Raw genomic sequence first — 42,172 nt, 5'->3', positions numbered from 1 at the left:
AAAGGCTCGGTGTACCTGCTCGGCCGCGATCATCAGCGGCACGCCCCTAAAAGGGCGGGCCATCGGTAGTGGGGTGTGGCGGCTACGGGCTACGCCCTGCGCCGCCACACCCCACTACCGATTCTCATCTTGATTGTCGCGCGACTCTCATCCTGAATGTCGCGCTGCAGCTTCGACCGCCCGATCCTTCTAATGAACAACGGCGCAATGATCTGTCCATGATGCAGGGCGGGGCGAGATGAGCGCCAGAATCCGATCGCCACAGATCGAAAGCACTCCAAAGCGAAGAGGCGCTCAATCCGTTCTTGCATGTCATGTGTGGCGATGAGGAGGCCTTGCCACCAACAATCAGGCAAATTCTCCGAGATGCCAGGGCGCGTCGGTGGGCGCCCGGTGCCGTGCAGCGATAGAATTTCGGCACACCGAATAAAAAGTGCAAAGAATCCGCAAGGTGTTTGAAAAGATCTGTTGAAACTTGAGGTAAGACTCGATAATTTGATTCTCAGGAGTGCAGGCTTTGCCGGGCTCCCCGTGGAAGTGGGCTCGGAGACGAGCGAGACTGGAAGAGGGCGGCGGAAACCCAGCGCCGCCTGTGCCTGAGTTCGCGTGACGGACCCCATAAATTGGCGGGCGGAAACGTAGTCCAGGCAATTTTATATCAGCTGGGCATTACCGGATCGAGGGGAGTAATCAGGTGAGCATTCTTCATTCAAAGACGATTTTAAAAGCGTCAGTCGCGGCGATTTCGCTGGGCTGTATTTCGACGCCATCGCACGCCCAGAGCGAGCCGGCGCCCGTACCTTCGCCTGTCCCAGCGCCCCCGCAGACCGGCGGCGACACCGCGACGACCAACGGAAACGAAGACATCGTTGTCACCGCGACACGCAATTCGCAGCTGCTCAGCAAGGTGCCCCTTAGCATCAGCGCCTTCTCCCAGGAGAAGATGGATTTGCTTGGGGTCAAGACAATCGCCGACATCGCGGCGCTGACGCCCGGCGTTACGTTCACGCAGCGCAAGGCAATTGCCATTCGCGGTATTGTCAGCAACGCAGGTGCCGGCACGACTGGTATCTACATCGACGAGACCCCGGTTCAGATCTATAACGCTGGTGCTTTTGTCACCGATGCCGTTCCGGCACTCTTCGATCTTGATCGCGTCGAGGTCTTGCGTGGCCCTCAGGGCACGTTGTTTGGATCGGGCTCGATGGGGGGTACGGTTCGATACATCACACCTCAACCGAGCCTCACGAAATATTCGGTCTATGCTCGTGGCGAAGCATCATACATCGATAAGGGTGGACCGAATTTTGAAGGCGGCGTGGCAGTCGGCGGTCCTATCATTCAGGACAAGCTGGGCTTCCGGGCGAGCGGCTATTACCGCCGCGACGGGGGTTGGATCGACCGCATCGATCGCGCCACCGGGGCAATCGCCGACAAGCAAGCGAACTGGGGCGAGAGCTATGCGTTGCGCGCAGCGCTGACCTGGAAGCCAATTGACGCAGTTGAGTTGACGCCTGCGATCTTTCACCAGTATCGCTATACCAACACGAGCCAAGGCTTCCCGGTCACTACGGGTGACGGCGCTTCGGCCTCGTGGGAAGGCTTTTCCGACCCGAGCCATGGCATCTTCCGCAGTGGCGCCCGGATTCCTACGCCAGGACGGGATCGCAGTACGCTTTACAGTCTCACGACTAAGATCGAGCTTGGCACGGCTGAGTTGATTGGAAGCACTGCATATTATGAGCGCAAGAATCACAATATCACCGATTCCTCGACGTACGACTCATTCTTTCTAGGCGCGACCATAACCCCGACCAGTGTCAACATTCCGGGATTTGGTGATTGGGATTCCTATGATGAAATCTACACCACGCAGCGTTCCTTCTCTCAGGAAGTGCGTATCCAGTCCGGTCGCCAGCAGTCGTTCCGGTGGGTCGCCGGTATCTTTTACGAGCACAACAAGCAGTTCAATACCGAGTCATTCCATACGCCCAGCCTGGACGCGCTGATTGGCGCGCCCTCGACCGTCCGAGGGGATCTGGGGTTCTTTGGTTCGATCGATTCCAAGAACTCGCAGATCGCGGGCTTCGCGCAGTTTGATTATGATGTTACCGATCGGATCACATTGACGGCCGGCATCCGTAAAGCGCAACTCAAATACAGTTTTAACGGCGAGAATGATGGTTTTTACAACGGCGGTTTAACGTCGGCTAGCGGCAATACGAAGGACAGCCCTTGGACGCCGAAGTTCGGCGCGCAGTTTAAGGTTGACGAAAACAATCTATTTTACGCCAATGTCGCAAAGGGCTTCCGCACCGGGGGGGCCAATGCACCGATCGCGGACACCGTTTGCCGCAACGATCTGGCGGCATCTGGTTTCGCCTCTGCTCCCCCTACTTATGGGTCGGACAGTGTGTGGAATTATGAGGTTGGCGCTAAGAACAAGTTGTTTGGCAACAAGCTCCAGATATCGAGCAGCGTGTTCAGGGTCGATTGGTCGCAAATCCAGTCTCGGCTTTTCCTGCCTTGTGGTTTTTTTATCGTAGCCAATCTCGGCAAGGCCAAGAGCCAAGGTTTCGACGTCCAACTTTCGGCGCGCGTTGCCGATCATCTGACTCTCGGCGCGAATGTCGGATATAATGACGCCAAGTATACGCAGACGCTTGCAACATCATTGCCCGGCGTCAACCTTGTGACCAAGGGCGACAAGTTGCCGATTTCGCCGTGGACGGCGACGGTCACCGGTGATTTTGACTTCGACCTTGGCGGCAAGTCATCCTATGTCCACGCGGAATATCGCTACCAGAGCGGATATCCCAATCTCATTGAGCAGAATCCTGCCAACACTACGTTCAATCCGAACTATTATGATCGTTCGGCGACGCATCTCGTCTATCTGCGGGCTGGAATGCGATTTGACGCACTAGATGTTTCGGTATTCGCGAATAATCTGTTGAACAGCCACACCACTACAGGTCGCGCCAGCGACAACGGGACCTCACTGTTCATCATCAATAATCTGCAGCCGCGTGTGATCGGCATGACGCTCACCTACCGGCGCTGAGGGCGTTGCGCTGTCCCACGGACAGCTTCGAGCGGCCGCGGCGACGAGGAGTTCGCTGCGGCCGTTTTTGCGAGATGGGGGGCGACGGCTGCAATTCGCTATAGATCATACGATCTTTATGATGTATAAGAGAGCATATGATCTTATATCGGAAGGCGTTTTCCATGGATCCGCGTTGCGCTCGCTATTCCGTCACGATCGAAAATCGAATGGACAGTCACTATCCGAACGATGTCTTGCCAGGCGGCACGAGCGTCGAGCTGTTCGGCGTGGCCAGCACCAAGATGGCGATGATGCTGGACGGCGCCATCGGCTTCATGCGGGCGTTTGGGGAACTGGAATTCGTCGCGCCCGCCTATCAGGGGGATTTCGTTCGAGTGACGGCGCAAGTCTTGACCGTAGGCCGCACGTCGCGCCGGCGCTCATACGAAGCTTATGTTGCGCCGCGCGTCTACGGTATGAGCGACAATTCATCGCACCGCGAAGTGCTGGATGAACCGATACTGATCGCGCGTGGCGTCGGGGTCGCCGTGACCCCACTCGAATCCCAGCGGCGGACGCCGGCCGAGTGCCGACCCGGCCAGCCCTGACCGGGCTGCGACCAGCTGGTTTTCCTTCCCTGCCATCCGATCCATCGAAGGGTTTTCCGTTAAAATGTCGAGACTAGAGGTGCTGTCGCAGAAGGTTCCGCCTTACTCTGAACGGCGCGCGCAAATAGAGGCCGAGCCTTTGCCCGAGAATCTCGGTGCGCTTCTGGATGAGGCGGCCGCTGAGGCTCCTGATACGGTGGCGCTGAATTTCTTCGAGGACGGCGAAACGCTTACCTATCGCGAGTTGCAGGCGCGGGTGAACCGATTGGCCAGTGGGATGGTTGCCCGTGGTATTGGCAAGGGCTCCCATATTGGCGTGATGATCCCCAACATATCAGCGTTTCCGATCAGCTGGCTGGCGATCGCGCGGATCGGTGCGGTGATGATCCCGATCAATATCGCTTATACTGGTCGCGAACTCGAATATGTGCTGGAAACGGGCGATGCGGATTACCTGCTGATCGACGAAAGTTGTCTGCCCGTATTGGCCGAAGTGCCGGGAGCGCCCGTGGCTACGGCCTCCGATCGAGTTTTCGTGCGTGGAGGCGGCTCGGAGACGTATCGATCCTGGGATGCGCTGGCCGATGGGCAACCGGATGTGCCTGGAGCGTTCGAGGCGGTCGACCGCGACGACCTGCTCAATATCCAGTTCACGTCCGGCACCACCGGATTCCCGAAGGGGTGCATGCTGACGCAGGACTATTGGCTGCTGATCGGCAAGCAGGCTGCTTCGCGCGATGGGCGTCGTTATCTGCGCATCCTGGCATCCACGCCTTTCTTCTACATGGACCCGCAATGGGGTTTCCTGATGGCGATGTATCAGCGCGGTACGCTCTTTGTGGCGCGCCGCCAGAGTGGGTCGCGCTTCATGAAATGGGTGCGTGAACACCGCATCCAATTCGGGCTGCTGCCAGAGGTGGTCTTCAAGCAGCCGTCGACGCCGGAGGATGGCCAGAACGAAGTAATCCGAATGAATATCTACGGCGTCAGTAGGGATCTGCACGCGGCGATCGAGGAGCGCTTCGACCTGGTAGCGCGTGAGGCTTACGGCATGACGGAGATCGGTTCGGGGCTATCGGTGCCGATCGAGGCCGCGGAGAAGGTGGGTTCGGGATCATGTGGCGTCCCCGCGCCCTTCCGTGAAGCGCGGATCGCCGATCCGGAAGGGAACACCTTGCCACAGGGTGAAGTGGGCGAGCTGCTCATTCGCGGGCGATCCATCCTCAAAGGCTATTACAACAATCCGGAAGCCACCGCCGCGTCGTTCCACGGCGAGTGGTTCCGTACCGGCGACCTGTTTCAGCAGGACGACGACGGCTATTTCCGGATCGTCGGGCGGGTCAAAGACATGATCCGCCGTGCTGGCGAAAATATCTCGGCACGCGAGGTTGAGGCGGTGATCGTGGCGTTGCCGGAAGTCGCCGAGGTCGCGGCGTTGCCGGTTAAGGACGACACGCGCGGCGAGGAGATCAAGGTGTGTATCACCCTGCGCGACAGTGCGAGGCTTACAAAGGATTTGCTGCCGACCGTCATCCGGCACTGCCAGGACAATCTCGCGCCGTTCAAGGTGCCGCGCTATTATGCCTTCCCGGCTGAGCTGCCCCATACGGCATCCGGCAAGATCGCAAAGGCGCAGCTGATCGCCGCTAGCCCGGATCTGCGAGCAGGCAGCTATGATCGCGTAACCGAGAGTTGGGTTTCGCAATGACCCTAGGAGAGGCGTTTCTTGGCCAAAACGTTCGGGTTATGGGTCGTCCCCTGACGGGAACGAGAGGAAAGGACGCTTGGCCATGACGATCGACACGTTATTTGCTAAGATTGAGAAAGATTACGATAGCCTGCCCCCTCGGCTCCGCAAGGTGGCGCGCTATGTCATTCAAAATCCCACCACGGTTGCCCTGTCGCCGCTTCGCAAGGTCGCGAGCGGCGCGGGGGTAAGTTCGACTACTTTGATCCGCCTGGCGACCACGCTGGGATTTGATACGTATGATGATTTTCGCGAGCCCTTCCGCGACAGTCTGCGTCCCGGTAGCGAGCGTTATTCCGGCGCCGCGACTCAAATTGTCGACCAACGCGGGGATCATGGTTTTGAGGCCGTCTTCGCGCGAACCGGCGAAACGATTGGCGCGCAGATCACTGAAGTGTTCCAGAGCGTCAGCGCTGCCGACGTAGCTGCCGCCGGCAAGGCTCTCGCCAAGGCGCGCAGGGTCTATGTCCTCGGATTGCGCAGTACCTTCGCTGCCGCCTTCTATTTTCATTACGCAACTCGGTCTTTTCAGGATAATATCCGTCTGATCGACGCGCGCCACGGCATGTTGCTCGACGAGTTCCTCGACATAGGCGAGGACGATGCGCTTCTGGCCATCAGCTTCGATCCCTATCCGACCGAGACGGTGCGATCCGTCAGTCACGCCGCGGAGCGCGGCGCAACGATCGTGGCAATCACCGACAACCGGCTCTCGCCGCTGGCTCAACGCGCCCAGCACGTGTTCATCGTCCCCAATGTGAACTCTTCTTTCTACACGTCGCTGGTGCCCACCCTGGCGTTGCTGGAGGCGCTGATCTCTTTCCTGCTGATGGAGGGTGGGCGTCCCAACGTAGATAAGATCAAGAAGCGTTTCGCCCTTCTCGAGCTGCAGGGCGCCTACTGGAGCGATCGTGGTGACGGCTGACCGACCAGTTTGCTGAGGCGAGTGAGAGGCACATGCATACCGCTTACGATATTAAGAGCGAGATGTTCGCGATCCGCTGCAATGGCGCTCAAGTCGCGCGCGACGATTTTCTCGACTGGGGATTGCGCGATCGCTTCGGACTCGTCGTCAACGCCGCGCTCGGCGGGCTCGGCGCGGGATTGTTGACGATGCTCGCAATCACAGCCTTCTATGACGAGCCGACCCGCAAGCGGCGTAAGTGGCCTCTCTATCCGGATATCTACCTGTTCCATGTTGGCGGCCCGTGGGGATCCCATGGTGGGTTCGATTTCTGGCCCGATCGCAAGGACGTGCAAGTTTCTGACGACCCGACCGACGTCCTGCGCGCGATCAACGACCGGGGCATCACGCACCTTGCTGTGCCGGATGGTACATTGCAGAAGACAGTTCACCGGTACAAGGAACCGGAAGCGGCGCTCGATCGCATCAAGCACTGTTATGCCTACGCCCCGAGCGGGAGCGTTGCCGGAGCTGACGTCGTGATCACGGCTGATGCGGACGGCGTGCTGAGCAATTTCGAGACGACCCTTCAGCCGCAGATCATGCTGGATTACATGGCCGCCGAAGTTGATCGGAACAAATCGCTGCGCGTGGGTACAGTAGCGGGCGACGATGCCAGGCGGGCCATGGCCTATGGGCGGGCGCGGCTGGACGAGATCGACCGGAATGGGCCGGACTATCGCGCCGCAGCCGAGCGCTTGGCCGCAGCGCGCGACGGGGCGGGGTTAGAGGAGCGCTTGCGCCGCATCGATGTGCACACGGCATTGGAGTTGCTGGGGCCAGCGCGCGTTGTCCCGTCATGAAGAAGCTTCGGCGTGGCGATTTGACGGAGTGAGATGCGAGAATGCCCCGGCCGGGCTTCGTATGGCTTCGATATAGTCCGTCCGGTCGGTGGATTAATGATTTTAGCCCGGTGCGAACGGTCGGTTTTCAGCTGGCTTCGGCAGTTCGAACTTGACGGGACGCAAACTTGAGGACAACCTCAATTATACGATCAGGTTTGAGGACGAAGCCGCCCCTTACCCGGCATTCACAGTCGGCGCGCTGCATACCGATTCGATTTTTAGATGGAGGATCACATGAGCAGGAATCCACAGTTTAACGTCGGCCTGGGTCTGGTCTGGGGCAACCTGTTTAAGGACCTGACCGACGAGCAGATGTACATGAAAGAGCTCGAGATGGGCATCAAAGCGGAGGAGATCGGGTTCGATTCGGTTTGGTCGGTCGAGCATCATTTCGACTCATACGCCATGTGTCCCAGCAATTTTCAGGCGTTGACCTACATCGCGGCGCGGACCAGCACGATCCAGCTCGGACTGGGTGCGGTGATCTTGCCGTGGAATGATCCGCTGCGCGTTGTAGAAAATGTCGCGATGCTGGATATCATGTCAGGCGGCCGCGTACTGCTGGGCTTCGGCCGCGGCCTCGCTAAGAAGGAATATGTTGGCTTCCGCCAGGATATGGCCGAGTCACGCGAACGGTTCGACGAGGCGTCCCGCTTTGTGGTCGAGGCGCTTGAAACTGGGTTTGCCGAGTTCGACGGCAAATATTACAAGCAGCCACGGGTCGAGATCCGTCCGCGCCCGCCCCGCAGCTTCGAAGGCCGCCTTTACGGCGTCGCCATGTCGCCTGACTCCGTGATTCCCGTCGCGGAAATCGGTGCTACCATGGCGATGTTCGTCCAGGGATCAATTGAAAGCGCGCTGCCCGCCATCCAAGCCCATCGCGACCATTTCTTCAAAAAGTTCGGCCGCATGCCGAACCCGGTCGCGATGACCGACTTCACATACTGCCACGAGGATGCGGCTGAGGCGGAACGCGGCGCCCGTGAACATCTGTCTGCTTATTTCATGTCGGTCATGCGCCACTATGAGCTGATGGGGACCGATTTCGAGGGTGTGAAGGGCTATGATAGCTACGACGCCGCCGCGAAGATGATGCGCGACATGGGGAAGGAGGCCGTGCTGGAAGGTTACATTCAGACGCAGAACTGGGGCACGCCGGAGCAGATCCTCGAGAAGTTCAAGAAGCGCATGGAGGTCACCGGCGGCTATCAACAACGTTTCTGCTGCTCGTTTGGTGCCATGCCGTACGAGAAGGTCGAGGCGAGCATGCGCCTGTTGGGCAAGCAAGTCTTGCCGGAGATGCGTCGCATCGCCGACGACATGCTGGTTCCTGCCTGAGCGCACTCGGTCAGGAGTATCGCATGAGCGTTCCGATCACCAAGATAGCCCCTCAATCCCAATCCCAGCGTGCAAAGGCCGTCATCGGCGCGCTGAGAGAAGGAGGCCCCGCGATCATCGCCGAGGGGCGCGATGCGAACAGCTTTCTTCATTTGGTTGCGGCTGGACGATGCATCGAAGCGGGTGTCGTAAACCGAATGGCCAATGAAGCGCGAGGGGTGGTATTCCTCGCGCTGTCTCGGCAGCAGGCGGAACGTCTAGGCTTGCGTCGGCTAGGGCCCGCCAACCCCAAACGCTGGTCGTGGGGGGTGAGCGCGTCCATCGAGGCGCGGGACGGCGTCGACACAGGCATATCCGCGATGGATCGGGCGCGGACCATCGCAGTCGCATCGTCAATGTCCGCCACGCCCGATGATGTCGTCAGTCCCGGCCACGTTTTTCCCATCATCGCCCATTCGGGAGGCCTCTTATCTTGGCAGGCGGTCGCGGAGGCAGCTGTGGAGGCTGTCGAGCTGGCGGGCTGCGGCGAGGCGGCGGCCCTTTGCCATATCCTGACCGATCTCGGGGACGCGGCTACCTGGGGCGATCTGCCGACGCTCACCGCCCTGCGTGGCCTTCCGGTGGCGACGATTTCGGACTTGTTAGTCTTCCGGCATTCGGAGGGCGACAGTTTGGAGCAGGCTTTTGCCTGCGCCTTTCAATAGCGCTCAAAGTGGCGTGCCTCGCATGCAGGGAGCGAATTCCCCGGCTTCGAGGCGGCCCGAGACTCTGGTCTGCGTAATGGCGGCGCAGACCGAGGACGTGGAGCCAGCGAGTCTTCGTTCGTCCGGGTTTATCCCTCGGCCGAAGCATCTTTCGGCATCAGGTATTGGCGCTGCCGCTAGTGTAACCGGTGATCGCAGTCGATGACGCGAGACTTTGTGAGCGTGGGGAACCGCTGGGACGATCCTGCTGCGTCGGTATGCCAACTCGGGGCGCGCTGGGCACGTGGGGTTCAGTCTGACCCGTAGGCGCCGATCACGCGAGATGAACTGCCAAGGCTCGCGCCACCTTCGAAACACGAAAACCGGAAAGGAAGAAACATGCTCGAGAACCGAACCGCGTTGATCACTGGGGGTGGTAAAGGAATTGGGGCGGCGACTGCGGCGGCACTGTCTCGCGCTGGTGCGAAGGTCATCATCGCCGATCTGGACATATCCTTGGCGAATGCAACGGCCGCGTCCATCTCCGCGGATGGCGGACACGCATCCGCCTATCAGCTCGACGTTGCGAACCGGGAAGCGATCGCCGAAATGGCCATCGTTCTAGCAGCGAACCACGATCCAATCTCGATTCTGGTGAATAACGCTGGCATTGTCGGGGGCTTGCCGATCGACGACCCAAAGGTGATGGAATCATGGGATCGGGAGATCGCGGTCAATCTTACCGGCGTCGTTGTCGTGACGCGCGCCTTTCTGAAACCGCTGCGCGAGACCAAGGGAACAGTGGTGAACCTCGCCTCAGTCGCATCTTTTCAAGCGGTGACCGGTGGCCTCGGGTACCAGGCTAGCAAAGCCGGGGTCAAGATTCTGACGCAGACGCTTGCGAGGGAACTTGGGAAGGATGGAGTGCGGGTCAACGCGGTCGCACCGGGCATCATACAGACCGACATGTCAGCGGCGGTCATTGCGAACCCAACATGGCTGGCAACGCAATTGAGCCGAATACCTTTGGAACGCGTGGGTACGGCGACGGATGTTGCGGATTCGATCGTGTTTCTGTGTTCTGACAAGTCGCGATACCTCACGGGCGTCATCCTCCCGGTGGATGGGGGATTTCTCGCGGTCTGACGGCTGCGTCGTCGCGCCATTGTTGCAGGCGACCAGCAGGCCGCCGAAGCCCATGAAGCACGAGCGCGGCTGCTGGCCACACCGGAACAGACCGGCGACGACGTGCTGACCCGCGGGCGGACCACGCGCCGAACCGCGCGCCTCAAAATCGCGCTGTCCGAGCATCTGTCGCCGGCCTTGAACGACGCGCGCCCGGTCGCGACGGTGGACCGCCTTCGCGCCGTGCTTGCGACCGCTGCCCTCAATGCGGCGCAGGAGAAGACATTGTATCATATCGGCCGCTCGACCGACCGTGTGCTCGGCGTTCATGGAGTCGCTGGCGCCGGCAAGTCGATGCTCGTCCGCTCGCTGGTAGCTGCGGCTGAGGATGGGACGCACTTCATCGCGCTGGCCCTGAGCTCCTCAGCGGCAGCCAATCTCGGCCAGACCGCCGCCCGATATAGGTCGCACGAGCGAGACCGTTACGAGCGTGAAAAGCGCTTGTTGGAACATCGGGTCAGTCCGGCACTGGGCTACGCTGAGCGCGTAAGATCGTTGATCGAGGCAGCCCCGTCAGCACGTGGCGCCATCATTGGCGAATGGCTTAGGGCTATCGAAAAGGACGTCTCCACAGCCAGCCAATATCCATTCCGGGACGGGGCGACCTTCATCGCGGCTTGCGGGCCTGGCGTTGCTCCTGACAGGAACCGTTCTCAAGGCATTCGATGCCGATTGCGCTCCCGCTCGCGACATTGCTCGGGGACGCGCGGGACATGCCCATCGATCCGCTGATCTGGTCGATTGAACGCCTGTCACGCAATCCTGACCTTCACCGAGCGGTCATGACGCTGGCGCGGCGTCCTGTGGGATCGTCCAGTCGGGAGCCGCATGGGGTGGCGGAGCATTGCCGATATCCATGAGAGAGAATTTACCGAACAAGGCCGGAAAAGGATTTCAAATGTTGTACTGAAGGACCTTCATGTAATAGCATCATGATTAGAAATATTGTGAATTATATCTTTCATCGTAGTAATGCCCGCGAATCCCCCGACGTCCACTTTCGTGACTCAGTAAGACTAGTGCTCCACGGCCATTGGCGATCTTCGGCAGCCTATCACGTTCGCTGCGGGCCGATCGAAGCGATCGCCAGAGCAAAGCCCGAAGTCCAGCCCGATGCGGATGGCGCGGCGGCATGAGCACTGCACGCCAATTTGACGCGATCGACCGCAAGCTGCTCTTCAAACTGCAGCGCGACGCATCGCTCAGCCACGCCGATCTGGCCGAACGCGTCGGTGCATCGACGGCATCCTGCTGGCGCCGAATCCGCGCACCGGAAACCGACGGTGTGCTTGGTCCACAGGTCCGACTCGTCAATGCGACGCGCATCGGGCGTGGCGTCAACGTGCTTTGCCATATCCGAATGAAAAGCCATTCCGCCGAGGCGACGGAAGCCTTCGAGAGTCTCGGTGCCTCGCGAGAGGAATTTATCGAATGCTATTCGATGTCAGGCGATTGGGACTATCTGCTCCGGATCCTCGTGGCGGACGTCGAGGATTATAACCGGTTCCTGATGCGGACCGTTCTGCGACACCCTTCCGTCGCGACTGGATCTTCGCATTTCGCGTTGACGCAGGTGTAGTACACGACCGCAGTGCCGCTTTAGTGTGATTTCTGGCGCGCGCTCGCCCATGATCACCGTGCCGAAAGCCTCGACAAGGTGACCCGATCCGGGCGCGCCGCGATGCCGCGCGTCTCGCGCCATCGAGCTTCCATCGACCGAAGCTTTTCAAACGAGACTTTCGATTAATAATTCCTGCGCGCCCTGCCACAGGGTGCGCTTTCCAAGCACGGGCAGCTGTTCGAGGCCCTCGACGATCGTCAGGAAATGATTGCCGGCCAACTGGCCGAGCTTGCTGGCGAAGCTGACCCCGCCATAAGCCAGCAGGATTTCGGTCTCGCTGTAGCCGCCGGGATAGAAGATCATCTGGCCGGGAGCAGGATAGCTTGTGGCGTTCTCGAAGCCGAACGGCATCGCCTCATCGCCCATCGGAACCCAGCATCCTTCGCCGCTCCAACGGCTATGAATGAATTTGGTGGTGTAGGGGAGCTGCGCTTCGAAATAGCGGCATGTCTGGGGCGCCTGTTCGCGCTCAAGACGTCCAACAAAACGCAGGTCTCCGGTCGTGATAAGCACGTCGCTCATGGTATTTCATCAGTATTTTACAGTGCGATCGGAGTGATGCCGGGCAATGACTTCGATCTCGATCAGGGCGGATGGCAGTACGAGGTCGCTCACGACCGTCGATCGAGCGGGCTTATGTTCGCCGAAGCAGGCAGAGTAGGCGGCGTCGAAGGCGGCAAAGTCCGCAGCATTCTTTAGCCACACGGTGGACTTCACGATGTCGTCGAGCGTCAGATTCCTGGTCCGAAGGACAGCGACGATGTTGGCGATAACCTGACGGGTCTGTCCGTCGATGTCAGAGGCCGAAATCCCCCGATTTGCATCGAGCGGCAGCTGGCCGGAAAGAAACAGGAACGGATCGCTTTCCACGGCCGGAACGAGATGGGGTGTCATTAAAAAAACTCCTGCGGGTTTCGGAATTATCGAGCATCCACGGGGTGGAGCGGCGATTTGCGGTCGCGCTGGAGCCGCCAGATGCCGATAGTCAGCAGCGGTACGACGTAGACGGTGATGAAGGCGACGGCGAGCCAGCGGTAGCCGTCGGCGATCAGCGCCACGAGGCCGATACGATCGGCGACAAAAATCGCGCCGACGAGAATGCCGACGGTGATGACGGCGCGATGCCCGTTTGACAGATCGCTGCCGCGCCGCTTCGTATAGGCGTTGGCGATCCGTTCGTTGATGGCATGAACCTGTCCCGTGCCGCTTTCGAGAAGCGCGGCGAAAATCATGATCTGGAAAACATACCGGAAAACGGGAAAATCCAGACGGGCCAGCAGAAAGTCCGAGGGCAGCGTCTCATTCGATATCTGCGGATAAAAGGCGCACATCGCGATAAAGAAGAGGATCGCCGGAAGCATGGCGAGTGGACCCGCGAGCAGACCGGCGGCCACGGCGTCGCGCGAACTGGTCAAATGCCGCATGATGGGAAGAATGAGGACGGCGCCGACGGCATTGTAGCCCGCGTAGGTGAGCCCACCCATAAACCATCTGGGTTGCGCCGGCGCCACGAAAGCCTGGGCGATCGGGGTGCTGAACCGAGTCAAAGCCAGCGCGAGAAAGACCGCATAGGTACCGTAGAGGAAGAAGGAGACATATTTGAAGAGCTGTTCCACCGACTCGTTTCCGAAGGTGGCGAAAATTGTGATCGAGCCGGCCAGCAGCAGCGCCCCCGCGATCGGCGGCCAGCCGAACAGGGCCTGGCCGATCGCTCCGGCCGCTGCAGCGAATACCGCCAGGATCAGGGTCATCCCTAGAATGAATGCGATCTCGAAGGCCGGCCAGAACGGTCCCAGCAGATATGAGAAGAAGGTTCGATAGTCTCGCGCCCCGATGCGCACGGCGATCAGGAAGGTCAGCGCGCAAACCAGACTCCACACGCAGGTGGAAACGAGCATGCCGAGCAGTCCGCCCCATGGCCCGCTGGGCATGAAGAAGGTGGCTAGCTCGCGGCCCGTCGCATAGCCGCCGCCGATGACGACCGCCTTGAAAGCGAATCCTGGAAGCAGAAGCCGGCGGAACCAATTCGACCCTGCCTGCACCTCGCCCGCTCCCCTTCACAATGTCAGGCAGCCCTAGGTGAAATCCCTAGAAGTGACAATATTTTTCTGTAATTGGCTATTTCTCTAATTTGGAGAATATGTGACACCGCATTGGTCGTATCGGTGTAACCGTCTTGAAGGAGAATCGATGATCGCGCTTCCTGCCATAAGCCTTGACGATAAATATGAGATCGGGCCGGGCCACGCGCTCGTCGCGGGCCGGCAGGCGCTGGTGCGGTTGCCCATCGTCCAGCGAGAGCTCGACAAGCGCATGGGGCTCAACACGGCCGGCTATATCAGCGGGTACCGGGGCTCACCGCTCGGGAGCTACGATGCCGAGCTGTGGAAGGCGGCAAAGACGCTCGCCGAGCATGACGTGATCTTTGATCCGGGCCTGAACGAGGATCTCGCACTTACGGCCGTTGCGGGAACCCAACAGATCGATTTCGTGCCCGGGCGCAAGGTCGATGGCGTGTTCGGCATCTGGTACGGAAAGGGGCCGGGCGTTGATCGGTCGGGTGACGCGATCAAGCACGCCAATCTGGCAGGAACCTCGCCGCTAGGTGGTGTCGTGTTGATTTTCGGCGACGATCACGCGGGAAAGTCGTCGACAACCGCTCATCAAAGCGATTTGACCCTGGCAAGTTGGGGCGTTCCAATTCTTTACCCGGCGACGGTTTCCGAAGTGCTGCCCTTTGGGCTGGCTGCGATCGCGATGTCGCGCTTCTCGGGCGCCTTGGTCGGGCTGAAGATCGTCAACGAAACGGCCGAATCCACGGGCGTGCTCGATCTGTCGCTGCCGTCGGATTTCACGCTTCCCGATATCGCGATGCCGGACGGAGGCGTGCATGTGCGGCCGGAGTTCCTGGCCATGCGAAGCCAAGAAGCTCGCCTGCAATTCAAACTTTCCCGAGCCCAGGCCTTCGCGCGCGCCAACCATCTCGACCGGATAGGTTACGGCGCCGCGGAACCTAAGCTGCTCATCGCGACAGCGGGCAAGGCCTATGCAGACGTACTCGATGCACTGACCTTGCTGGGCCTGGATGACGCCAAATGTCGGGCGGCTGGTATCGGCGTTTACAAGATCGGGCTGATCTTTCCGGTCGAACCCGAAACCCTGATTGCCGCAGCATCCGCGGCCGCCGAGATTCTTTTCGTCGAGGAGAAGCAGGCCCATGCGGAAAATCAGGCGAAGCAGATCCTGTTCAACCGATCCATCCGCCCAGAAATCAGCGGTAAGATGACGGCCGATGGTATGCCGCTCCTACCCTCCGATGCTCCGCTTAACAGCAAGATCGTAGCCGCGGCCATAGCGTCCCGGATCAAGGCGACCTTGCCCGACATCGCGGCCGATTTGCACCTCCACAAGACGGCATCCTCGTCAGCCAAGGAGGGAGCGCCCGAGATCGTCAGGAGGCCCGCCTTCTGCTCGGGTTGCCCGCACAATATGTCTACGAAGGTGCCATCGGGATCGGTCGGTGCGACTGGCATCGGATGCCATGGCATGGCCGTGTTCCATCCTGATCGCAATCCGTTGCCGATGGGGCAGATGGGCGCGGAGGGCGCCAACTGGATCGGGCTCTCCCATTTTACGACAACACCCCATATCTTTCAGAATCTGGGCGACGGTACATATAACCATTCGGGCTCGCTCGCGATCCGCGCGGCTGTCCAGGCCGGCGTGAACATCACCTTCAAAGTCCTGTTCAACGACGCCGTCGCAATGACCGGCGGACAGCCGGTGGAGGGGCATCTCTCCGTGAGCGGCATTGCCCGCCAGGTGGCGGCGGAAGGTGTGAAGAGCGTCGTCGTGCTGTCAGAAAGTCCTGACCGGTTCGCCGACGAGCCGCTACCGGCGGGAACGGAACTGCGCCATCGCGACGAACTCGATGTCGTGCAACGGTTTCTGCGCGATCAGCCGGGTGTCACCGTGCTGATCTACGATCAGGTATGCGCGGCTGAAAAGCGCCGCCGTCGCAAGGTCGGAAGCTTCCCTGATCCGGATCGGCGCATGTTCATCAACTCCGCCGTCTGCGAAGGATGCGGCGACTGTTCGGTACAGTCGAATTGCCTAGCTATCGAACCGCTAGACACGGAGCTGGGGCTCAAGCGGCGCATCGATCAGTCGGCATGCAACAAGGATTTTTCGTGCCAGAAAGGGTTCTGCCCTTCTTTCGTCACGGTCGAGGGAGCTAAGCGGCGCTCGCGCGCCAGCGCCGAAACCGCGTCTGCAGACGAAATCCCGGCGCCGCAGATCCCGACGGTAGAGCAGACGTTCGATATCATCATCGCGGGTATTGGTGGCACCGGAGTCGTCACGATCGGCGCAATCCTCGGCATGGCCGCGCGGATCGAGGGGCTCGGCGTCAATCTTTTCGATATGACGGGGCTCAGCCAAAAGGGCGGTGCCGTTTACAGTCATGTGCGGCTTAGCCGGGACCGGGAAACGATATTGTCGGCGAAAATCGGACCGGCGAAATCCGCGACGGTGATAGCCTGTGACATGGTCGCGGCCACCCAGGCCGAGTGTCTGGAGACCATGGCGGCCGACACGCTGGTCGTAGCGAACAGCAACGTGATGGTGACAGCCGCGTTCCAATCCGATCGGGAGGCTGTGCCTTCGGTCGATCGGTTGACTGAAACGCTTGCCCGTGCATCTGGCCGGGCCCCCGAAATTTTTCCGGCGACGACGCTCGCCGAGAGCCTTTTCGGTGACGCCATCGCTGCCAACATGATGCTGCTGGGCTATGCATGGCAGCGTGGCGGTATCCCGCTCGCGCGCGACGCCATTGAACAGGCGATCACGCTTAACGGGAAAGCCGTTTCTGCCAACCTGGAGGCATTTGCCGCAGGCCGATCGGCGGCGCTTACGGAGGCGGCGAAGGCGCACGATCCTCTCGATATCGATGCCTTCATAGCTGCGCGCGCTGCGGACCTGTCGCGCTATTGGAACCACGCCTATGCAACGCGATACGCCGATCTGCTGGAGGCCACCCGCCGGGTGGCGCGAGGGCTCGAAAATGGGGGGGCTCTCGTCTGGGCGGTCGCGCGTAGCGCGTACAAGCTTATGGCCTATAAGGACGAATATGAGGTTGCCCGCCTTTATACCGACGGGCGCTTTCGTAAGGCCCTCGCACGGGAATTCGGCAGCTTTCGGGCGATCAAGGTCCATCTGTCGCCCCCGCTGCTTGCGAGGCGCGATCCCAATACGGGCCGGCCGCGGAAACTGGCTTTCGGTTCCTGGATATTTCCGGTGTTCAGGCTGCTGGCATCGCTCCGTTGGCTTCGCGAGACGCCGCTGGATATTTTCGGCCGGTCGCATGATCGTCGCATCGAGAGGAACTTGCGCGACGCCTATCTGGCGGTAATTGGGCGCCGCATCGGGGAGCTCGCCGTCCTCGATGTGGCGGCGATGACCGAGCTTGCGAACGCCCCGCTTGACGTTCGTGGCTTCGGCCCCGTCAAAGTAGCGGCCGCGCAGGCGCTTCTCGACCGGCTGAATTCCATCCTCGGACGCGGCGACGACAGTGAGACGCACTCGAAGACGCTTGAACGAAGGACAGTACGGTGACCGCGCACTTTGCACCCTCCGTGACGATCGATTCACACTGGAAGGGCTTCCCGCCCGAACTTGCGGGATGCTCGCTCGACGCAGCGATCTTGCAGGACAAAAGGCTGCTGAACGGTGATTTCCTGATGCCGGTGGCGCTGCTGAAGGAGTCGGCGATCGAACAGAACATCCGATCGATGCAGGCTTTTGCGAAAGCCGCTGGCGTTGAGCTATGCCCGCATGGCAAGACAAGCATGAGCCCCGAACTGTTCGCGCGGCAGCTGGGGGCCGGTGCTTGGGGGATGACAGCGGCGACGGCGCATCATGTGCGCCTCTATCGCCAATGGGGCGTCCGGCGCATCCTGCTGGCAAATCAGCTCGTCGCTCCGGCTGATATCTCACTTGTGCTGGATTTGCTGATCGCGGACGACTTCGAGTTCTTCTGTCTTGTGGATTCGCCCGAGGGCGTTGAGCGGCTGGCTGAAGCGGTACGCCACAAGGGACTGGACCGGCCGTTGAACCTGCTCCTAGAGATAGGAGCGTCGCAGGGCCGCACTGGCGTGCGCTCCATCGAAGGCAGCCTCGCGCTGGGCCGCCGCATTGCGCACGAGGCGGGCGTGCTGGCGTTGCGCGGCGTGGAGATATTCGAAGGCATTTACGCCAGCTCCGGCAGAGGTCCCGCCGCCGCCGAGGCCATGTTGGACGAGATGGCCGGCATCGCACGCCGGCTTCTGCACGAAGGCCTTTTCGCCCCCGGCGAAATCATCCTTACCGGCGGGGGATCCGCCTTGTTCGATCTATGTGCACGACAGCTTGCTGCAGTCGATCTCGATGGGCATGCGACGGTGGTGCTGCGATCGGGTTGCTATGTGACGCACGATCATGGAACCTATGCAGCGGCGCTCGAAGCGATCCGCGCGCGCCAGTCGGAGACATTCACCGCCGAACTCCGCCCGGTGGCGGCGCTCGAGGTATGGGCCGTAGTGCAGTCGCTCCCGGAACCCGGCTTTGCCGTGGTCAGCCTCGGCAAGCGGGATGTCGGCTTCGACACCGATTTGCCGCGACCGATATGGCATTTCCGCCCGGATATGGGGATGCCCCGTCCTGTCGGTGATCAGCTTCGCGTCACCAAGCTCTACGATCAACATGCGTGTCTCGAAGGTACGCACGGACTCATGGTCGGCGACCTGGTCGGCTTCGGAATTTCCCATCCCTGCAGCACCTTTGATCGATGGCGTGCGATCCCGGTGGTCGATGACCACTATCGCATGGTCGACATTGTAACGACGGTATTCTGATCCATGACGAAGACCATGTCCAGTCCGCAGACCAACAGCGTCTTTGGCCATCCGCGCGGCCTCGTCGTCCTCGCAGGGACCGAATTATGGGATCGCATATCATTCAGCGGCATGCAGGCGATCCTTGTTCTGTACATGGTCGAGCAGCTCTTCGCGCCAGGGCATCCCATCCACATCATCGGCTTTTCGTGGATCAAGGCTGCGATCGAGGGCATTTTCGGTGAACTTAGCGCCCAGGGCCTCGCGACCCAGATCTTCGGCCTCTATGTCGGCTTCAGCTATCTCACACCCTTGTTCGGCGGACTGGTCGGTGATCGCTGGATTGGAAGGAGGCCGGGCGTCATTCTCGGCGCCCTGCTGATGACGGCGGGCCATTTCTGCATGGCTTTTGAGGCAAGCTTCCTGCTGGCGCTGACCCTGATCATCTTGGGCGCGGGCTTCTTGCGCGGCAATCTCACCCCGCAAGTCGCCGAGCTCTATGCCCCCAGCGACGGTCGTCGCGCCACCGCTTTCCAGATCTATGCGAGCATGGTCGCGATCGGTGCCTTCATTTCACCGCTCATCACCGGCTGGCTCAGCCAGGCCTATGATTGGCATGTGGCCTTCACCTTCGCTGGCTTCGGCATGCTCGTCGGATTGATCTGGTACATTGCTGGCCAGCGCTTTCTTTCACAGGAAAAGGTCGCCGTCGTGCCGGCATCGTCGGTGCCGCTGAACAGGCGGGAATGGCGCGCGGTCATGGCACTTACCGCTATGGTTCCGTTGTGCACCTTGTTCTGGGTGGCGCAGGCGCAGGTTTGGAATACCTACAATCTCTGGGTTCGCGATCATGTCGCCCTGAAGGTGGGCAATATGACTTTACCGGTTCCCTGGTTGCAGGCGTTCGACGGCCTTTCACCCCTGCTAGCCCTGCCAGTGCTGCTGCTGTGGTGGAAAAAGCGCGAGCAGGCGGGGATAAAAGTCGATGAAATCGTGCGCATGGCGGTTGGCTGCTTCATTTTTGGAGCGGCGGTCATACTGCTCGCGGCGGGTGGCCTGATGTTGAACGATCAGAGCAAGGTTCTTCTGATAGTGCCGCTTGCTTTCCACCTGCTGTCCAATGTTGGCTGGTTGTATTTCGCACCCAGCGCGAATTCGCTTTTCACCGGAGCCGCGCCGAAGGGGGCCCGCGGCACGATGGTCGGGGTCTACACCCTGTCTTATTTTTTCGGGAGCGTCATCAGTGGGCGGCTGGGTTCGCTATACGAACACTGGTCGCCTGCGCATTTCTGGCTGTTGCACGCCGCCTTGGCCGGATCAGCCGGCGTAGCACTTCTCCTCATCGCGCCATGGGTTCGCCGTGCAACGGGCCTGGCGAAGCCCGACCACCCCATTGTCAGCGACGAGCCTGGCATCCTTTTGGAGGCCGCCGTATGATCCTGCACCTGTCCACCTGGCCGGAGATCGAAGCCCGTCTCACCCGCTCGCGAACAATCGTCATCCCGATCGGCTCGACCGAGCAGCATGGGCCGACCGGCCTGCTGGGCACCGACTGGCTATGTTCGGAAATCATCGCGCACCGGGCCCATACCGAAAATGCCGATATCCTCGTCGGTCCCACTTTCAATGTCGGGATGGCGCAGCATCACCTGGCTTTCCCCGGCACCATTTCGCTGCGCCCGTCGACCATGATCCTCGCGCTTCGGGATTGGGTTTCCTCGCTGTCGGCGCACGGTTTCGAAACGATCTATTTCCTGAACGGCCATGGCGGCAATATCCCGACGATCGAGGCAGCCTTCTCGGAAATTTATGCCGAGGCGAGCTATGACAAGCGCCAGTCGGGCCTAGTGCTGATGCTGCGCAACTGGTGGCAGTTGCCCGGGATCGAGGCGTTGGCGCATCGTCAGTTTCCGACTGGTCATGGCAGCCACGCGCAGCCTTCCGAGATCGCTGTTACGCAGGCTGCCTATCCAGCGTCAATCAAGATCGCGGATTGTCACCCGCGCATTGCCGCCAGCGGCCCCATTCGCGATGCGATCGACTTCAGGGCGCGCCACCCCGATGGCCGAATGGGGTCGGATTCGCTCCAGGCGAACCCCGGCTATGGCGAGGAATTGATTTTGCTGGCCGTAAAGGGATTGATGGCCGACATCGGTGCGATAGAGGCTAGGCAGGATGAGATCGGCTAGACCAGGGCGGACCATTCCTTGGATGGTGCGGGAGAGACCGAGTCCCGGGACCTGACGTCACGAACCGAGCGGCGTATCCGTAATCGCAGCTCTTTTGCGGCTAGGGCTGCGAGTGGGGCTTTGGCGTGGCTTTCGCTTCGGTCGTTCACCATGGCCATTCGGTAGCCCTTCGGCCGTCCCCAGATCGCCAATCAACTTCGATTCATCTCCGGAGCAGATGCATAGAACCTTGCACGGCGTTTCGCCGACCGAAATGTAGGCATGTCCCATGCCGCTGTCGAAATAGATGGCATCCCCTGCTTCCAACGTGACAGGCGCGTAGAGCTCGGTGTGCAATTCGAGCGAACCTTCCAACACGTAGCAGAATTCCTCGCCTTGATGGCGGATCATCTCCCCAAAATCTTCGATCGACGTGACAAAGCCCTGGCCCAGAATGGGGACGAAGCGCTTGTTCAGCAGGTCGGTCGCGAGAAACTGGTTCAGGTAGGAGTGGGTTTTGATCGTCCGGCCTTCTCCTTTGCGGATGATGCTTCTTCGTCCGCCGGATCGGGTCTGCGGCACTCTCGCACCGTCACGCGCAAAAAAGACGCCGATATCGATATCCAGGCCTTTGCTGATGCGGGCAAGCTTGTCGTAACTAAGCGAAACCTGGCCTTTCTCGATTTTGGAAAGCGTCGAGATCGGAAAGCCGGTTCGTTTCGACACATCGGCCAGGGTCCAGCCTTTTTGCCCCCTGAGCTGTTTGAGGATTGCTCCGGGTTTTGCTTCTTCGCTCACGTTTTCTACCATTTTTTGCTGTCGCTTCCAGATCCCGTAATCGTCATTTTTCTCTCGATTGGCAAACGTTTCGTCGCGTCCATGCTCGGCGATCCCTAGCCCTGTCCTCCAGATGTAAGAAATTTTCATTGGATAGGAGAATTTTTTCGACAATAGAGAAAAGGCGTATATATTGGGGAATGAAATGGCCGGCCATGGCGGGAAAAAGGGGAAGGCGAGCAAGCGGCGCCGAAGACGCCGAACCCCAATTAATTTTTGAGAGTCTTGTTCATGGATGAAAATGAGTACGATGTGCTGGTGGTTGGCGGCGGGATCGCGGGAACGGGCATCGCGGCGCATCTGGCGCCGAGTTGCCGGGTCGCTGTTCTGGAAATGGAGGAGCAGCCAGGGCTTCATTCGACCGGGCGCTCCGCTGCGCTGTTCGTTGCAGGCTATGGCAATCGGGTCGTGCGGGCCCTGACACTGGCGAGCCGCAAATTCTTCTTTTCGCCTGACCCGCGCTTTTGCGAAGGCGCACTCGTCAACAAAAGAAAGATAATGATCATCGGACGCGCTGAAAAGCGCGAGGCGTTCGAACAATTTGTTGCCCATGAGCTTCCAGCCGGCAACCTCGAATGGATCAGTGCCGAAGTAGCGTTGGAATTGTGCCCGGTATTGCACCTCGATGGGCTCATTGGCGCGGTGTTGGACGTCGACGCCGCAGATATCGAGGTTCACGCACTACAGCACGGTTATATCAGACAGCTGAAAAGCCATGGCGGGCAGCTCTTCGTCAATGCCAGGGTCGAAGGCGCTACCTTCGATCAGGCAGCCGGGCGATGGGACGTGGAAACCCCCCTGGGTGTTTTCCGGGCGCCGATATTGGTGAACGCGGCCGGCGCTTGGGCTGATGAGGTCGCTGCGAAGGCGGGTGTCAAGCCTATAGGAATAGAACCGCGCCGTCGAACAGCGGCACTCGTCGATGTTCCGGAAGGCCTGGATTCCAAGGACTGGCCGATGGTCCTCGATGCCGACGAGAGCTTTTACATGAAGCCTGATGCGGGCTTGCTGCTGATATCGCCAGCGGACGAAACGCTTTCCGAACCGGAAGATGTCCAGCCCGACGAACTCGATGTGGCGATCGCGGCCGATCGCCTACAGCAACTCACCGGGATCGAAGTCCGGCGAATCAAGAGTAAGTGGGCCGGTCTCAGGTCCTTCGTCGGCGATCGTTCCCCGGTTGTCGGGTTCGCTACCGAAAACCCCGGGTTCTTCTGGCTGGCAGCACAGGGCGGATACGGCATTCAGACGGCTCCGGCATTGAGCAGTCTCGCGGCCAAGCTTGTCCTGAAATTGCCTGTTCACGATGAATTCGAAGCGATGAAGATCCGGGAAGAAGACCTTTCGCCGGCGCGCCTTTATCAGCCGGCAGAGCAAGTCAGATAAAGTGCGTGGACGTAATGTGCTGACGAAGCTGATCAAATAAAAAGGGGAATACGATGAATATGCGTTATAAATTCCACACTGTTTTGCTGATGGCAACGAGCAGCGCTTTCGCCATACTCGCGCCGGGGTCGGCGAATGCCCAAACGGCGGTAGCGGACTCCGAAACTGGCGATATCATCGTCACTGCGCAGAAGCGGAGCGAGAGCATTCTCAACGTGCCGGCTGGTGTCAGCGTCGTCTCAGCGCAAACGTTGGAGGCTCTTCACGCTACCCAGCTGACCGACGTGAGTTCATATGTGCCGGCATTTCAGGTTGATTCGGGTGGATCTGCGGGACAGACCACAATCAGTATTCGTGGCATCGCGCCGATCGGCCGCGCCAGCACCGTGGCGACTTATATCGATGAGACGCCGGTGGGCAGCAGCACCACCTATAATGGCGGTAATTCATTCCAGCTCGATCTTCTGCCTTATGACGTTGAGCGGTACGAGATTCTGCGCGGCCCGCAGGGAACGCTCTATGGTGCAAGCTCGATGGGCGGCTTGCTCAAATATGTGCTGTCGGCGCCCTCGCTCGACAAATTTGCGGTACGGGCGGGCGGAGACCTGACCGGGATCAAGGGCGGTGGAAAAGTGGGCGGCGGCGTTCGCGCCAACGTCAGCGGCCCCATCGTCGAGGGCAAGCTCGGCTTCGTTGCTAGCTACGCGCTGCAGCACGCGCCCGGTTTCATCGATAACGCCGTAACCGGAGCGCAGGATCAGAACAGCGTCGAGCAACAGAGCGCTCGTCTCGGCCTGTATTTCAAGCCCCTCGATGGCCTGACCATCAAGGTCAATGGCTTGTGGCAGCGGACGAAAACGCGGGGCAATGCGACCATGCCGCTGGACGGCACTACCCTGCGCCCGCTCTATGGCGATCTCCAGGACAATAACCTCGTCGATCAGCCTTTCCAGAAGACGATCAAGATCGTGTCTGGAGGGATTGAATATAAGGGCGAGCAGGTCGACATCATCTCTGCCACTAGCTACGCCGAAACGTCCGTGAGTCAGACGCAGGACGCATCATATTCTTATGGCGTGGCATTTGCCGCCTTTGGCCTGCCCGCCGGAAAATCTGCTTACTCCTATCGATTGGGTCTCAAGAAATTCACGCAGGAATTGCGCGTGCAATCGGCGGGCACTGGCCCGTTCCAGTGGACTATCGGCGGTTTCTACACCTACGAGGATTCTACGAACTTTCAGTCGCCGAGCGCCCTCACGATGGCGGGTGTGTCAATCCCGGGGCTCGATCCCATCTTCATCGCGCGACTGCCGTCCACCTACAAAGAATATGCGGCGTTCGGAAACGTGAATTATAGTCTAACCGATCAGCTGGAGGTCTTCGGTGGCCTTCGGTATGCGCAGAACAGGCAGGTGTTCAGCGAATTTGCGACTGGTGCCATCTTGCCGGCGCCGATCAGCCAGCCCAACCAGAAATCGAAAGAGAACGTCACGACCTACAGCGTAGGCGCGCGTTTCAAGCCGACCAGCACCACGATGGTATACGCCCGTGTGGCCACCGGCTATCGTCCCGGCGGGCCCAATCTGGCGATTCCGGGCGTCCCACCGATGTTCAAGTCCGACAAACTCACCAATTACGAAGTGGGTGTGAAGGCCCACACGACGGACAACATGTTCGCGATCGATGCGGCCGCCTTCCTGATTGATTGGAAGGATATCCAATTACTGACCAATGGCGGCGGAGCGGGTTTCAATTACATCGCCAACGGAACCAAGGCGCGAAGCGAAGGTGTCGAAGCGAATCTCACGATACGTCCGGTCGCCGGGCTGGATGTGAATGGGACCTTCGCCTATATTCATTCCGTGCTGAGCGCGGATGCGCCTCTTGCGGGTGGCGTCAAGGGTGATCGCCTTCCAAGCATTCCGAAGCTGAGCGGGTCCGTCAGCGCATCCTATACGCAAGATCTGGTCGCCGATTGGAGCGGCACCTTTGGCTTCGGTCTGCGATTGGTTGATCGTCGCCTGGCGGACTTCATGCAGGACCCGAATACCGGCTTGCCGGCGCCTCGGTATCGCCTGCCTGGCTATGCCGCGCTTGATCTCAACGCGAGCGTGACCGACGGACGCTATACCTTCCGCCTGTTTGCCAAGAACATCACGGACAAGCGAGCTTATTCATCCTACAATGCCCAGAACAATCAGGCGTTTGGCAACATCACGCAGGTCAACGCGGCGATCATTCAGCCCCGAACCATCGGTGCCGCTTTTGACGTGAAATTCTGAATAAACAAAGGGGTGGGTACATAATCGTTCCCGCCTTCAATTTGGATCGATTGGAGTATTGTAGCAATGCGGTCGAAGACTTGCCTTGGCCTGCTATTCGGTGTGGCTTTGTCATGCACCGCATTTGCCGCGACACCGGCCGCTAACCCTGACACGCACCTCGTCAAACGCGATGGTCACAAGATCGCATTTCACGTCATTCCGGGGAAGTTGCCGGCCATCGTTCTCGATGCAGGCGGCGGCAATGACTCATCCTATTGGTCGACATTCGCGCCCGAACTGGCAAAGCAGACAGGCGCCGAGATCATCACCTATGATCGCGCGGGATCCGGGCAGAGTGAAGAGGTGCCGGGCCCTTGGAGTCTGACCGGCGCGATTGACGATCTGGAGGCCGGCCTCCGCGCGCTGGGTGCAACACACGGCACTATATTGGTTTCGCATTCCCTGGCCGGCGAGATCGCGACCGGTATAACCGCCCGGCATCCTGAATGGTTTGCTGGCGGTGTCATGGTCGATGCAAACGTCCCCGAGTTTTTCACGGGCGAAATGATCACACGGCAGCTTAAGATGTACGCGCCCTTGTTCGAGCAAGTGCGAAAGGCTCCCCCGACGTCCGCGAATCGCCAGCTTCTGGCATTAGGAGCGACGTTCGAGACCACGCAAGGGGCATTCCACAAGATGGAATGGCCGACCACGGTTCCGGTTGCGGTCATTGTGGCGGAGACGCCGCCTCAGCCGGATCCCGCCGACGCTCAGGCCTGGCGCGATGCCCATGCGCTGTTCGCCAGCAAGGCCCAAAACCGCACGCTGATCATCGCCGACAAGAGTTCGCACGACGTCGCGCACGATCGCCCCGACGTCATCCTGAAGGCGGTCGCTGCCTTGTACCGCGGACACGCCACCGCTGCGACCGACGCGGCTTACGACGTGGTGATCCGCAACGGCAAGGTCCTCGATGGCAGCGGCAATCCATGGGTACGCGTGGACATCGCGATAAAGGACGGGCGCTTCGTGCGGATCGGCAATGTCGAGGGACGGGGCGCGCGGGAGATCGATGCCGCAGGACAATTCGTCACGCCGGGATGGATCGACGATATGGATCAATCCGGGGACAGCCTGCTTGAGGATGGTCGGGCAGAGAGCAAGGTGCTCCAGGGCGTCACGACCGCGATCGCGGGAGAGAGCGGCGCGCCTGTCGGGTCGGCCAAGCTTGCCGATTATTTCGATCGTTTGCAGAAGCAAGGAATCTCTGTGAATTTCGGAACGCTCTATGGCTCGAGCCAGGCGCGTGGCGAGGTCATGGGGGACGTCGATGGCCTTCCCACGCCCGCGCAGCTCGATCAGGAACGCGCGCATGTCGACGAAGCGATGCGAGCCGGCGCGATGGGGCTCGGCACCGCACTCATCTACGCCCCGGCAAGCTACCAGCAGACACCGGAACTGGTGGAACTCGCGAAGGTCGCCCACCGCTACGGCGGCATCTATGCCAATCATATGCGCGACGAGGGCGAGAAGCTGCTGCCGGCGGTGGCGGAATCGATCGCGATTTCCGAACAGAGCGGCATTCCTGTCGAGATATATCACCTGAAAGCGGCGTTCGCGCCGGGTTGGGGCAAGCTCATGCCGGCGGTCGGGAAGCTGATCGACGATGCGCGCGCGCGGGGCATCGACATCGCTGCCGACATGTACCCCTACACCGCTGGAGGAACAGGCCTCGATATCACCGTTCCAAATTGGATTTGGGCCGAAGGCAAAGAGAAGGGATTGGCCAAACTCGCCGACCCTTCGGTCCGCAAGAAACTCAAGCAACAGGTTGCGGCAGGATCGATGCCGGGGTGGACGAACCTCATCACCGCTTCGGGCGGATGGAGCCATGTCGTTCTCGTTTCCGCTTACAACGCGAAATATGACCAATATCGGTTCAAGGACATTGCGACGATTGGCCGTGCCCTCAAACGTGATCCTGCCGATGTCGCTTGGGACATCGTTCTCGCCGGGGCGCCGCATCGGCCAATCGCGCTGTACTTCGGGATGAACGAAAACGACATCGAGACCGCGTTGCGTTTTCCGTGGACCAGCATCGGCAGCGATGCCACGGCGACGTCGGATAAGCAGGAGGCGGATGGGCACCCCCGCGCCTATGGCACCTTCCCGCGCGTCATCTCGGAATATGTTCGTGATCGGCACGTGCTGACGCTGGAAGACGCCATCCGAAAGATGACGTCCTGGCCGGCAGCGCGATTCAAGCTGTACGACCGCGGCGCTATCCGCCTCGGATTGCGCGCCGATGTCACCATCTTTGATTATGACAAGATCAAGGATCTTGCCACCTATGAGAAGCCGACAGCACTTCCTCAGGGCATCAACTACGTGCTCGTCAACGGCGTTGTCGTCGTTGACGGCGGGCGCCACACCGGAGCCAAACCCGGCCTGGTCCTCAAGGGGCAAGGGTGGACGGCGCCTTGATATTTGCTGCGCCCCAGTTTTTCCTTCATTTTCCACAGGAAAACTCTTGCCTTCGTCAGTTGGGTAAGAGCTGTCACACCTCGATGAGGGGAAGTATCAATGGCGTTTGAGGTCCGGGCAGAGCGAGAACGAAATCGCCTCCACATTAGCTTGGTGGGGATGGCCTCGGTTGACGACGTGAAACAGTTCGAACTCGACCTGCAGCGGGCAGTTGACGCTTTGCCGGCCTATCGCGGCCCGCACCAGTTGCGGTACGATGTGTCAGGCGCAGCGATCCAGTCGCAAGATGTTGTTCAGGCATTGCGACTGCTAGCGCTCGCTTCGCCACGGACATCGGCCTTCGCGCTCGTCAATGGCAGTGCGCTTGCCGGGCGGCAGCTGAGACGCATTTTTTCCGGCATCGACGTACACACCTCCGCCGATCGGGACGCCGCGATCAGCTGGTTGGATTCTCAAGCCCGTGGCTGACATAGTGGGCGGAATAACTGCTGGTCTGAGCGTCGAGCTAGACGGGAATCTCGGTGGTCGACTTGACGCGCTTCAGCGCGAAGTGGGACGCCGAGGTCGCGACAGAGTCCTGCGCCAGCAACTCGCGCATCAGAAATTCCTCATATTCGCGGACATCGTGCACGATCACGCGCACGAGATAGTCCCACTCCCCCGACATCGAATAGCATTCCATGACCTTGTCATGGGACAGCGCGAATTTTTCGAACTGTCCCCTAGCGTCCACCGCGTGCGATTTCATGCGGACCTGGCAGATGACGTCCAGCCCTTTTCCGACCTTCACCGGGTCAACCAGGCGGACGGTTTTGCGCAGGATACCATCCGCCTCCAGCGCCTTGAGTCGACGCCAGCACGAGGCGGGTGAGGTGGCGACTTTTTCGGCCAGCTCGGCCTGACTTAGGTCCCCTTGGTGCTGCACGGCCCGCAGGATTCGGCGGTCCAGCGCATCGAGTCTTCTGGCTTGATCAAAATCATCCATAATAACTCCCTTGAGGAAAGAAACTCTATCACCGTGTGCCATAATCGTGAGTCGATTGAAAAACATTTCGCGCAAAAATGGTCTAAATGACCCTCTCCAACGAGGGTGGCAAAAATGCAAGAAGAACAGGTAATCGAGCGGGGCGGCCGTGAAATCTTCGGCGCGCTCGCAGCCCAGCCCGCTGACGCGCTCCTTGCCCTGATCGAGGCGTTCCGGAGCGATGTCCGGGTCAACAAGATCGACGTCGGCGTCGGCGTGTATCGCGACTCCGAAGGGCGCACCCCGGTGCTGCGCGCGGTCAAGGAAGCCGAGCGCCGTCTGGTCGAGCGGCAGGCGAGCAAAGGCTATCTCGGGCCGGAAGGGGACATCGGCTATTTTGACGCGCTGAAGCCGATCATCTTCGGACCCGTTGATTTGGGTGATCGCCTCTGCGGCCTGCAGACCCCCGGAGGCACCGGTGCGCTGCGCCTGGCGGCGGAACTCATTGCCCGCGCCCGTCCCGGCGCCCGGATACTGGTCGGCAACCCGACCTGGCCGAACCATCCCCCGATCCTGAAATCTGCCGGCCTCACTGTCGTCGGCTATGATCATTTCGATGTTGCGACGCAGCGGCTGACCTTCAGCCGGATGCTGGACGCGCTGAGCGAGGCCGTGCCGGGCGACGTCGCCCTGCTGCACGGCTGCTGTCACAATCCGACCGGCGCCGATTTCGATGCCGGACAGTGGACCGCGATTGCCACCCTGCTGCGCGATCGCGGCGTACTGCCGCTGATCGATCTTGCTTATCAGGGGCTAGGTGATGGACTCGAAGAGGATGCGACCGGGACCCGGCTTGTGCTCGATATCGTCGGCGAGGGCCTGGTTGCCTATAGCTGCGACAAGAATTTCGGTCTGTACCGCGAGCGTGTCGGCGCGCTCTACGCGTTGTCAGTGTCGGCCGAGCAGGCACGCATTGTCCAGTCCAACCTGCTGTCGCTCACCCGGGCCAACTGGTCGATGCCGCCGGACCATGGTGCTGCGATCGTTCGTGTGATCCTGGAAGATGCGGGGCTGTCCTTCGACTGGCTGGCAGAGCTGGCCGAGATGCGCGGCCGCATCCAGCAGATTCGCGACCTGCTGGCCGCAGCCGATCCCATGCTCGCGCCGCTTGCCCGCCAACACGGCATGTTCTCCACGCTGCCGCTGAGCGCCGCCCAGGTTGCGCGGCTGCGCGAGGAGCGCGGCCTCTACATGCCGTCATCCGGCCGCATCAATCTTGCCGGCCTCACGCCCGACACGGTGGCGCCTTTCGTCGACGCGCTCGCGTCGCTCCGCTGATCCTGCCCGAGGACTATATGGCCCAGCCTGCTCTGAAGCCCGACTTGCGCAACGCCCCCGACACATCGGTCGACTGGCCGAGCGTCGCCTATCTCGTCTCGCTGTCGCGTGCTCTCGACAAGATGGAGGAGACACGCCTCGTTCCCGAAAAGAAGGTGCTCTACCAATTCTCGGCGCGCGGTCATGACATGGGGCAAATCCTGCTGGGATGCCGGTTGGACGATCCGGCGGATGCGACCTGCGGCTATTACCGTTCGCGCCCGATGCTGCTGTCCTTGGGCGTCGACGTGGCCGACGCGCTCGGTTCCGCCATGGGGCGGGCAGGGGGCTATTCCGACGGCCGCGATATCGGCGTGGTGTTCAACTACCCCAATCCGAACGGCGCTTCGGCACTGCCGATGTGCGGCGGCGTCGGTGCCCAATATACGCCGACCGCGGGCTGGGCGCAGGCAATCGAATATCACCGGACCGTGCTCAAGGATCCGGCCTATGACAAGGCGATCGCCGTCGTGCTCGGCGGCGACGGTTCGGTCGCCTCCAACGGCTTCTGGGCGGCGCTGACGGTTGCGACCACGCAGAAGCTGCCGATGCTCTTCTATATCGAGGATAACGGTTTCGGCATCTCGGTACCCTCGTCCTTCCAGACGCCCGGCGGCAACATCGCGGCCAATCTCGCAAGCTGGACCGGGCTCACCATCTTTTCCGGCGACGGGACCGACCCGGCCGAGGCCGCGCGCCTCGTCGACCAGGCGGTCACCCAGGTGCGCGAGGAGCGGTCGCCGGTATTGCTGCGGTTGACCGTGCCGCGCCTGCAAGGTCACAGCTTTCAGGACACGCAGACTTACAAGTCGGACGCTTTTGTCGCCTCCGAATGGGCCCGTGACCCGCTGCCCAAGCTCAAATCCTACCTCATACCGGCCGTGCTCAGCGAGGAGGAATGGGCGGAGATCGAACAGCGGGCGGACAGCGATGCCGAGGCCGCGCGTGAACGCGCGGAGGCGCGCGGGGTCGCCGATCCTGCAACCGTGCTCAACAACGTCTTCTTCGAGGGCGCACCGCAGACCGAGGGCGGCCAGTGGAGTCACGGCTATATTCCACCGATGACGACCGACGTGCCGCACCCCGAAGGGCAGCGGATCAATATGGTCACCGCTATCCGCCGCACGCTCGAGCATGAGCTGGAGGTCAACCCCCGCGTCGTGCTGTTCGGCGAGGATATCGGGCCCAAGGGCGGCGTCCATGCCGTCACGCTCGGCTTGCAGGAGAAGTTCGGCTTCGATCGCGTGTTCGACACCAGCCTCTCCGAAGAGGGTATCGTCGGGCGCGCGGTCGGCATGGCGCTCGCCGGGCTGATGCCGGTGCCCGAAATCCAGTTCCGCAAATATGCGGAACCCGCGACCGAGCAGATCAACGATTGCGGCACGATGCGCTGGCGCACCAACAACCGTTTCGCAGCGCCGATGGTGCTGCGCGTTCCTGGCGGCTTCTTCAAATGCGGCGATCCCTGGCACAGCCAGACCAACGAGGTGGCGTTCGTCCATAATCCCGGCTGGAAGGTCGCTGTACCGTCGAACGCGGAGGATGCGGTCGGCCTGTTACGGACATCGCTGCGCGGCAATGATCCGGTCCTGTTCTTCGAGCATCGCTCAATGCTCGACTTCGCTTGGGCGCGCCGTCCCTATCCCGGTGACGATTATGCGCTGCCCTTCGGCAAGGCGAAGACGACTCTAGCTGGCGACGATATCACCATCGTCACCTGGGGCGCGATGGTGCCGCGCTGTGAGGAGGCAGCGGAAGGACGGTCGGCGGATGTGATCGACCTGCGAACCCTGATGCCGTGGGACAGTGAGGCGGTGCTGGCCTCGGTCCGCCGGACCCGCCGCTGCCTGATCGTGCATGAGGATCTGAAGACCGCCGGGTTCGGCGCGGAGATCGCCGCCGTCGTCGCCGACGAGGCCTTCATGGATCTCGACGCACCCGTCATGCGGCTCACCATGCCGGATATTCCGAGCCCGCACAATGCGGTGCTGCTCGACTGGGCGGTGCCATCGGTCGAGCGCATCCGCGCGAAGATCGACGACCTTGTCAGCTTCTGAGGGGGGGAACGACCGTGATCGATATACTCGTTCCCTTCGAACAGGAAGGGACCAAGGCGATCGTCCGCAGCTGGCTGAAGCAGCCAGGTGATCGCGTTTCGCTCAACGACCCGCTCGTCGAGCTGGAAACCGACAAGGTGACGCAGGAAGTGCCGTCGCCGGGAGATGGTATCCTCGACCTGATCCTCCTCGACGCCGGTGCCGAGGCAGTGCCCGGGGATATCCTTGGGCGGTTGAGAAGTGCAGATGCAGTTGTTGCTGCCGAGACTGCCGAGGTCGCCTCACCACAAGCCGCAGCGCGCGGTGCCGCGGCAGCGCTATCGCTCGGCGAACCCCACCTCTCACCCGCCGTGCGGCGTGCCGTGCGCCAGCATGACGTCGATGTGGCGGCGCTGACCGGAACGGGTCGTGGTGGTCGCATCACCCGGGCGGATGTCAATCACTATCTGGTCGAGCGCGACAGGGCACGGGCGCCTGTCGGAAGCGCACCCGATCCGCAGGTGGCGGCCCCAGCGACGGTGGCGGCACCATCTGCCGCAGGCTCCATCCGCAGCTTGCCGCATGACCGGATGCGCCTCGCCATCGCGCAGAACATGCTCAACTCGGTCACGGTAGCGCCGCATGTCACCGCCGTTTTTGAATGTGATTTCGGCGCGATCATGGCGCACCGGGCGAGGCACAAGAGCGACTTCCAGAAGGCCGGCGCCAACCTGACCTTCACCGCTTATCTCATCGCGGCCAGCGCGGAGGCGATGAAAGTCGCGCCCGCGATCAACAGCCGCTGGTATGACGACCGTCTCGACATCTACGACGACATCAACATCGGTGTCGGGACAGCGCTTGGCGACAAGGGTCTGGTCGTGCCCGTGGTCGGCCAGGCGCAGGAACTCTCGCTGCTCGGTATCGCCAAGCGGCTGACCGACCTCACCGGCCGCGCCCGGGAAGGCAAGCTCACCCCGCAGGACATACGGGGCGGCACCTTTACCATTTCCAACCACGGTGTCTCGGGCTCCTTGTTCGCCACGCCGATCATCATCGCCCAGCCGCAATCCGCGATCCTGGGGGTGGGCAAGCTGGAGAAGCGGGTCGTGGTTCGCGAGGTGGGCGGTGCCGACACGATCCAGATGCGGCCGCTTTGCTATGTGTCGCTGACCATCGACCACCGCGTCGTCGATGGTCATCAGACGAATCTCTGGCTGTCGCGCTTCGTTGAGGTGATCGAAAGATGGCCGCTCGATGGTTGAGCCTGGCGACGATTCCGTAGCCATCCGCGTGGTCGCGATGCCCGCCGACACCAATCCCTTGGGGGACATTTTCGGCGGATGGCTCATGTGCCAGATGGACCTGGCGGCGGGTAGTATTGCTGCGCGTCGCGCGGAGGGGCGGGCGGTCACCATCGCCGCTGACTCGATGACATTCCTGCGGCCTGTTAAGGTCGGCGACGAGGTCTCGGTTTACGCCACCCTCATCAGTTGCGGCCGGACGTCGATGCGGATCAATGTCGAGGCCTGGCGCCGGCCGCGCCACGGCGCCACGGGCGAGAAGGTGACCGCGGCGGCGTTCACCTTTGTCGCGGTCGGTGACGACGGGCTGCCACGACCCTTGCCGGAACTACACGGCAAGATTGGCATCGCAGCGGGCAGGTTGACTGATGGCTGACTATGATTTCGACGTCCTGGTGATCGGCTCCGGCCCGGGTGGCTATGTCGCCGCGATCCGTGCCGCGCAGTTGGGGCTGAAGACCGGCTGCGTCGAGAGCCGCGAGACGCTCGGCGGCACCTGCCTCAATGTCGGCTGCATCCCGTCCAAGGCGATGCTCCACGCGTCCGAGCTGTACGACGCCGCCGCCAATGGCGCGCTGGCCAAGCTCGGCATCAAGACGACGGTCGAGCTCGATCTCGACACGATGCACGGTCAGCGCAAGGATGCGGTCAAGCAGCTGACCGGCGGCATCGAATTCCTGTTCAAGAAGAACAAGGTCGAGTGGCTCAAGGGCCAGGCCGCCTTCACCGGCACCGATACCGTCAAGGTCGGCGACCGCGAGGTCCGCGCCAAGAACATCGTCATCGCCACCGGCTCGTCGGTCACCCCGCTGCCCGGCGTGACGATCGACCAGAAGGTCGTGGTCGACTCGACCGGCGCGCTCGAGCTGCCCAGGGTGCCCGAGGATATGGTGGTGATCGGCGGCGGCGTGATCGGGCTCGAGCTCGGCAGCGTGTGGCGCCGGCTTGGCGCCAAGGTGACGTGCGTCGAGTTTCTCGACCAGATCCTGCCCGGCTTCGACGGCGAGGTCCGCAAGGAAGCCAACAAGATCTTCAAGAAGCAAGGCGTCGTCTTCAAGCTGTCGACCAAGGTTACCGGCGTCGCGGTCAAGGGCGACAAGGCCACGCTGACCGTCGAGCCCGCCGGCGCCAAGGGACAGGGGGGTGCGGCCGAGACGATCGAGGCGGATTGCGTGCTGGTGTCGATCGGCCGCAGGCCCAACACCGACGGCCTCGCGCTCGACAAGGCCGGCCTCGGCACCAACCAGCGCGGCCAGGTCGAGATCGACCATGATTTCCGCACCGCCGTGCCCGGCATCTGGGCGATCGGCGACGTCGTGCCCGGCCCGATGCTCGCCCACAAGGCAGAGGACGAGGGCATTGCGGTGGCCGAGAACATCGCCGGGCTGACCGGCATCGTGAACCACGATGTCATCCCCAGCGTCGTCTATACCTGGCCCGAAATCGCCGGCGTCGGCCTGACCGAAGAAGCCGCCAAGGAACGCGGCGAGGTCAAGGTCGGCAAGTTCCCAATGGCCGCCAACAGCCGCGCCAAGACCAACCACGAACCCGACGGCTTCGTGAAGGTCATCGCCGACGCCAAGACCGACCGCGTGCTCGGCGTGTGGTGCATCGCCAGCGTCGCCGGCACGATGATCGCCCAGGCCGCCCAGGCGATGGAGTTCGGCGCGACGAGCGAGGACATCGCCTATACCTGCCACGCCCACCCGACGCACAGCGAGGCGATCAAGGAAGCGGCGATGGCGGTCCAGGGCAATCCGATTCACATCTGAGCCGACGACGAGGTCCCGCCATGACGATCAAGCTCATCGCGCTCTACAAGAAGCCGGACGACGAAGTCGCATTCCTTCAGCATTTCCACGAGGTCCATATGCTGCTCGTGATGAAGACGCCGCATCTGGTGAAAGCCGAGATCCCCCCGGGTGACGGGTGCGCCGTTCGGAGAACCGGCCTACTTCCTCATTGCTGAGATGCATTTCCCGGACCGCGCCCGCTTCGACGAAGCCATGGCATCACCGGAGAACCGTGCGGCCGGCAAGGATCTCATGAGCTTGGCCAAGGAGTTGGTGACGCTCTTGATCGCTGAATGATCGGTTCGATCCGGTCCAAACCAGCCGCCATCGGTCGTGACTCTCGATCAGCCTCGGTTCTCGTACCTGGTTAGATTCTCGGACAGCTTTGCACGACGCGCGATGCGCAGCTCCAGCGCTCTGCTTTTTCCGGAGGGAGCGCCGTTTTAGGGCATCAACGCAAGGTCAGAGGGTCAGGCGGGGGTTCCCAGGGTCGCTGGCGACGGTGAGGCGCCGCACTTGCTGCTCATCAACTTGCACGCCGAGGCCAGGCGCGGTTGGCAAGTGAACGACGCCTTCGCGCACGAAAGAGGAGAAGTCGGTCGGATCCTCCGCCAGCCGAAGCGCCGACATACAGGCATGCCCAACATCGATCAGATTTCTCATGGTTGCGGCATGCTGCAGCGAAGCGGCCTGCGTGATACCGAACTCCAGCATGGAATTCATGTAACACCGAATACCAAAGGCCCGCGCGACACGATGCTGCTTCAAGCGGGCGTCCGCTATGACCATACCGATCAGTCGACGACGTCGCGCATTCGCGTGCCAGGAGCCACAATTGCCTATACGGACCTGACGACCTCTTCGCGGTACGGGTGTCTTTTGCCGTCCGCGATCGCGATCTACCATCTCACGGAAACGCTCGATCTTCGCGCCGCCTATAGTCGTACGCTCGGGCGCCCTCTCTATGACGCCTATGCCGCGCGGAGCGCCCTCAACTTCGTGAAAGTGTCTGACATCGGCAACCCGAATGCCATTGGCGTTACGGCTACGATCGGCAATCCGAACATCAAGCCGCGTGTCTCGGGCAATTTCGAGCTGTCGGCCGAATGGCGCATTCGGGGCAAGAGCAGTGGCTTCTCTCGCTCGCTTTGTTCGACAAGGAGATCAAGGACGAGATCTTCACCCTGGGAACGCTGGGATATACCGATCCGTCGAGTGGCATTTTCTACAAGAACGCCATCGTCTCTACGCCCGTGAATGCCTCGAGCGCCCGGATCCGGGGCGTGGAAGGCAACGTGATCATCAACTCCTTCGCCGATATCTCGCCCTTGCTGTCGGGATTCGGCGCGAGCGCAAATGCGTCGTTGCTTGATGGCAGGGTCGCTGTTTCCGCTCAGCGCCGGTGGGACGCGGACGATCAACAGGCTGGTTGGGCAGCCCAACTACGCGATCAACGCGTCGCTTTTCTATACGCCGAAGGATCTGGAGTTTGCGTGCCGCCTTCAATCGTCAGGGGCGCGCGTTGCGCCTCATCCAGGCCGATGTGAGCTGGCAGGAGCTTTATTGGGCGCCACGCTCGCAGCTTGATCTCTCCGCGACCTACCAGTTCCGGCCCGGCGTATCGCTGGTCGGTCAGGTGAGCAACGTGACCAGAAGCCCCATCACAAGCGTCACCGGCCCAGGCAAGATCCTCCTGAAGGACGAGTATTCGATTCCGGCGACATTCTGGTTTGGTGTTCGGTTCACGCCGAAATTTCGCTGATCGCGCGACGGACCAACGCTTCCGCTTCCCTACCTTGCGCCCGCCTACGGCGGGCGCATCTTTTTGAAGAAGGTCGCGCGGGGGCTCGGCTGGCGTTGCATCGTCTGGCTAATACCAATCTGCATTGATCATGACCCACGCGCCCATTTGCGTCGCCCGATGGACATGATGCGCCACGGCTGGTCGACGAGCTTGTTCCAGGCCTCGCAGCAATGGTCGACGATGTTGTCGTAGGAGGTGAAGACGCGGTTCGACAGCCAGTTGTCGCGCATGAACTGCCAGATATTCTCGATCGTGTGTTCATGATGACTCTCCAGTTCAGATTCCTGTTGAGGTATTTGCGGCATTGACGAGCCAGATGCGTTGGGAGCCGACCTTCGCCAGTCGTCCCTTGATCCGGCCGCGGCGGAGCCATCCATAGACGGTTTGGCGGTGAGCCCCGACGCGATCGGCATATTCCTGGAGCGTGACCTCGCCGTCATGCTGGCGTGGGACATTCCCCGACCAGATCGGGCGGGTGGATCCGAGCCCGCGCCGTTGGAGCAGGCGGTGGATCATCGGCGCGTTAAAGCTGTCCTTCTTGGGCGGCGTCCAGCCTTCGGCATTGAGCTTTTCGGCGATGCTCTGTGCAGTTGCGCCCTGGCTTCGAAGGTCCAAAATCCGGGCGAGCAACTTGTCGAAGTGCTCCAACTGTTCGAACCGTCGTACCGGTCGGGTGAACGCGTGCCTGGTTGTGGCGCCGCCCGACCAGTGACAGGTGAGTTCGGCGCGCTCGGTTTCCCCGGCCACGAGGATTTCGACGCGCTCAAGCATCATGCGCGCAATGGTCTGGCGATCTCGTGCCGTCGTCGATGCCGCACGCCAGAGCGCCGGGATATCCTGCGCCAACTGCCGTATGGCGTCGCGGTCGTTCTCGGTGAGATGCTCGGGCTCTTCCGCCAGGGCGCGTTGCTGCTCGCCCCGAAGCGATTGCTCGGCTGAGAGCGCCTCTTCCCAGTCTCGTTCCAACGTCCGGGCAACCAGGCGGTTATCCGGGTCAACCGCCTCATAACGACGGCGCACGAGCGCGGTCTCATATCCGGCGCGTTCCAGCCGCAGCTTCCATTGACCATGACGCTGCTGACGTTCGAGTTCGATATCCTCTGCGGCCTGCAGGCTCACATCGATGGCGGCCGGCAAGAGTGCCTCGAGGATCAGCGTCGTGATCAAGCCGTCAACCGGCCGCGCACTAATCGATTGGCAGCGGGATTCGCCGTAAGTTGTCGCGAGCTGATGGCAGACATAGCGCGCGTCGCGGCCATCATCTGTGTAGGTAGTGAACATCCGCCGTCCGCACACCGCACAGGTGATCAGGCCGCCCAGCAGAGCTGCCCCACCGCGAGGGATGCCAGTGTGCCGAGAGCGGTTTATGGCCATCTGCTGCTGGTTCCTCTCGAAGCTGCTCCAGTCGATATAGGCCGGTAATGCATCATGGTGGAGCACCATCCATTTCTGCGGGTCACGCAGATAATGGCGCCCGCTGTGCGGCTTGCCGGGAAGCCGGCGGCGACCATCATATTGTCGCCGGCCGAAGACATAGGCGCCGGCATAAGCGGGGTGCCGCAACATATCCGACAGCGTCGCACGATTGGGGCGGTTCCAGCATATGTCGCCTTTGTCTGGGCCACTCCGAACGCGGTCGGGCAGTTGCAGGTCATGATCGACAAGATAACGCAGCACGCCGCTGATCGATCGCCGCCGTTCGAAGACGGCAAAGACCTGACGGATCGCCTGCTGAACCCCCTCATCAGGGTCAAGCGCGACATCGCCTGACGGCTTCAGCACATAGCCGCGCGGAAGGCCCATGATGAGTTCGCCGCGGCGCGCTTTGGCACGCCGTCCCTCATGCATGCGGGCTTTCAGGATGTGCAGTTCAGCCTCGCTCATCGTGCCCTTCAGCCCGAGCAGAAGCCGGTCATTGTATGTCCCGGGATCGTAGATGCCATCAGCATCACCGATCAGGGTGTCGAACAGCGCACACATTTCGAGAAGCTGATGCCAGTCACGACAGGATCGCGCCAGGCGAGACACTTCGATGCCCAGCACCAGCCCGACATGGCCGAGGCCCACCTCCGCAACGAGGCGCTGGAAGCCAGGCCTGTCCAGCGTCGAGGAAGCGGAACGGCCGAGATCATCATCGATGACGGTCACTTGCTCGCGCTGCCAACCAAGATGGCAGGCCCGATCCGCCAGACCGTATTGCAGCCGGGTGGACTCCCGGTTTTGCGTCACCTGCCGCACCGTCGATTGGCGTACATAGACGATCGCCTGCCGCTCCTGATGTCGTTGTCGGATCTTTTCAGGCAGCGCCGCGACGAGTTCCATCTTCATGGTCTGTCTCCCGGTCCGCTGACATCCGCCGCTGGATCAACTCTCCCAGAATGACGACAAGCCGTCGGCGCCGTTCGATCGGCAGATCCGTCCACCGGACATGTTTGCGATACGACATCGTCACGCCTCGCGACCCAACGGGCCAGCCTCAGAAGCGCACGATGGCCCGCATAAGGCGCTAAATGAACCTGTGACTCAGAGGTTCCAGCGCTGCACTTTCTCGACCGGGTTGAGTTCGGGGCACTTGGCCGGCAGCGCGACGATGCTGATGTTGTCAGGCACATCGAGCTTGGCGGTCGTATGCCAACCGGCCTGATCCATCAGGACGATCGCGTGCGCGCCTGGCGCGATGGCGAGCGAGATTTCGGCAAGGTGCAAAGCCATGGTTTGGGTGTTACAGACGAAATCGGCCTATATCTTCGGCGCGATCTGCCCGGAACACGGCAAGGGCGCCGGCCTCGGGCTTTGTCCTGGAACCATATTTCTATGGGAGTGCCCTTCGGGAGGGCCGTCCTGACCTTTGCCAGTTCGGCAGCGAAGCCCCCTTTTTGAAGGCCTCCATCGCATGCTCGTTCTGGGCATGGTGGCGAGGACGCGCGGTGAGCTTCACATAGCCCAGCTTCTTCAACGCGCGGCTGACGCTGGTCTCGTCGAGCGAGACCGCAAATTCGTCATGGAGCCACTGCACCAGATCAATCAGCCGCCAGCGTACCACCCCGTGGATTGCCGGAATCGGACCTTGCTCGACAATATCGACCAGTGCCTGGCGCTGCGCATCGGTCAGCCGCGAATGGGGGCCGGGCGCTTTGCTATCGAGCAGCCCATCAGGGCCACGGGCATTGAATCGGATCACCCAGTCGCGCACGATCTGAAGCCCGACGCCACCGATCCGAGCCGCCGCGCTCCGGCTGCCGCCATCGTATATCTCGGCCAAGGCCAACAGTCGGCGCGCCCGGTTCGCACTCTTCGTCGTCCGCGACAATCGTCGCAGCGTTGCTCCGTCGAAGTCTTCCCGCAAGCTGATCGCTGAACCCATGGCACCGCACTCCAAAGCCGCATCGCCATAGATTCAGATTTTCGACGCCTTGGGAATCCCCCCGTGAGTCAGAGACCGCACAGGTTGGTATAACGCTTCTAGCGCTCCGATTCCTGCTTTCTAATCGAAGGAATATGCTTGAAGAAGCGTGTCAGCGATCTTCCGCGCGGCCGGGCCGAGTTCCTCATCGTCGAGCTCGCCAGCGGTCCAGAAAGAGAGCGCCCCCCGGAAAGCGAGCGCGAGTTGCGCAGGCAGGATGCGGCATGCCTCATCCCGGCGGAGCGGAAGTAGGCCTGCTCCGTCGCCTAGGGCGTGAGCCCATAAGGCAGTGGAATTCGATCTGACTTCGCCGGACGCCGCGCCGCCAGTCCCTATCCAGGCCATCACCGCGCGGTTCACGATCGGCTCGTCGAGCATGACCGCGACCGCAATGTCGATAGCGAGCGCTACACGATCGGCGGCTTGCGGCGGCTGCGGCGTCGCGTCGAAGCGCGCCATCATCGCATCGATTCGTCGCCCCGACAGTGCGTGCATGATCGCTGGCTTGCTGCCGAACTGATTGAATGGCGTCGCGAAGCTGACCCCGGCTTCCGAGGCGAGATCACGCATCGAGAACTCTGCCTTGCCATCATGCAATAGACGCTCTGCCGCATCAAGCACGCGCTGGCGCACGGGCTCGCCCCGGCGCTTCGCACCTGTTTCCACCTTGTCTTCCCTCATCGCATATCTATATCATGATACAATTAAGTTGTCCTGCAGGAGTGTACGCGTGACAGACAATAACCCAAAAATCTTTCTCATCAGCGGCGTCAGCTCTGGGCTGGGCCGAGCATTTGCTGAGGGCGCCTTGGAGGCCGGTCACCGGGTCATCGGGACCGTGCGGCGCCGGGAAGACGCGAACGTATTCGCTTCACTCGCACCGGGCCGCGCAAGCCCGCTGCTGCTGGACGTGACTGACTTGGCTTCCATTCCTCTGGCGATAGCCGCAGCCGAGCGCGATGTCGGTCCTGTCGATGTGTTGGTGAACAACGCCGGTTACGGCCATGAAGGCGTGCTTGAGGAATCGTCGATGGACGATCTCCAGCGGCAGTTCGCCGCGAATGTGTTCGGCCCGGTGGCGATGATGCAGGCGGTGTTGCCCGGTATGCGCAAGCGTCGCTGCGGGCATATCGTCAACGTAACCTCCATGGGAGGGTTCATCACTATGCCGGGGATCAGCTTCTATTGCGGCAGCAAGTTCGCGCTGGAGGGGATTTCCGAAGCGCTCGGCAAGGAGGTCGCGGCGTTCGGCATAAGCGTAACGACGCTGGCGCCCGGGCAGTTTCGCACCGACTGGGCTGGCCGCTCGATGGATCGGACGCCGCGCAGCATCGCGGATTATGACGAGGTTATGGACCCCATAAGGGCTGCGCGACAGGCTAATACCAAGTCCCTGAGGGGATGACTCGCGAAGGGTTGCCAAGGGCGCTGGGTATTGATTCAAGA

At 61.2% G+C, this 42,172-nt stretch carries 37 protein-coding genes and 3 pseudogenes; 29 read left to right on the top strand and 11 right to left on the bottom strand.

What is annotated here, in order from left to right:
* Nucleotides 1-694 precede the first annotated feature (694 nt).
* The 10 genes from ABD050_RS24730 (at nucleotide 695) to ABD050_RS24685 (ending at nucleotide 11,995) form a co-directional block, all read left to right on the top strand.
* Nucleotides 695-3,064 (top strand): TonB-dependent receptor, encoded by a 2,370-nt coding sequence (locus ABD050_RS24730; RefSeq protein ID WP_343892207.1) that lies wholly within the window; start codon nucleotides 695-697, stop codon nucleotides 3,062-3,064.
* A gap of 164 nt (nucleotides 3,065-3,228) precedes the next feature.
* Nucleotides 3,229-3,654 carry a hotdog domain-containing protein gene (locus tag ABD050_RS24725; protein WP_343892205.1) on the top strand — a complete coding sequence of 142 codons (426 nt, stop codon included), beginning with the start codon at nucleotides 3,229-3,231 and terminating at the stop codon, nucleotides 3,652-3,654.
* A gap of 79 nt (nucleotides 3,655-3,733) precedes the next feature.
* The gene (locus ABD050_RS24720) at nucleotides 3,734-5,362 is read left to right on the top strand and encodes a class I adenylate-forming enzyme family protein (protein WP_343892204.1); all 1,629 of its coding nucleotides are present in this window, start codon (nucleotides 3,734-3,736) and stop codon (nucleotides 5,360-5,362) included.
* An 82-nt stretch (nucleotides 5,363-5,444) separates the two neighbouring features.
* Complete coding sequence (locus ABD050_RS24715; RefSeq protein ID WP_343892203.1) at nucleotides 5,445-6,326, top strand: MurR/RpiR family transcriptional regulator; 882 nt, start codon at nucleotides 5,445-5,447, stop codon at nucleotides 6,324-6,326.
* Nucleotides 6,327-6,358: 32 nt separating this feature from the next.
* Complete coding sequence (locus ABD050_RS24710) at nucleotides 6,359-7,168, top strand: hypothetical protein (protein WP_343892202.1); 810 nt, start codon at nucleotides 6,359-6,361, stop codon at nucleotides 7,166-7,168.
* Between the two features lie 276 nt (nucleotides 7,169-7,444).
* A complete protein-coding gene (locus ABD050_RS24705; protein WP_343892201.1) occupies nucleotides 7,445-8,548 on the top strand; it encodes an LLM class flavin-dependent oxidoreductase in 1,104 nt (367 codons plus the stop codon).
* A gap of 23 nt (nucleotides 8,549-8,571) precedes the next feature.
* A complete protein-coding gene (locus ABD050_RS24700; protein ID WP_343892200.1) occupies nucleotides 8,572-9,252 on the top strand; it encodes a 3,4-dihydroxy-2-butanone-4-phosphate synthase in 681 nt (226 codons plus the stop codon).
* 378 nt (nucleotides 9,253-9,630) lie between these two features.
* Nucleotides 9,631-10,377: an SDR family NAD(P)-dependent oxidoreductase gene (locus ABD050_RS24695; protein ID WP_343892199.1), complete on the top strand. Its 747-nt coding sequence runs from the start codon at nucleotides 9,631-9,633 to the stop codon at nucleotides 10,375-10,377.
* Between the two features lie 102 nt (nucleotides 10,378-10,479).
* Nucleotides 10,480-11,148 (top strand): AAA family ATPase, encoded by a 669-nt coding sequence (locus ABD050_RS24690; protein ID WP_343892198.1) that lies wholly within the window; start codon nucleotides 10,480-10,482, stop codon nucleotides 11,146-11,148.
* A gap of 301 nt (nucleotides 11,149-11,449) precedes the next feature.
* Entirely contained in the window at nucleotides 11,450-11,995 is a 546-nt protein-coding gene (locus ABD050_RS24685; protein ID WP_425542517.1) for an Lrp/AsnC family transcriptional regulator, read from the top strand.
* Nucleotides 11,996-12,142: 147 nt separating this feature from the next.
* Here ABD050_RS24685 and ABD050_RS24680 read toward each other — a convergent pair whose 3' ends face one another.
* The 3 genes from ABD050_RS24680 to ABD050_RS24670 are packed head-to-tail and all read right to left on the bottom strand — an operon-like array spanning nucleotide 12,143 to nucleotide 14,079.
* Nucleotides 12,143-12,559 (bottom strand): DUF3830 family protein, encoded by a 417-nt coding sequence (locus tag ABD050_RS24680; RefSeq protein ID WP_343892197.1) that lies wholly within the window; start codon nucleotides 12,557-12,559, stop codon nucleotides 12,143-12,145.
* A gap of 9 nt (nucleotides 12,560-12,568) precedes the next feature.
* Nucleotides 12,569-12,931, bottom strand: a complete 363-nt coding sequence (locus ABD050_RS24675) for a RidA family protein (protein ID WP_343892196.1) — start codon at nucleotides 12,929-12,931, stop codon at nucleotides 12,569-12,571.
* Nucleotides 12,932-12,957: 26 nt separating this feature from the next.
* A complete protein-coding gene (locus ABD050_RS24670; protein ID WP_343892195.1) occupies nucleotides 12,958-14,079 on the bottom strand; it encodes a YkvI family membrane protein in 1,122 nt (373 codons plus the stop codon).
* 148 nt (nucleotides 14,080-14,227) lie between these two features.
* Between ABD050_RS24670 and ABD050_RS24665 the strand changes: the two genes are divergently transcribed.
* The 4 genes from ABD050_RS24665 to ABD050_RS24650 are packed head-to-tail and all read left to right on the top strand — an operon-like array spanning nucleotide 14,228 to nucleotide 21,095.
* A complete protein-coding gene (locus tag ABD050_RS24665; RefSeq protein WP_343892194.1) occupies nucleotides 14,228-17,650 on the top strand; it encodes an indolepyruvate ferredoxin oxidoreductase family protein in 3,423 nt (1,140 codons plus the stop codon).
* Between the two features lie 20 nt (nucleotides 17,651-17,670).
* Nucleotides 17,671-18,927 (top strand): type III PLP-dependent enzyme domain-containing protein, encoded by a 1,257-nt coding sequence (locus ABD050_RS24660; RefSeq protein ID WP_343892193.1) that lies wholly within the window; start codon nucleotides 17,671-17,673, stop codon nucleotides 18,925-18,927.
* Between the two features lie 3 nt (nucleotides 18,928-18,930).
* Complete coding sequence (locus ABD050_RS24655) at nucleotides 18,931-20,343, top strand: peptide MFS transporter (RefSeq protein WP_343892192.1); 1,413 nt, start codon at nucleotides 18,931-18,933, stop codon at nucleotides 20,341-20,343.
* Nucleotides 20,340-21,095 carry a creatininase family protein gene (locus ABD050_RS24650; RefSeq protein WP_343892190.1) on the top strand — a complete coding sequence of 252 codons (756 nt, stop codon included), beginning with the start codon at nucleotides 20,340-20,342 and terminating at the stop codon, nucleotides 21,093-21,095. Before ABD050_RS24655 ends, ABD050_RS24650 begins: the two co-directional genes overlap by 4 nt.
* 57 nt (nucleotides 21,096-21,152) lie before the next feature.
* On the opposite strand, the gene ABD050_RS24645 is transcribed toward ABD050_RS24650, so the two are convergent.
* A complete protein-coding gene (locus ABD050_RS24645; RefSeq protein ID WP_343892189.1) occupies nucleotides 21,153-22,211 on the bottom strand; it encodes a helix-turn-helix domain-containing protein in 1,059 nt (352 codons plus the stop codon).
* Here ABD050_RS24645 and ABD050_RS24640 point away from each other — a divergent pair.
* The 4 genes from ABD050_RS24640 to ABD050_RS24625 all read left to right on the top strand — a co-directional run bounded on the left by ABD050_RS24640 (nucleotide 22,143) and on the right by ABD050_RS24625 (nucleotide 28,513).
* Nucleotides 22,143-23,297: an NAD(P)/FAD-dependent oxidoreductase gene (locus tag ABD050_RS24640; RefSeq protein WP_343892188.1), complete on the top strand. Its 1,155-nt coding sequence runs from the start codon at nucleotides 22,143-22,145 to the stop codon at nucleotides 23,295-23,297. The genes ABD050_RS24645 and ABD050_RS24640 overlap by 69 nt on opposite strands.
* Nucleotides 23,298-23,350: 53 nt before the next feature.
* Nucleotides 23,351-25,579 (top strand): TonB-dependent receptor, encoded by a 2,229-nt coding sequence (locus ABD050_RS24635; RefSeq protein ID WP_343892187.1) that lies wholly within the window; start codon nucleotides 23,351-23,353, stop codon nucleotides 25,577-25,579.
* 66 nt (nucleotides 25,580-25,645) lie between these two features.
* Nucleotides 25,646-28,045, top strand: a complete 2,400-nt coding sequence (locus tag ABD050_RS24630; RefSeq protein ID WP_343892186.1) for an alpha/beta fold hydrolase — start codon at nucleotides 25,646-25,648, stop codon at nucleotides 28,043-28,045.
* Nucleotides 28,046-28,144: 99 nt separating this feature from the next.
* Nucleotides 28,145-28,513: a hypothetical protein gene (locus ABD050_RS24625; RefSeq protein WP_343892185.1), complete on the top strand. Its 369-nt coding sequence runs from the start codon at nucleotides 28,145-28,147 to the stop codon at nucleotides 28,511-28,513.
* A gap of 37 nt (nucleotides 28,514-28,550) precedes the next feature.
* Here the strand turns inward: ABD050_RS24625 and ABD050_RS24620 are convergent, their stop codons facing one another.
* Entirely contained in the window at nucleotides 28,551-29,030 is a 480-nt protein-coding gene (locus ABD050_RS24620; protein ID WP_343892184.1) for an Lrp/AsnC family transcriptional regulator, read from the bottom strand.
* 114 nt (nucleotides 29,031-29,144) lie between these two features.
* Here ABD050_RS24620 and ABD050_RS24615 point away from each other — a divergent pair, with 114 nt between their 5' ends.
* Genes ABD050_RS24615 through ABD050_RS24585 form a run of 7 tightly spaced genes read left to right on the top strand, consistent with a single transcriptional unit; the run spans nucleotide 29,145 to nucleotide 35,816 of the window.
* A complete protein-coding gene (locus ABD050_RS24615) occupies nucleotides 29,145-30,347 on the top strand; it encodes an amino acid aminotransferase (protein WP_343892183.1) in 1,203 nt (400 codons plus the stop codon).
* A gap of 17 nt (nucleotides 30,348-30,364) precedes the next feature.
* Complete coding sequence (locus ABD050_RS24610; RefSeq protein WP_343892182.1) at nucleotides 30,365-32,443, top strand: alpha-ketoacid dehydrogenase subunit alpha/beta; 2,079 nt, start codon at nucleotides 30,365-30,367, stop codon at nucleotides 32,441-32,443.
* 14 nt (nucleotides 32,444-32,457) lie between these two features.
* Nucleotides 32,458-33,687, top strand: a complete 1,230-nt coding sequence (locus tag ABD050_RS24605) for a dihydrolipoamide acetyltransferase family protein (RefSeq protein WP_343892181.1) — start codon at nucleotides 32,458-32,460, stop codon at nucleotides 33,685-33,687.
* On the top strand, nucleotides 33,680-34,102 hold the full coding sequence (locus ABD050_RS24600; RefSeq protein WP_343892180.1) for an acyl-CoA thioesterase: 423 nt from the start codon (nucleotides 33,680-33,682) through the stop codon (nucleotides 34,100-34,102). The genes ABD050_RS24605 and ABD050_RS24600 overlap by 8 nt, the downstream gene beginning before the upstream one ends.
* Complete coding sequence (lpdA, locus tag ABD050_RS24595) at nucleotides 34,095-35,498, top strand: dihydrolipoyl dehydrogenase (protein ID WP_343892179.1); 1,404 nt, start codon at nucleotides 34,095-34,097, stop codon at nucleotides 35,496-35,498. The genes ABD050_RS24600 and lpdA overlap by 8 nt, the downstream gene beginning before the upstream one ends.
* Before the next feature lie 20 nt (nucleotides 35,499-35,518).
* On the top strand, nucleotides 35,519-35,695 hold the full coding sequence (locus ABD050_RS24590; RefSeq protein WP_343892178.1) for an EthD domain-containing protein: 177 nt from the start codon (nucleotides 35,519-35,521) through the stop codon (nucleotides 35,693-35,695).
* A gap of 1 nt (nucleotide 35,696) precedes the next feature.
* The gene (locus ABD050_RS24585) at nucleotides 35,697-35,816 is read left to right on the top strand and encodes an EthD domain-containing protein (protein WP_343892177.1); all 120 of its coding nucleotides are present in this window, start codon (nucleotides 35,697-35,699) and stop codon (nucleotides 35,814-35,816) included.
* Between the two features lie 165 nt (nucleotides 35,817-35,981).
* On the opposite strand, the gene ABD050_RS24580 is transcribed toward ABD050_RS24585, so the two are convergent.
* Nucleotides 35,982-36,308, bottom strand: a complete 327-nt coding sequence (locus ABD050_RS24580) for an enolase C-terminal domain-like protein (RefSeq protein WP_343892176.1) — start codon at nucleotides 36,306-36,308, stop codon at nucleotides 35,982-35,984.
* On the opposite strand from ABD050_RS24580, the pseudogene ABD050_RS29130 reads away from it, so the two are divergent.
* The 3 genes and pseudogenes from ABD050_RS29130 to ABD050_RS24570 all read left to right on the top strand — a co-directional run.
* Nucleotides 36,192-36,578: pseudogene (locus tag ABD050_RS29130) on the top strand (TonB-dependent receptor domain-containing protein); the annotation flags it as partial. The gene ABD050_RS24580 and the pseudogene ABD050_RS29130 sit on opposite strands and share 117 nt — an antisense overlap.
* A 47-nt stretch (nucleotides 36,579-36,625) precedes the next feature.
* Nucleotides 36,626-37,066, top strand: coding sequence for a TonB-dependent receptor domain-containing protein (locus ABD050_RS24575; RefSeq protein ID WP_343892175.1), 441 nt, complete (start codon nucleotides 36,626-36,628; stop codon nucleotides 37,064-37,066).
* Nucleotides 37,042-37,281, top strand: a complete 240-nt coding sequence (locus ABD050_RS24570; protein ID WP_343892174.1) for a hypothetical protein — start codon at nucleotides 37,042-37,044, stop codon at nucleotides 37,279-37,281. The genes ABD050_RS24575 and ABD050_RS24570 overlap by 25 nt, the downstream gene beginning before the upstream one ends.
* A 128-nt stretch (nucleotides 37,282-37,409) precedes the next feature.
* Here ABD050_RS24570 and ABD050_RS24565 read toward each other — a convergent pair.
* The 5 genes and pseudogenes from ABD050_RS24565 to ABD050_RS24545 form a co-directional block, all read right to left on the bottom strand.
* A pseudogene (locus tag ABD050_RS24565) lies at nucleotides 37,410-37,574 on the bottom strand (IS630 family transposase); the annotation flags it as partial.
* Between the two features lie 25 nt (nucleotides 37,575-37,599).
* Nucleotides 37,600-39,651, bottom strand: a complete 2,052-nt coding sequence (locus ABD050_RS24560) for a recombinase family protein (protein WP_343892173.1) — start codon at nucleotides 39,649-39,651, stop codon at nucleotides 37,600-37,602.
* A gap of 195 nt (nucleotides 39,652-39,846) precedes the next feature.
* Nucleotides 39,847-40,038, bottom strand: a pseudogene (locus tag ABD050_RS24555) (transposase); the annotation flags it as partial.
* 97 nt (nucleotides 40,039-40,135) lie between these two features.
* The gene (locus ABD050_RS24550; protein WP_343892172.1) at nucleotides 40,136-40,687 is read right to left on the bottom strand and encodes a helix-turn-helix domain-containing protein; all 552 of its coding nucleotides are present in this window, start codon (nucleotides 40,685-40,687) and stop codon (nucleotides 40,136-40,138) included.
* Between the two features lie 120 nt (nucleotides 40,688-40,807).
* A complete protein-coding gene (locus ABD050_RS24545; RefSeq protein WP_343892171.1) occupies nucleotides 40,808-41,407 on the bottom strand; it encodes a TetR/AcrR family transcriptional regulator in 600 nt (199 codons plus the stop codon).
* Between the two features lie 49 nt (nucleotides 41,408-41,456).
* Between ABD050_RS24545 and ABD050_RS24540 the strand changes: the two genes are divergently transcribed.
* A complete protein-coding gene (locus tag ABD050_RS24540; protein ID WP_425542516.1) occupies nucleotides 41,457-42,131 on the top strand; it encodes an oxidoreductase in 675 nt (224 codons plus the stop codon).
* Nucleotides 42,132-42,172: the final 41 nt, after the last annotated feature.

The organism is Sphingomonas oligophenolica, from assembly GCF_039522915.1.
GTDB classification, from domain to species: Bacteria; Pseudomonadota; Alphaproteobacteria; order Sphingomonadales; family Sphingomonadaceae; genus Sphingomonas; species Sphingomonas oligophenolica.
Note: the sequence above shows the minus strand (reverse complement) of the source record. Positions and strands in the feature narration are given on the sequence as shown.

What these genes read in the sequence shown, in the direction of transcription:
- ABD050_RS24725 (WP_343892205.1), top strand. Translation starts at nt 3,229, where the DNA reads ATGGATCCGCGTTGCGCTCGCTATTCCGTCACGATCGAAAATCGAATG.
- ABD050_RS24715 (WP_343892203.1), top strand. Translation starts at nt 5,445, where the DNA reads ATGACGATCGACACGTTATTTGCTAAGATTGAGAAAGATTACGATAGC.
- ABD050_RS24710 (WP_343892202.1), top strand. Translation starts at nt 6,359, where the DNA reads ATGCATACCGCTTACGATATTAAGAGCGAGATGTTCGCGATCCGCTGC.
- ABD050_RS24705 (WP_343892201.1), top strand. Translation starts at nt 7,445, where the DNA reads ATGAGCAGGAATCCACAGTTTAACGTCGGCCTGGGTCTGGTCTGGGGC.
- ABD050_RS24700 (WP_343892200.1), top strand. Translation starts at nt 8,572, where the DNA reads ATGAGCGTTCCGATCACCAAGATAGCCCCTCAATCCCAATCCCAGCGT.
- ABD050_RS24695 (WP_343892199.1), top strand. Translation starts at nt 9,631, where the DNA reads ATGCTCGAGAACCGAACCGCGTTGATCACTGGGGGTGGTAAAGGAATT.
- ABD050_RS24680 (WP_343892197.1), bottom strand. Translation starts at nt 12,559, where the DNA reads ATGAGCGACGTGCTTATCACGACCGGAGACCTGCGTTTTGTTGGACGT.
- ABD050_RS24675 (WP_343892196.1), bottom strand. Translation starts at nt 12,931, where the DNA reads ATGACACCCCATCTCGTTCCGGCCGTGGAAAGCGATCCGTTCCTGTTT.
- ABD050_RS24665 (WP_343892194.1), top strand. Translation starts at nt 14,228, where the DNA reads ATGATCGCGCTTCCTGCCATAAGCCTTGACGATAAATATGAGATCGGG.
- ABD050_RS24655 (WP_343892192.1), top strand. Translation starts at nt 18,931, where the DNA reads ATGACGAAGACCATGTCCAGTCCGCAGACCAACAGCGTCTTTGGCCAT.
- ABD050_RS24650 (WP_343892190.1), top strand. Translation starts at nt 20,340, where the DNA reads ATGATCCTGCACCTGTCCACCTGGCCGGAGATCGAAGCCCGTCTCACC.
- ABD050_RS24640 (WP_343892188.1), top strand. Translation starts at nt 22,143, where the DNA reads ATGGATGAAAATGAGTACGATGTGCTGGTGGTTGGCGGCGGGATCGCG.
- ABD050_RS24645 (WP_343892189.1), bottom strand. Translation starts at nt 22,211, where the DNA reads ATGCGCCGCGATGCCCGTTCCCGCGATCCCGCCGCCAACCACCAGCAC.
- ABD050_RS24635 (WP_343892187.1), top strand. Translation starts at nt 23,351, where the DNA reads ATGAATATGCGTTATAAATTCCACACTGTTTTGCTGATGGCAACGAGC.
- ABD050_RS24630 (WP_343892186.1), top strand. Translation starts at nt 25,646, where the DNA reads ATGCGGTCGAAGACTTGCCTTGGCCTGCTATTCGGTGTGGCTTTGTCA.
- ABD050_RS24625 (WP_343892185.1), top strand. Translation starts at nt 28,145, where the DNA reads ATGGCGTTTGAGGTCCGGGCAGAGCGAGAACGAAATCGCCTCCACATT.
- ABD050_RS24620 (WP_343892184.1), bottom strand. Translation starts at nt 29,030, where the DNA reads ATGGATGATTTTGATCAAGCCAGAAGACTCGATGCGCTGGACCGCCGA.
- ABD050_RS24615 (WP_343892183.1), top strand. Translation starts at nt 29,145, where the DNA reads ATGCAAGAAGAACAGGTAATCGAGCGGGGCGGCCGTGAAATCTTCGGC.
- ABD050_RS24610 (WP_343892182.1), top strand. Translation starts at nt 30,365, where the DNA reads ATGGCCCAGCCTGCTCTGAAGCCCGACTTGCGCAACGCCCCCGACACA.
- ABD050_RS24600 (WP_343892180.1), top strand. Translation starts at nt 33,680, where the DNA reads ATGGTTGAGCCTGGCGACGATTCCGTAGCCATCCGCGTGGTCGCGATG.
- lpdA (WP_343892179.1), top strand. Translation starts at nt 34,095, where the DNA reads ATGGCTGACTATGATTTCGACGTCCTGGTGATCGGCTCCGGCCCGGGT.
- ABD050_RS24590 (WP_343892178.1), top strand. Translation starts at nt 35,519, where the DNA reads ATGACGATCAAGCTCATCGCGCTCTACAAGAAGCCGGACGACGAAGTC.
- ABD050_RS24585 (WP_343892177.1), top strand. Translation starts at nt 35,697, where the DNA reads ATGCATTTCCCGGACCGCGCCCGCTTCGACGAAGCCATGGCATCACCG.
- ABD050_RS24580 (WP_343892176.1), bottom strand. Translation starts at nt 36,308, where the DNA reads ATGGTCATAGCGGACGCCCGCTTGAAGCAGCATCGTGTCGCGCGGGCC.
- ABD050_RS24575 (WP_343892175.1), top strand. Translation starts at nt 36,626, where the DNA reads ATGGCGCATTCGGGGCAAGAGCAGTGGCTTCTCTCGCTCGCTTTGTTC.
- ABD050_RS24560 (WP_343892173.1), bottom strand. Translation starts at nt 39,651, where the DNA reads ATGAAGATGGAACTCGTCGCGGCGCTGCCTGAAAAGATCCGACAACGA.
- ABD050_RS24550 (WP_343892172.1), bottom strand. Translation starts at nt 40,687, where the DNA reads ATGGGTTCAGCGATCAGCTTGCGGGAAGACTTCGACGGAGCAACGCTG.
- ABD050_RS24545 (WP_343892171.1), bottom strand. Translation starts at nt 41,407, where the DNA reads ATGAGGGAAGACAAGGTGGAAACAGGTGCGAAGCGCCGGGGCGAGCCC.